This is a genomic window from Citrobacter sp. 21OH12SH02A-Citro, assembly GCF_027919895.1.
GTDB classification, from domain to species: domain Bacteria; phylum Pseudomonadota; class Gammaproteobacteria; order Enterobacterales; family Enterobacteriaceae; genus Citrobacter; species Citrobacter braakii.
This window is the reverse complement of record NZ_CP114801.1, coordinates 2532781-2590451: the sequence shown is the minus strand read 5'-3', so window position 1 is coordinate 2590451 and position 57671 is coordinate 2532781. Positions and strand designations below refer to the sequence as shown.

General features: G+C 49.5%; 58 protein-coding genes, 2 tRNA genes and 1 pseudogene (2 of these 61 only partly in view). 16 read left to right on the top strand and 45 right to left on the bottom strand.

From position 1 onward, the window contains the following. From O6D90_RS12550 to O6D90_RS12525, 6 genes are all read right to left on the bottom strand, one after another. Nucleotides 1-315 carry the beginning of a substrate-binding domain-containing protein gene (locus O6D90_RS12550; protein WP_016156394.1) on the bottom strand. The gene continues 426 nt to the left of window position 1, outside the view, so only the first 315 of its 741 coding nucleotides appear in the window; its start codon is at nt 313-315; the stop codon falls past the left edge of the window. Between the two features lie 201 nt (nt 316-516). Next, nucleotides 517-593 (bottom strand) — tRNA-Val (locus tag O6D90_RS12545). 4 nt (nt 594-597) lie between these two features. Then, nucleotides 598-674 (bottom strand) — tRNA-Val (locus O6D90_RS12540). Nucleotides 675-873: 199 nt separating this feature from the next. Further along, on the bottom strand, nt 874-1356 hold the full coding sequence (locus O6D90_RS12535) for a glutathione peroxidase (RefSeq protein WP_016156395.1): 483 nt from the start codon (nt 1354-1356) through the stop codon (nt 874-876). A gap of 267 nt (nt 1357-1623) precedes the next feature. After that, nucleotides 1624-2634, bottom strand: a complete 1011-nt coding sequence (gene gap, locus O6D90_RS12530) for a type I glyceraldehyde-3-phosphate dehydrogenase (protein ID WP_016156396.1) — start codon at nt 2632-2634, stop codon at nt 1624-1626. A 78-nt stretch (nt 2635-2712) separates the two neighbouring features. Then, nucleotides 2713-3693 carry a GlxA family transcriptional regulator gene (locus O6D90_RS12525; protein ID WP_016156397.1) on the bottom strand — a complete coding sequence of 327 codons (981 nt, stop codon included), beginning with the start codon at nt 3691-3693 and terminating at the stop codon, nt 2713-2715. 248 nt (nt 3694-3941) lie between these two features. Between O6D90_RS12525 and O6D90_RS12520 the strand changes: the two genes are divergently transcribed. Then, nucleotides 3942-4412: a GNAT family N-acetyltransferase gene (locus O6D90_RS12520; protein ID WP_016156398.1), complete on the top strand. Its 471-nt coding sequence runs from the start codon at nt 3942-3944 to the stop codon at nt 4410-4412. A 98-nt stretch (nt 4413-4510) separates the two neighbouring features. On the opposite strand, the gene O6D90_RS12515 is transcribed toward O6D90_RS12520, so the two are convergent. After that, nucleotides 4511-5704 carry an MFS transporter gene (locus O6D90_RS12515; RefSeq protein ID WP_016156399.1) on the bottom strand — a complete coding sequence of 398 codons (1194 nt, stop codon included), beginning with the start codon at nt 5702-5704 and terminating at the stop codon, nt 4511-4513. Between the two features lie 141 nt (nt 5705-5845). Beyond that, the gene (locus O6D90_RS12510) at nt 5846-6982 is read right to left on the bottom strand and encodes an alpha/beta hydrolase (protein WP_016156400.1); all 1137 of its coding nucleotides are present in this window, start codon (nt 6980-6982) and stop codon (nt 5846-5848) included. A gap of 172 nt (nt 6983-7154) precedes the next feature. On the opposite strand from O6D90_RS12510, the gene O6D90_RS12505 reads away from it, so the two are divergent. Beyond that, nucleotides 7155-8045 carry a LysR family transcriptional regulator gene (locus O6D90_RS12505; RefSeq protein WP_016152950.1) on the top strand — a complete coding sequence of 297 codons (891 nt, stop codon included), beginning with the start codon at nt 7155-7157 and terminating at the stop codon, nt 8043-8045. 51 nt (nt 8046-8096) lie between these two features. On the opposite strand, the gene O6D90_RS12500 is transcribed toward O6D90_RS12505, so the two are convergent. From O6D90_RS12500 to O6D90_RS12460, 9 genes are all read right to left on the bottom strand, one after another. After that, nucleotides 8097-8609, bottom strand: a complete 513-nt coding sequence (locus O6D90_RS12500; protein WP_016156401.1) for a GNAT family N-acetyltransferase — start codon at nt 8607-8609, stop codon at nt 8097-8099. Nucleotides 8610-8867: 258 nt separating this feature from the next. Beyond that, the gene (gene brnQ, locus O6D90_RS12495) at nt 8868-9968 is read right to left on the bottom strand and encodes a branched-chain amino acid transport system II carrier protein (protein WP_071600309.1); all 1101 of its coding nucleotides are present in this window, start codon (nt 9966-9968) and stop codon (nt 8868-8870) included. Nucleotides 9969-10102: 134 nt separating this feature from the next. After that, nucleotides 10103-11158 (bottom strand): AbrB family transcriptional regulator, encoded by a 1056-nt coding sequence (locus tag O6D90_RS12490; protein WP_271143103.1) that lies wholly within the window; start codon nt 11156-11158, stop codon nt 10103-10105. Nucleotides 11159-11193: 35 nt separating this feature from the next. Continuing rightward, entirely contained in the window at nt 11194-12426 is a 1233-nt protein-coding gene (locus O6D90_RS12485; protein ID WP_016156403.1) for an ATP-grasp domain-containing protein, read from the bottom strand. An 8-nt stretch (nt 12427-12434) separates the two neighbouring features. Next, nucleotides 12435-13064: a 2OG-Fe dioxygenase family protein gene (locus O6D90_RS12480; protein WP_016156404.1), complete on the bottom strand. Its 630-nt coding sequence runs from the start codon at nt 13062-13064 to the stop codon at nt 12435-12437. Nucleotides 13065-13210: 146 nt separating this feature from the next. Beyond that, nucleotides 13211-13414, bottom strand: a complete 204-nt coding sequence (locus tag O6D90_RS12475) for a tautomerase family protein (RefSeq protein WP_016152960.1) — start codon at nt 13412-13414, stop codon at nt 13211-13213. A gap of 14 nt (nt 13415-13428) precedes the next feature. Beyond that, nucleotides 13429-14769 carry a hypothetical protein gene (locus O6D90_RS12470; protein WP_016156405.1) on the bottom strand — a complete coding sequence of 447 codons (1341 nt, stop codon included), beginning with the start codon at nt 14767-14769 and terminating at the stop codon, nt 13429-13431. Then, nucleotides 14759-16621 carry an FAD/NAD(P)-binding protein gene (locus O6D90_RS12465; protein ID WP_271143102.1) on the bottom strand — a complete coding sequence of 621 codons (1863 nt, stop codon included), beginning with the start codon at nt 16619-16621 and terminating at the stop codon, nt 14759-14761. The genes O6D90_RS12470 and O6D90_RS12465 overlap by 11 nt, the downstream gene beginning before the upstream one ends. Beyond that, the gene (locus O6D90_RS12460) at nt 16618-17808 is read right to left on the bottom strand and encodes an MFS transporter (protein ID WP_016156407.1); all 1191 of its coding nucleotides are present in this window, start codon (nt 17806-17808) and stop codon (nt 16618-16620) included. Before O6D90_RS12460 ends, O6D90_RS12465 begins: the two co-directional genes overlap by 4 nt. Nucleotides 17809-17916: 108 nt before the next feature. On the opposite strand from O6D90_RS12460, the gene O6D90_RS12455 reads away from it, so the two are divergent. Next, a complete protein-coding gene (locus O6D90_RS12455; RefSeq protein WP_016152964.1) occupies nt 17917-18789 on the top strand; it encodes a LysR family transcriptional regulator in 873 nt (290 codons plus the stop codon). A 249-nt stretch (nt 18790-19038) separates the two neighbouring features. On the opposite strand, the gene O6D90_RS12450 is transcribed toward O6D90_RS12455, so the two are convergent. Further along, complete coding sequence (locus O6D90_RS12450; RefSeq protein WP_016156408.1) at nt 19039-19641, bottom strand: site-specific integrase; 603 nt, start codon at nt 19639-19641, stop codon at nt 19039-19041. 170 nt (nt 19642-19811) lie between these two features. Here O6D90_RS12450 and O6D90_RS12445 point away from each other — a divergent pair, with 170 nt between their 5' ends. After that, a complete protein-coding gene (locus O6D90_RS12445) occupies nt 19812-20852 on the top strand; it encodes a hypothetical protein (protein ID WP_016156409.1) in 1041 nt (346 codons plus the stop codon). Between the two features lie 247 nt (nt 20853-21099). On the opposite strand, the gene O6D90_RS12440 is transcribed toward O6D90_RS12445, so the two are convergent. From O6D90_RS12440 to O6D90_RS12415, 6 genes are all read right to left on the bottom strand, one after another. Next, complete coding sequence (locus O6D90_RS12440; protein WP_016156410.1) at nt 21100-21660, bottom strand: hypothetical protein; 561 nt, start codon at nt 21658-21660, stop codon at nt 21100-21102. A 287-nt stretch (nt 21661-21947) separates the two neighbouring features. Further along, complete coding sequence (locus O6D90_RS12435) at nt 21948-22691, bottom strand: SDR family oxidoreductase (protein WP_016156411.1); 744 nt, start codon at nt 22689-22691, stop codon at nt 21948-21950. 290 nt (nt 22692-22981) lie between these two features. Further along, entirely contained in the window at nt 22982-23143 is a 162-nt protein-coding gene (locus O6D90_RS12430; protein WP_016156412.1) for a hypothetical protein, read from the bottom strand. 348 nt (nt 23144-23491) lie between these two features. Continuing rightward, a complete protein-coding gene (gene trpS, locus O6D90_RS12425; RefSeq protein WP_016156413.1) occupies nt 23492-24496 on the bottom strand; it encodes a tryptophan--tRNA ligase in 1005 nt (334 codons plus the stop codon). Between the two features lie 218 nt (nt 24497-24714). Further along, nucleotides 24715-26499 carry a diguanylate cyclase gene (locus tag O6D90_RS12420; protein ID WP_016156414.1) on the bottom strand — a complete coding sequence of 595 codons (1785 nt, stop codon included), beginning with the start codon at nt 26497-26499 and terminating at the stop codon, nt 24715-24717. 119 nt (nt 26500-26618) lie between these two features. Continuing rightward, on the bottom strand, nt 26619-27728 hold the full coding sequence (locus O6D90_RS12415) for an AI-2E family transporter (protein WP_016156415.1): 1110 nt from the start codon (nt 27726-27728) through the stop codon (nt 26619-26621). A 203-nt stretch (nt 27729-27931) separates the two neighbouring features. Here O6D90_RS12415 and O6D90_RS12410 point away from each other — a divergent pair, with 203 nt between their 5' ends. Beyond that, complete coding sequence (locus O6D90_RS12410) at nt 27932-28891, top strand: YbgA family protein (RefSeq protein ID WP_016156416.1); 960 nt, start codon at nt 27932-27934, stop codon at nt 28889-28891. A 153-nt stretch (nt 28892-29044) separates the two neighbouring features. Here the strand turns inward: O6D90_RS12410 and O6D90_RS12405 are convergent, their stop codons facing one another. From O6D90_RS12405 to O6D90_RS12375, 7 genes are all read right to left on the bottom strand, one after another. After that, complete coding sequence (locus O6D90_RS12405; RefSeq protein WP_016156417.1) at nt 29045-30973, bottom strand: putative bifunctional diguanylate cyclase/phosphodiesterase; 1929 nt, start codon at nt 30971-30973, stop codon at nt 29045-29047. 17 nt (nt 30974-30990) lie between these two features. Next, a complete protein-coding gene (locus O6D90_RS12400) occupies nt 30991-31485 on the bottom strand; it encodes a molybdopterin-dependent oxidoreductase (RefSeq protein WP_016152974.1) in 495 nt (164 codons plus the stop codon). A 541-nt stretch (nt 31486-32026) separates the two neighbouring features. Beyond that, nucleotides 32027-32668 carry a helix-turn-helix transcriptional regulator gene (locus tag O6D90_RS12395; protein WP_016152975.1) on the bottom strand — a complete coding sequence of 214 codons (642 nt, stop codon included), beginning with the start codon at nt 32666-32668 and terminating at the stop codon, nt 32027-32029. A gap of 124 nt (nt 32669-32792) precedes the next feature. After that, the gene (locus O6D90_RS12390; protein WP_016156418.1) at nt 32793-33761 is read right to left on the bottom strand and encodes a threo-3-hydroxy-L-aspartate ammonia-lyase; all 969 of its coding nucleotides are present in this window, start codon (nt 33759-33761) and stop codon (nt 32793-32795) included. A 27-nt stretch (nt 33762-33788) separates the two neighbouring features. Continuing rightward, nucleotides 33789-34184 (bottom strand): RidA family protein, encoded by a 396-nt coding sequence (locus O6D90_RS12385; RefSeq protein WP_016156419.1) that lies wholly within the window; start codon nt 34182-34184, stop codon nt 33789-33791. Nucleotides 34185-34429: 245 nt separating this feature from the next. Then, a complete protein-coding gene (locus tag O6D90_RS12380) occupies nt 34430-34738 on the bottom strand; it encodes a monooxygenase (RefSeq protein WP_016156420.1) in 309 nt (102 codons plus the stop codon). Between the two features lie 36 nt (nt 34739-34774). Further along, nucleotides 34775-35566, bottom strand: coding sequence for a PhzF family phenazine biosynthesis protein (locus O6D90_RS12375; RefSeq protein WP_016156421.1), 792 nt, complete (start codon nt 35564-35566; stop codon nt 34775-34777). A 133-nt stretch (nt 35567-35699) separates the two neighbouring features. On the opposite strand from O6D90_RS12375, the gene O6D90_RS12370 reads away from it, so the two are divergent. Then, on the top strand, nt 35700-36398 hold the full coding sequence (locus O6D90_RS12370) for an RluA family pseudouridine synthase (protein WP_016156422.1): 699 nt from the start codon (nt 35700-35702) through the stop codon (nt 36396-36398). A gap of 38 nt (nt 36399-36436) precedes the next feature. Here the strand turns inward: O6D90_RS12370 and mdtK are convergent, their stop codons facing one another. Then, nucleotides 36437-37810, bottom strand: a complete 1374-nt coding sequence (gene mdtK / locus O6D90_RS12365) for a multidrug efflux MATE transporter MdtK (protein ID WP_016152981.1) — start codon at nt 37808-37810, stop codon at nt 36437-36439. 217 nt (nt 37811-38027) lie between these two features. On the opposite strand from mdtK, the gene O6D90_RS12360 reads away from it, so the two are divergent. Then, entirely contained in the window at nt 38028-38675 is a 648-nt protein-coding gene (locus tag O6D90_RS12360) for a riboflavin synthase (RefSeq protein WP_016152982.1), read from the top strand. A 41-nt stretch (nt 38676-38716) separates the two neighbouring features. On the opposite strand, the gene cfa is transcribed toward O6D90_RS12360, so the two are convergent. Next, a complete protein-coding gene (gene cfa / locus O6D90_RS12355; protein WP_016152983.1) occupies nt 38717-39865 on the bottom strand; it encodes a cyclopropane fatty acyl phospholipid synthase in 1149 nt (382 codons plus the stop codon). A gap of 290 nt (nt 39866-40155) precedes the next feature. Then, nucleotides 40156-41361 carry a purine nucleoside transporter PunC gene (gene punC, locus O6D90_RS12350; RefSeq protein ID WP_016156423.1) on the bottom strand — a complete coding sequence of 402 codons (1206 nt, stop codon included), beginning with the start codon at nt 41359-41361 and terminating at the stop codon, nt 40156-40158. Nucleotides 41362-41474: 113 nt separating this feature from the next. Here punC and punR point away from each other — a divergent pair, with 113 nt between their 5' ends. Then, complete coding sequence (gene punR, locus O6D90_RS12345; RefSeq protein ID WP_016156424.1) at nt 41475-42407, top strand: DNA-binding transcriptional activator PunR; 933 nt, start codon at nt 41475-41477, stop codon at nt 42405-42407. Here punR and purR read toward each other — a convergent pair. Then, nucleotides 42404-43429 (bottom strand): HTH-type transcriptional repressor PurR, encoded by a 1026-nt coding sequence (purR, locus tag O6D90_RS12340; RefSeq protein WP_003832757.1) that lies wholly within the window; start codon nt 43427-43429, stop codon nt 42404-42406. The genes punR and purR overlap by 4 nt on opposite strands. 297 nt (nt 43430-43726) lie before the next feature. Between purR and cydH the strand changes: the two genes are divergently transcribed. Both cydH and O6D90_RS12330 read left to right on the top strand, forming a co-directional pair. Beyond that, a complete protein-coding gene (gene cydH / locus O6D90_RS12335) occupies nt 43727-43816 on the top strand; it encodes a cytochrome bd-I accessory subunit CydH (protein WP_003029209.1) in 90 nt (29 codons plus the stop codon). Between the two features lie 176 nt (nt 43817-43992). After that, nucleotides 43993-45162: an MFS transporter gene (locus tag O6D90_RS12330; protein WP_016156425.1), complete on the top strand. Its 1170-nt coding sequence runs from the start codon at nt 43993-43995 to the stop codon at nt 45160-45162. A 40-nt stretch (nt 45163-45202) separates the two neighbouring features. Here the strand turns inward: O6D90_RS12330 and sodB are convergent, their stop codons facing one another. Beyond that, nucleotides 45203-45784 carry a superoxide dismutase [Fe] gene (gene sodB, locus O6D90_RS12325; protein ID WP_016152988.1) on the bottom strand — a complete coding sequence of 194 codons (582 nt, stop codon included), beginning with the start codon at nt 45782-45784 and terminating at the stop codon, nt 45203-45205. A gap of 127 nt (nt 45785-45911) precedes the next feature. Beyond that, nucleotides 45912-46742, bottom strand: a complete 831-nt coding sequence (locus O6D90_RS12320; RefSeq protein WP_016156426.1) for a C40 family peptidase — start codon at nt 46740-46742, stop codon at nt 45912-45914. Nucleotides 46743-47075: 333 nt separating this feature from the next. On the opposite strand from O6D90_RS12320, the gene grxD reads away from it, so the two are divergent. Further along, nucleotides 47076-47423, top strand: a complete 348-nt coding sequence (gene grxD, locus O6D90_RS12315) for a monothiol glutaredoxin 4 (protein WP_003832760.1) — start codon at nt 47076-47078, stop codon at nt 47421-47423. Nucleotides 47424-47477: 54 nt separating this feature from the next. On the opposite strand, the gene rnt is transcribed toward grxD, so the two are convergent. From rnt to O6D90_RS12295, 4 genes are all read right to left on the bottom strand, one after another. Next, complete coding sequence (rnt, locus tag O6D90_RS12310) at nt 47478-48125, bottom strand: ribonuclease T (RefSeq protein WP_016152990.1); 648 nt, start codon at nt 48123-48125, stop codon at nt 47478-47480. A 94-nt stretch (nt 48126-48219) separates the two neighbouring features. Next, entirely contained in the window at nt 48220-48627 is a 408-nt protein-coding gene (gene gloA, locus O6D90_RS12305; RefSeq protein ID WP_003029198.1) for a lactoylglutathione lyase, read from the bottom strand. A gap of 97 nt (nt 48628-48724) precedes the next feature. After that, nucleotides 48725-49822, bottom strand: a complete 1098-nt coding sequence (locus O6D90_RS12300; RefSeq protein ID WP_016156427.1) for an alkene reductase — start codon at nt 49820-49822, stop codon at nt 48725-48727. A 54-nt stretch (nt 49823-49876) separates the two neighbouring features. Beyond that, nucleotides 49877-50476, bottom strand: coding sequence for a TetR/AcrR family transcriptional regulator (locus O6D90_RS12295; RefSeq protein ID WP_016152991.1), 600 nt, complete (start codon nt 50474-50476; stop codon nt 49877-49879). A gap of 101 nt (nt 50477-50577) precedes the next feature. Between O6D90_RS12295 and O6D90_RS12290 the strand changes: the two genes are divergently transcribed. The 3 genes from O6D90_RS12290 (at nt 50578) to sodC (ending at nt 52369) form a co-directional block, all read left to right on the top strand. Next, entirely contained in the window at nt 50578-50817 is a 240-nt protein-coding gene (locus tag O6D90_RS12290) for a DUF1289 domain-containing protein (protein WP_016156428.1), read from the top strand. Between the two features lie 49 nt (nt 50818-50866). Next, the gene (locus O6D90_RS12285) at nt 50867-51763 is read left to right on the top strand and encodes an aldo/keto reductase (protein ID WP_016152993.1); all 897 of its coding nucleotides are present in this window, start codon (nt 50867-50869) and stop codon (nt 51761-51763) included. 81 nt (nt 51764-51844) lie between these two features. Continuing rightward, entirely contained in the window at nt 51845-52369 is a 525-nt protein-coding gene (sodC, locus tag O6D90_RS12280; protein ID WP_016156429.1) for a superoxide dismutase [Cu-Zn] SodC, read from the top strand. Here sodC and O6D90_RS12275 read toward each other — a convergent pair. The 3 genes and pseudogenes from O6D90_RS12275 to O6D90_RS12265 all read right to left on the bottom strand — a co-directional run bounded on the left by O6D90_RS12275 (nt 52345) and on the right by O6D90_RS12265 (nt 55484). Further along, nucleotides 52345-54385, bottom strand: a pseudogene (locus tag O6D90_RS12275) (FUSC family protein). The gene sodC and the pseudogene O6D90_RS12275 sit on opposite strands and share 25 nt — an antisense overlap. Beyond that, nucleotides 54382-55245, bottom strand: a complete 864-nt coding sequence (locus tag O6D90_RS12270) for an efflux RND transporter periplasmic adaptor subunit (RefSeq protein WP_016156431.1) — start codon at nt 55243-55245, stop codon at nt 54382-54384. Before O6D90_RS12270 ends, O6D90_RS12275 begins: the two are co-directional and overlap by 4 nt. Nucleotides 55246-55247: 2 nt before the next feature. Continuing rightward, nucleotides 55248-55484 carry a DUF1656 domain-containing protein gene (locus O6D90_RS12265; RefSeq protein ID WP_016156432.1) on the bottom strand — a complete coding sequence of 79 codons (237 nt, stop codon included), beginning with the start codon at nt 55482-55484 and terminating at the stop codon, nt 55248-55250. A 192-nt stretch (nt 55485-55676) separates the two neighbouring features. On the opposite strand from O6D90_RS12265, the gene slyA reads away from it, so the two are divergent. Beyond that, entirely contained in the window at nt 55677-56117 is a 441-nt protein-coding gene (slyA, locus tag O6D90_RS12260; RefSeq protein WP_032931217.1) for a transcriptional regulator SlyA, read from the top strand. Between the two features lie 47 nt (nt 56118-56164). Here slyA and slyB read toward each other — a convergent pair whose 3' ends face one another. After that, nucleotides 56165-56632, bottom strand: coding sequence for an outer membrane lipoprotein SlyB (gene slyB, locus O6D90_RS12255; protein ID WP_016152998.1), 468 nt, complete (start codon nt 56630-56632; stop codon nt 56165-56167). A 274-nt stretch (nt 56633-56906) separates the two neighbouring features. Between slyB and anmK the strand changes: the two genes are divergently transcribed. Next, nucleotides 56907-57671 carry the 5' portion of an anhydro-N-acetylmuramic acid kinase gene (gene anmK, locus O6D90_RS12250; protein ID WP_016156434.1) on the top strand. It continues 357 nt past the right edge of the window, so 765 of the gene's 1122 nt are visible here — the first part of the coding sequence; it begins with the start codon at nt 56907-56909; its stop codon lies off the right edge, out of view.

Genomic DNA, 57671 nt, shown 5'->3' with positions numbered 1-57671 from the left:
ACCTATTCGTAGCGTTGGGTCGCGGAGCAAATCCAGCCAGGCGCCGTTTCGGTTGCTGACCAGACTCAGTTGATTCCAGCTAAAGGTTTGCGTGAGGACAGCTTTTTGCAAAGCCAGCAGGCGTTGCGGGTGCTCCCGATTGGCTGAGGCAAAGAGCGCACACGGTTCACCGGCTTCAATACGCTCGCGTAATAAACCGGCCGGACCATATTCCACTTTCACGTCTATTCCACTATGGCGCGAGAACTGGCTTATTAAAGGGGCAAATGCCAGGCGTAAACTGCCCGCGGCAAACAGAATAATGGAAGAGGGCATGGTATCCGATCTCTGGCGAAAAAGGGTTTGCGAAGAGGATAAATGATACGCGCTGAGCATAGAGTTTAGAAGGCTTTGGCGCATCGCTTTGTGCCAGCATCATACGGAGTAATGATTAAGCTTAAGGTTACGAACAGGAGGCAATAAAAAGAAATTATGAGGTGTAACGAAGGGAAATAGCACCAAATCATAGAAATAATTTGGTGCGTCCGAGTGGACTCGAACCACCGACCCCCACCATGTCAAGGTGGTGCTCTAACCAACTGAGCTACGGACGCAAGATGGTGCGTTCAATTGGACTCGAACCAACGACCCCCACCATGTCAAGGTGGTGCTCTAACCAACTGAGCTATGAACGCAACGTTGTAGGTGACAACGGGGACGAATATTAGCGGCACAGACCGAATGAGGCAAGAGGGAAATAGCATTTTTCTTCCTGAACTCACGCGATTGCAGAGTAATTAAGCAAGTTGATTATATTTTGTTGATTTTGCAGCGTGTTTTTTATTCAGACAGTGCGCTGGGGCATAATGGGGACGGTTTGAATGACAGGTGCGCTCAGACTTTAAGCGCAGCAAGGATCGAGGTTTCTATTTTCTCAGGGGTAGTGAACGGCGCAAAACGCTTGAGCGGTTTGCCGTCACGTCCGATCAGGAACTTAGTGAAATTCCACTTGATACGCCCACCCAGCACGCCGGGTAATTCGTTTTTCAGGTAACGAAACACCGGATGCGTAGCCGCGCCGTTGACTTCCACTTTCTCAAATATCGGGAAGCTCACACCGTAGTTGATGTGACAGGTTTGCGAGATTTCGTCGGCCCCGCCGGGCTCCTGATTACCGAACTGGTTGCAGGGGAAACCAAGCACCACCAGACCCTGCGCGGCGTACTTCTTGTAAAGCGCTTCGAGGCCTGCATATTGCGGCGAGAAGCCACAATGGCTGGCAGTATTGACCACCAGAACCAGTTTGCCAGCGTAGTCGGCCATAGAGACGGGCTCACCATGCAGACGGGTGGCTGTAAGTTGATAAAAGGTGATCATGCCGGAATCCTCAAATAAGATCGCATTACTCATTTTATTATGGTCGCAACTGTCTGATTAATAAACTGACCGTTAAAGTGCTGGCGATTTATTATTTTGTCGGGTTATCGCTAATTTTTTTAAACGCGTCACCCCAGCAGCATCGTTAGGTGACGACTAAAAATGGGGGACGTGACGTTGTGGGCGATTGTCACTGCGACAAACACGTAACAGATATAAAAAAATCCACGCCTGGCGTGGATTTAGAGAGAGTGTGAGAGCAGGGGATTAACGTTCGTGCCTTGCCATTAGCAGTGCCAGCTCGACGAGGCGATTAGAGAATCCCCATTCGTTGTCGTACCACGCCAGAATTTTGACCATATTGCCGCCAATCACCAGCGTTGACAGGCCGTCGATGATGGATGAGCGCGGATCACCCTGATAGTCGCTTGAGACAAGCGGTTCATCGCTGTAGCCGAGGATCCCTTTCAGTGGCCCTGTCGCGGCGGCGTCACGAAACGCATTATTGACCTCCTCTGCTGTAACATCCCGCTCAAGCGTTACGGTCAGGTCGACAATGGACACCACAGGAACCGGTACGCGCAGCGAATACCCGGTTAAGCGACCATCCAGCTCCGGGATGACTTTGCCAAGTGCCTTCGCGGCACCGCTGGAGTAGGGCACAATCGACAATGCAGCGGCGCGGGCACCACGAAGATCTTTTTCCGGCTGGTCGTGCAGCGCCTGGCTGTTGGTATAGGCGTGGGTGGTGTTCATCAAACCATGCTTAATGCCGAAATGTTGGTGCAAAACCTGTGCGGCAGGTGCCAGACCGTTAGTGGTGCAGCTACCGTTGCTGACGACAAAGTGTTTATCCGCGGAGTAGAGGTGATCGTTAACGCCCATCACGATGGTTAAATCATCGTTCTTACCGGGGGCGGAGATAATCACTCGTTTTGCGCCACCGCTGTGGATATGCACCGCCGCCTTGTCACGTTCAGTGAAGAAGCCGGTTGCTTCAATGACAATATCGACTTCATGCTGACGCCATGGGATGTTGGCTGGGTCGCGTTCACTGAATACGGTGATGGATTTACCGTTAACCACCAACTGCCCCTCACCGGCGGTGACGTCGGCGTCGAGTTTACCGAGCAGCGAGTCGTATTTCAGCAGATGCGCCAGCGTTTTACTGTCTGTCAGATCGTTGATTGCCACGATCTGGATTTCCGGGTTACCCAGTGCAGCACGCAGTACGTTACGTCCGATACGGCCAAAACCGTTAATACCGACCTTTACCATGATGAACTCCTTATCTGTTGTCTCTGGAGTAAATTTAGGCCGGTCACGTGTTGGCGTAAATGACAAAAAAGGATCACTTTACGCCATTTTACGACAGTGAAAGCGTTGGCGATATTCACCAGGCGTCAGGTGAAGCTGTTTTTCAAACAGCCGTCGCAGGTTAATGCTGCTACCAAATCCTGTTTGTTCGGCGATACGCTCCAGCGTCTCGTTGGTCTGCTCCAGACGCTGTCGTGCTGCGGCCAGACGGGCTTCAGCCACATAGCGTGCCGGTGATGCGCCCGTTTCTCGGGTAAACACGCGGGTGAAATTACGCGGACTCATGGCGACTTTTTCCGCCAGTTTATCCACACTGAGATCGGCGGTGAGGTTCTCAAGCAGCCAGGTGAGCAGATCGTTAATCGGGCCCAGGGTGCTGGTCTGCTGAAGGTTGTAGCGGCTAAACTGGAGTTGTCCCCCGGGACGGCGCAGGTACATGACGAAATCCTGAGCGACGTCGCGCGCCAGACTGAAGCCGTAATCCTCTTCAACTAACGCTAACGTCAGGTCAAAGCCGGAACTGACGCCACCTGATGTCCAGATGTGTTCGTCCTGGATATAGAGCGGACCGCTTTCGACGCGCACCTTTGGGAATTCTGCCTGCATAGTTTCCAGTAGCTTCCAGTGGGTGGTGGCTCGTCTGCCGTCCAGCAGCCCGGTTTCTGCCAGCAGCATCGCGCCGCCGCAAATGGATGCAATGCGGCGGGCGTGGGGAGCGGCAAGGCGTAGCCAGTCAACCACTGCAATCCCTTCCTGCGGGTTTTGACCTCTGCCAGTGATGATGATGGTATCGAGAGGTTCGCGAGGATCTATCTCATGTAGGCGATGATCTGCCAGTAGATTTAGGCCGGACTGACCATGGATCACCTGATGCGGTTGCGTTGTCGCTAACTGAACCTGGTAACACGTCTCCGTAGCGCCTTTGGGATGCAGGCGGTTGGCCTGCATCAGAATGTCGGCAATACCGGCGGACTCAAACAGCATACCGCCATCGGGAACAATAATGAGTATCTTCTTCATGTCCTGAAAAGTAATCTTTTTACACAATAAGTCAATATTACATACTCAACTGGAAAAAGCCTTACCCGTGGCGTAGCGACATTACCGCCACAGGCCGATGGTTTGATGTTGACTCAACGGCGTTGCCTGAGCATCTCCCTTGATTAAGAATAGCGTTGCATTGACCCATTAAACTCACCACGAGGGGCTGACGCTCTGCTACACCAAAAATGGTATTGTTCTACAAGTCACTCTCCTGACGAGGTCTTATGAAAATCAGAAGGTTTAGTAATGGAGATGAAATTTCGTTATTCAGCGTCTTTTTATCTTCTGTACATACCCTCGCATCACATTACTACACACAGGAACAAATAGATGCGTGGGCCCCAACGGATATCGACCCGGAACAATGGGCCAATCATATGAAGGAATTACGCCCCTTTGTTGTTGAAGTGGATGGTGAAATAGCTGGATATGCAGATCTTCAGCCAAATGGGTACATTGACCATTTCTTTGTCTCGGGAACCTACCCGAGACAGGGAGTAGGGACACTACTGATGAATCGCATTCATGAAGAAGCCAGACAACGTGGAATTGGCGAACTGACTTCAAATGTCAGTAAGGCTGCGGAGGCGTTCTTTCTACGACACGGCTTTCATGTTGTGGAACGTGGGTTTCCTGCCTGTCGCGGAGTGACATTACAAAATGCACTGATGCGAAAATATTTGGTGACAAAATAGAAGATAACTGGGCTAAAGGCCCGCGATCAGCGAGGGCGGACACTCGGCTCTCTGCCGTATGCCATGACAGAGAGCACGCCAGAAATGAATGGATAGTTCTAGTTTGCTTTGCAGTTTTGACGGGATGTGACAATCGTCATTGCTGCTGCCGCCAGAAGTAAGAAACCACTCAAGCCAAAAGTACTGCGCCATCCCAGAGTGTCGAATACCATCCCACCTGCCGTTGAACCCAGAGCAATTGATAGCTGGATCACCGCAACCATTAAGCCACCACCCGCCTCTGCATCTTCGGGTAGTGCCCGCGCTATCCATGTCCACCATCCCGTTGGCGCAGCCGTTGCTAGTAGTCCCCACAGGCTGAGCAATACGGCAACAGCCCAGATGCTGTGTCCAACCAGAAGTAACGCCCCGGCAGTCGCTGCCATAAGCAGGGGGATCATGATTAAAGTCTGATAAAAACTTGTGTTCAGGAATATTGATACGGCCAGTGTGCCGACAAAACCCGCCACGCCTATTGCGAGCAAAATCAGAGAGAGACCAGTAGGGCCTACGCGGGTTACGGTCTCAAGAAAGGGGCGCACGTAGGTAAATAAGGCAAATTGCCCCATGAAGAAGAATCCGCAGGCCAGAAGTCCCGCAGGGACAATGGTGATGCGGAACAGATGACGCATAGATCTCTGGGATTTTTGTTTTTTATCGTTTTCCATCGATGGCAGGCTGACCCACTGCCAGATGAACGCGGCTATAGCCAGGGGAACGAGGCATAAAAATGCCCCTCGCCAGCCCACGGTCGTCCCCAGATAGCTGCCAAGCGGTGCCGCTACAACGGTAGCCAGCGCGTTCCCACCGTTAAAAATCGCCAGCGCGCGGGGAACCTGATGCTGCGGAACGAGCCGAATGGCGGTTGCAGCAGACATGGACCAGAATCCACCAATAACCACCCCAAGCAGGGCCCTCCCCAGCATATAAACCGGATAGCTGGGTGCCAGGGCGACGACTATCCCCGATATGGCCATTAAAACCGTCAGCCCCTGCAGGAGATGTTTTCGGTTCAGATCTCCGGCAATATGGGAGATAGTCAGGCTGGTAATGACCGCCAGCGCGCCAGAGATTGCAATTCCCTGGCCAGCCAGCCCTTCGGTAATGTGTAAATCACTGGCAATAAGCGTAAGCAGGCTGACCGGCATAAACTCGGAAGCGATCAGCACAAACACGCACAGCGTCATGGCAAACACGCCCCCCCAATGCGCATGCTTTTTTTCGTAATGCGGTTTTAGTCTTACTGTGGACATTATCAGATCTCTTAATATCGAATCGGCCAGGTTCAGGCGCAGTCCGGACAGACGTCATTCAGGAAATCACGTCAAAACATGGATGAAAATGATCTGCAGGCGTTTTACAGCCGCCTGCAAATATCAGGCGGCTTGGGGCGATTATCTTAGGTTGGTATTGAAAAACTGCTCAAATTTAGCAAACGGAATCTTACCCGCAACGTTGTCGTACAGATCAACATGATTTGCCCCCGGCACAATCACCAGCTCTTTCTCATTGCTGCCGATCGTCCTAAAGGCATCTTCAGCAAAATAGCGTGAATGGGCTTTTTCGCCGGTCACGATAAGCGTGGGGATAGTGACTTCATTGGCGTAGCTCAGCAGCGGCATATTCATAAATGACAGCGGCATCGTCGCATTCCAGGCCCCAGTTGAGTTGACCGAACGCGCATGGAAACCACGCGGCATGCGATAATAATCAAAGAATTCTTTCAGAACCGGATTAGAATTTGCGGGTAACGTTTCTGGCAGAATACGTTTCGACGTACTGACGTCCCCCTTTTCATCAACATAAATGTCATGCCCGCCGGGCGCGAAAGCTCCGTTCTTCGCATCTTCCCAGCGCTGTGCGTTCAGATACTGTAATACGGCGCGACGATCCGCAGTGGTATAACGGTCTTTACCATCACCTACGCCATGCCCCATCGCACGGCTCATGTCATACATCACGCTGGTCGCCACTGCTTTCACGCGGGTATCCATCGTGGCGTCGTTTAAGGCCATCCCGCCCCATCCGCAGATACCCAGTAATCCGATACGATTTCGATCAACCTCATTTTGCAGGCCAAGGAAATCAACAGCCGCGCTGAAATCCTCGGTGTTGATATCCGGAGAGGCAACGTTACGCGGATAGCCACCGCTTTCCCCCGTATATGAAGGGTCAAAAGCCAGGGTAACAAATCCCTGCTCAGCCAACGTCTGCGCATACAGACCGCTGGACTGCTCTTTCACCGCGCCGAAAGGCCCGCTGATGGCAATGGCCGCCAGTTTGCGCTCGCCGCGATCCTTTGGAATGTAGAGATCACCGACCAGGGTGATCCCGAAGCGGTTCTGAAAGGTTACTTTACGGTGATTAATTTTCGTACTTTTAGCGAAGGTTTTATCCCATGTCTCGACCAGTGAAACTGGCGCGTTCGGATTGGTTGTATTGGCATAACTCATCGTTGTAACTCCACTTAATGATGCGCAGAGCAGCATGGCTGGTATCGCGGCTGTCAGTTTTTTGGTGAAGGCAGTCATCAAAATCCCCTCATAAAACGTGATAGATACAGGTTTCATACGGACAACACTGCTGTGCTTTGTTGCAATGCGAGCATTATAGTGAGCAGTAATAGTGCTTATTAGAGGGGTAAAATTGCTAGAATTAATACCATATTGTTCTAAATGGTGATGCGATAGCGAGGGAAACGTGATGGCGAAACGGGAAAACTATAATGATTTATACCTGTTCATGCAGGTGGTGCGGGAAGGGAGTTTTACCGCTGCGGCGCAACGACTCGGCCTGGCACAATCAGGTATAAGCCGTTCCGTACGCGAACTTGAAGAAAGACTGGGCGTTCAGCTTCTGGCTCGCACTACGCGTAGGCTATCGCTCACCCATGCCGGCGAACAACTCTACCGGACCATTGAGTCAGGATTCGACGCTTTAGATATGGGGCTTGCCACGCTGGCCCATTATCGCCAGTCCCCGTCAGGTACGGTACGGATTAATGCCAGTCAGCACGCTATTGATAAACTGCTCCTGCCAAAGCTTGCGGTGTTTAAGCAACGCTATCCTGACATCCGGCTGGAACTCATCAGCGAAAGTCGGTTTGTCGATATTATTGCGGAAAGATTCGATGCCGGTGTACGTCTCGGACCGGAAGTTGGCGGTGGCATGATAGCGGTCCGTATTTCCCCCGACATGGAGATGGCCATTGTTGGTACGCCAGAACACTTTCGCCGCTATGGCTTTCCACAAGTCCCGGCAGATTTGGCGGTTCATCCCTGCATCGCTTATCAATTTGGCGATGGAAGCCTCTATACATGGGAGCTTCAACAGGATGGTAAAAAAATAACTCATCAGCCGCAGGGACAATGGGCTTTTGCTGACAGTTATATGGAAGCCAAAGCCGCAAGACTGGGGCTGGGGCTGGCTTATGTTCCGGAAGAACTGGTGTCCGATGATTTAGAAGAGGGTTCGCTCATCAGAGTTTTACAACGCTACAGTCAACGCCTGGAAGGTTCATTTCTCTATTATCCGCACCGCAATGTGTCTCCCGCTCTGCGAGCAGTTATCGATACACTGAGAATTTATGAATGAAGGCCAGGCTGCACACGTGTCAGGGTAACTGATCTGAGCGAGGAGCGGGCCTTATATACACATCCCCATTAACTTGAGTATGCTCCTCTGTGAATTTGTTTCGAAAATGATGTCGCTGATGTGTTTCATTCCCTGCTTTTTATAGAATTTTTGAGCACGTTCATTTTGTTCAAGAACCTCCAGCCATAAATATTTTTTCCCCTGACTTCGGGCAAGATCTATGACTTTATTAAACATTAGTTGACCGTAATGCTGATTCGTTTTGGTTGGGGCAAGGTAGAGTTTATTAAGTAAAACACCGCTGATGTCTGTATTCGGGATAGTTGCTTGCCATGTTAGCTTCACAAAACCAATCGGCTGCTCGATTTCAACTATATACCAGCTAATGTTTTTATCATTAATACTCTGCTCAATAACAGGAAGTGAATATTCACCCTCCAAATAATTATCAAATTCTGATTCTGACTTCCACATATGCTTAAAGTGCGCAGTATAGAAGCGGTAGCCAAGCTCATTTAGTAATCCCGAATCGGCTAATGTTGCTTGTCGTATGATTAAAGACATGGGATAGGCCCTTACTTTATGAGAGAAAAGTGATATTAAATTTGTAATATATACGGCCTGTTAAGTCTACATGTCCGTTGTGACTGTCTTACCCTCAAACTTTGAATACGCAATCTAAGGTCTGAAGTTGGTGGAGCTCGACCATTAAGTTATTTTTTATCGATGTTAGCTTCTGGCTCGAAGCAGACAGGCCAACTGATTGCCTGGTCTGCTTTGAGCGAAAATGAAAAGACATCTTCCGAACTTGCGGCTGTTCATTCAGGATTTTACAAACAAGCTCATTATTCCCACTGCCAGGGCGCTATAGAAAAGCAACTGATACAGATTCGTCGGCACTTCTGTCCATTTTCTAACGATGCCCAGCGCGACCACGACCAGCGCAGCCGGGTAAATGGCGCACAGCACGGGAACCGCCATTGCGGTGAGGGAATTCAGTCCCAGCACGGCAAGTGCTGCTGACACCATCAGGGAGAGCGTCACCAGCAGCCCATAAGACGCACCGGTCGTCTGGTTGAAATAGCGCGCCGTTCCGGTTGTCAGACCAATGGCCGTGACCAGACAGGCGAGGGTAATGATCGCCGCCAACAACACCCGGCCATAAACGCCAAAAACAGTCTCGACATAGGCGCTCATCACCTGCATACCGTTCGTTGCGCCCCGCACCGGGCTGTGGGACCCCATCGACAGATAGCAGATATAAATCACGGCCAGACCTGCCGCGGCGATAAAGGCTGCGGCGATGGAATGGGTGAAGATGCACCGCGGATGGTGGATTCCGCGCTGCTTAAGCGTGTGGGTGATAATGGCGCCAAAGCACAGCGCACTGATCACATCCAGGGTCTGATAACCGTTGACGAACCCTGTATCGAACGCGCGAGTTTGATATGCGGTTGTGGCGGTCGTGAGGTCACCAATCGGATGTAACCAGGCACATATGCCGATAAAAATCAGGGCACTAATTTTAATGGGCGAAAGGAAGAAACCGACGATTTCCAGCATTTTCCCCGGCTTAGCCAGCGTCGCGCCAGCAAGGCCAAAGAACGCGGCGGAAAATATAATCTTCTGCATCAGGGAACTAGCTGCGCCATCGGTGATGACTTCGTAGCTAATCGTCGCGGTGCGTGGCGTACCAAATAAAACCCCCAGCGTTAAAAAGCAAATGCCAATAAAAATCAGGCTCGGCCATTTGCCTAAGGGTTTCGTTAATTCCGCGATATCACCGCCATTAATGGCAAGGGAAATAATCGCCAGCGCCGGGAACAGAACCGCTGTGATGATAAAGCCAAAGCCTGCATTAAAGGCGTTTGCGCCCGCCTGCATGCCGACCAGCGGCGGGAATATAATATTGCCTGCACCCAAAAAAAGCGTTCGCCAAAAGCAATGGCACTTGCGTTTTCCAGCGGAATGATCTCCCTGTCCACCTACGGGCTGTTCATGATGAGCTGTATAAAATTCGCAACGAACGTTATGCTCATAACGGAGGTCATAACCCCCTACAGCGGCCTCGTCGGCTTACTGGTTTTAGCGCTATTACCTTCTATAACCTCTCTTTTGCGGTAGATAACTATTGAAGGGATCGTTTGGATGAGCAACATGCGTATAATATGGCTTGCCATCACAAAACTCGCATTCGCGTTAAGCGCCAGTGCCGCAAAGGACATTGATTCCACGCTCCCGGGAACCCAGGAGAGCATCAATACATAAAATGGATAATCCAGAAGATGCGCCGCTGTAAATGCCATCATGACCGTCACACCCAGTCCAATAGCAATGAGCTGTATTGAAGACCAAAGATGACGCAAAAATGCAGTCAACGTAAACGCAATAAAATGATGCCCCAGTAATATGCCCATCAGGATCATACTGAACTGATTGAAAATATCGGGAAAAAACACAGTCTGAGATGACAAAGGGTGCAGGAGTGCTGCACAAAGCAACGACGTGATCATAAAGGGCGCAGGAAAGTGGAAGCGTTCAAGGCATTTGCCCAACACATAGCCCGCAAAGACAATACCCAATAGCCAGAGCACATTAGTCGTTGCAAACAATACAGGCGGCATGGCCATATGGGTTTGCGCACCGCCGGTAATATATCCGGCAAATAAGGTCAATGTGATGAGCCGAAGCGAGTGCGAAATGATAATTTTTTGCGGCGGCGTTTTAACATGGGACGCTAGCGCTAATACCGCTGCCATTGCCCCCGGAACGGCGCCCAATAACGCCTCTTCCTTACTCCAGCGTAATCGGTGAATACACCACAAGTAGCATGCGGTGAATTGCAGGGATAAGCATACTAATAACAACACCAGTAAAAATGCGATATTTCCTTGCGCCCCAAAAGAAAAATCGCGAAATAAAAGACCAATTGACGTACCAAGAGAGAGTTGAATCACCGTCAGGCTGCCCGGCAGTACTGGCACAGAAAGACCGGTACGTTTTAACACCAGCACGGTAATAAGGGGGCCAAACATCATACCTAACGGAACGTTGCAATAGGTAAAACCCAACCCAGCCAGGATACAAAGAGCAAAACCTAACAATAATTTCATACACCTTTCTCCTGGCTACCGGGAGTGTTAAATACTCAGTGAACGGTTTCGTTAACCCAAAGGGTATTTTCAGCAACCCATTGGGTCAATGCATCAAGACGTTCGTGTATTTCCCGGCTGGACTCCGCTTGAACAATAGCACTCACGATCTCGCCATTTGTTAATTTCATCGCGTCATATTGGCGGCCGACGACACCTGTTGCCCGATATTTAACCACAAAAGGCAATGGACATTTTTCCGCAATAGAGAGGAGCGTGCCCTGTGCAGGCGGCACATTTAATTGGCCAACCCGTAAAACGGGTTGTCTTTGCGATAAATCCTGCGGATAGATTTCGCATAAACTGGCTTTAAGCCAGGTCATTCGAGGATCAAGACCAAAAGCGGCCCCTAATTCTTCATTGACAAAGCAGCCACCTAATCGGCAAGCAAGCTCGCCAAAAATAATGTTGTTATCTTTATCAACAAAAACTTCAAGGTGAAGCAATGCGTTTTCTTCCGTTGGAAAAACCTCTTCAGCAAGATATTTGGTGTAGGCAATCAGTTTACGATGCAGCGGCGTGTCATCTTCCATAACCAGACCTAATGTTTTCCCGGATAGAAAATCCAGGCAGGAGACGGTTGCACGAGATGCAGAAACAAATATCGCCTTTCCTTTTAAATACAACGCATTAATTTGATAAGCTTCGCCTTCGATAAATTTTTCAATGAGCAGATTGTGATACTCTGGCGGCTTAACCTGCGCCAGATATTTATAAAGCTGGCCTTCATTTTTAAGAACCACCACGCCCTGTGATCCACGCCCATCATTAGGTTTGATGACGCAGGGATATCCCTGTTCGGCAATGAATCGCGCCATCGCAGTCGCACTGTCGACGCGTGCCATAGCAGGAACCGGTAACTGATGAGACTGAACAAGCGATTTCATCATAAATTTATCACGGAAGAACATGGCCTTTTTTTCACGGTCGTGTGTCAAACCCAGACGATCGCTGATTCGCGCGGCCCTCAGAACATCGATTTCGGCGAGGTAAAAGATACCCGTTGCTTTATTGTCCTGGGCGTAGTGGTAAATATCCATTTCCACGAAGGGATTATCATTAAAGTTTTCATAAAAAAGGAAAGAAAAACCTGCCCCCATATGATCAAGAATATTATCGATCTGGCTTGCGCACGTTGCAATCAGAACCGGGGCCACTGATTGCAATGACTGCCACTCTTCACGTGAGTGCTGAAAAATAATTTTTGGTGGACACAGCAAGATATTCATTGTTTTTCTCATTCAATATCAAATGTAATGACAAATACATCCCGATAACCTTTTCCTGGCAACAAAGGAACCACTGCCGCGGTATAATGCTGATAATTCACATCATTGAATATTACTGCATCGCCCGCATGCAGTTTGAACGTAGAGGCATCATTGCCCCCATCATGATTAGGAATAAGCGTGGTTTCTCCACCAGTCACATTCTCAATTTCGCTGCAATAGATTGCAATGTACTTAAAACCATCTTTATGAATACCCTCTGGAGCGGGATATCCAGGCCTTCGGTCATCTGTCGTTATTCTTATTTGATGAATGCCAATATTGTAAGTCGTGTCTGGAAGCAATGGCAAAAGCTTACGAAACACCAGATTCATCACTTCTTCAGCAACGTCTTGTTTTATTTCTGGGTATTTTCTTGCAATACCGCCAGCGTAATTGTTCAGTTTTTCCGCTTGAAAAAACTCACCCACTGCGCACAGATCAAAATACTTTTCACGTCCGGCCCTGGCCTGCATGTAACTTCTGAACCGAAAAATACCATCTTCAGCCTTAAGCCATGGATCGGGTAGTAATTCATCAAAACTATTTTTGACTTTCGCTGAAGTCTTCCCCAGTCGAATATGATGATAGGCGTGCATAGATAACGTCCTTAATACGGTAGCTTGAGCAGTCTACTTATAAGATATGAAATGCATATCCAACAATAAATAATATTGCAGACTCTTTTATACTGATAATCTATGGGCAAAAGTAAGGAGGCAGGCTCCTTACTTTTTAAATAACTCTACTTGCTTTTTTTACGTAACTCCGTCACTGGCACGCCACCAATTCCCCAGTTATCAGTCTCCACTTCATCAATGACCACGATGGTTGTGCTGGGGTTTTTATTCAGGACATCAACCAATAGTTGTGTCACTCCCTCCATTAATTTTTTCTTTTGCTGATCGGTAGCACCTTCATTAGTAATTTTAATATTTACGTAGGGCATATGAACTCCTTTTATTAGATAATTTTTGACATTGCACCAAGATAAACAAGTGCAAAGAGATTAAACGATAGAACATAACCGTAGTGCATTTTAAAACTGGTGTTACTGGGTGATACATTCAGACTGTTTGCGGCGAAAATAGCATTGATCGATACGGGAGAAATAAGCTGAGTTGCAATAAATAAGCAAATCCATATCTGATAATCAACCATCCCCCCCGTAAGATAATCAGAAAATATCGACCATGCGATACTAAAGATAATCAGTGGATGGATACCTAATAAACCAAAAAGCGGTACGATGAACAAAATAATCGCGTAGATCTGCAACGTTGTCAGCCCGCCAACATAAGCAGTGATACCCTCAGGTACATGGGAAAAAAGCAGCCAACAAACTGAGGTCAACACACTACAGCTTAAAAGCAACAATACCTCACCGGATATATTCTGTGCTGATTCAGTTAATTGCTCAGCCCAGGGTTTATCCTTTTTAATCAGATGTTCGACAACAAAGAGCACGACTGCTGTAAAGGCAATACTTTGCAGTGAATTAAGATTCAGTACCGTTAATGAAAAAATGAATACTCCCCAGAACAGACCTACACATAGCAGGATATACCGCATCCCATCACGGCTGGGTGTCACCGTCTCGTTTTCAGCGATTACCGTCACTTTTGCGCTTTGGTTGAACAAGATACTGAATAAACAGAGAGGGATACCCACCAGCATCGCCTTAAGATGCGGTACGTCAGGCATTGCCGCCCAAACGGCAGCAGCGCCGATGGTGGTTGGCATCAGTACCATCGTAATGCATACGGTGCGCGTAATAATCTTTGCCAGGTTGAATCTTGGCCCAATAACTGACTTGAGGCCATCGAGCAGCAATGATATTGCCCCCAGACTCATTGGCCATGTTAAGAACGCCGTCAATAACGTAACCCCAAAAGTCATGTTCGATGTTTTTCTACGCGAAAAATATCCTCCCAGAACAGCTGTAAAATTAAGAGAGGCCATGACTTGTCGTAATAAGGCAATACCAACAAGCAGTAAAATCACATCAAAATATCGCGAAAAAATTGCAGGGAGCACAATGCCTTTCAGGTTGTTTGTAGCAAGAAGAAACATCATCGAGCAGAGAAAAATAATCACACCACTTCTGGCGGATGATTTTTTTGACCAGAAAGCAAATGTCGATGCGAAGTAGAGCACGGCGGTAACTCCCGCAATAGCCGACATCGCCGCATGTTTATCCGTCAACGCACAAGCGAACAGAAATACCAGCAATGATGTTATCGCTAACGCAGGTTGCAATGATTGCCACGCCTTGCCACGGGCCTGGATTTGCTCAGTCTGCATTTATCGCTACCTCTGGCTGAGCCTGACGCACCATCATTTGATGATACATATCTGCGACACAACGGCCTGCATCAACCAGGAATCTTGAATTAACCAGCGGACGTGGCAGGACGTAGGTGTAAAAATTCGCGCCTTCCGCAGGATTGCCCAGCACCCAAAAAGCCGTCTGCGCTTCCCCCATGCGATTAATAGGATGCTGGCATTGATCGATATCCAGCCCACCCGGGTGATACCCCTCATTCATAAATGGACGAACAATACCATTGGCTGTCATATTTCTGATTAACGGTGAAGCGTCATGTAGTGGCGAAAAACTGGCAATTTTCGCCTTGATTAAAACATCAGCCTGAATCTCAGTACTCTCTTCTTTAAAAGGTGAGTGAACTTCGAATTTTCCTTCGCTGTCGTTCAATACTAACCTTGAATCTTTACCACCGGCCAGACTCACCACATTCGCTTCCATTAATGCTAATAGTTGTTCATTTCTTAACTTCGGCGGGCCAACGGCAATGCGGTTAAAAATAGGATTAAAATGCTCAAGGAAATACTGATGTGACCGCGATTCAAGCCCTGAATTATCAATCGCTTCTCGTAAAATATCCCTGACATCACGAATAATGTCTGTCGCCGCTTTGATCGGGCCATGGACATTGCCCTCCTCAGACTCCTGGAGATCTTTACGCAGGAAATACATAAACCATTGAGTATAATCCTTTAAACTCAGATGTTCCTGCGATTGATGTGGATAAAGCACACTGTCAATTACCGCGATGTCTTCAGCGCTCGGTTCATAAGAGCCAGCATCTAACCACTGCCCATTTAGGGTTGAACGATAGGCATAACACATTTCTTTATGCAGTAAGGGGAAAACTTGTTCAAGAAAATCGATTTTTGAAGATCCTTTCTCAAACACATTTTTCAACCGCAATTCTCTGATAGCCATTGCCGTTAAGAAGCGTGGGGAGTACTGCCCAGAAACGCCTTTTTGATTCGCGCCGCGACTGCTAAAAGGTAGAGCCTTACGTGAATAGATAAAAATACCCGGTTCTTTTCCGGAAGGATGATAGCGAAGCTCACCCTCTTCCCGGCTAAATTTTCCACCCCTGCCGATAGTGAGTTGCGAAATGACATCATAGGCAGTCAGACCAATACCCTGAACAATCACATTTGATTCCGCTGTTATTTTATTCAAATTATTTATTGGATAAGGAGTCGAATAGTAGTCCAGGCGTTCATTTTTCTTATAATTATTGGCAATAAATCGTTCAACAAGATGATCGTCAAACGTTTTGGCGTTGTCGCTGTGACCAGTGGTTAAATAGACGTAATCGGCCACCACACGCTGACTGTCTTCCAAGACAATAATAGACTTCGCAACGTCCTGAATCAGAATGTTGTTGGCCTGCTGATTTATCTGTGTAACCGAGATATTGTCAGGCAAACTTTTGATAATTTCGTGATAAAACCAATTTAAGTATTCACCTAATAATCGACGAGGTAAATAATCGTTGGCGTCAATTGGTTTGCCAGCCACGTCTTTTAAATAACGGCCATCAACATTTTTATAGCCCTGCTCATTAGCCCACTGATGAAAACATGGCCCTGAACGGAAAGATCCGGCATTTTTTACCGTCGCATCACCAAATAATGTTATCTGGCAAGCAACGGTGTTAACCAATAAATGGTCGGGCTGCGATAAACTGTGCGCACCTACACCCATCGCATTTTTATCAACGATAACAATATTAATATGTTCATTCTGTTTACGTTGTGCATGCTGAGCACAAATCCTTTCCAGAATACTAAGCCCCCGAGGCCCCATTCCTATAATAGCAATGGTTGTCTTTTTCATTCTTTGCTCCAACTTTGAGAGTATTTAACTTTGCTGTGTTGAACATAGCTAATCCCTGCTGCGATAAATAACGCACAAGCGCCAGATAATATTGAAATAGTCATCCCGTTTTTATTGTTCTGAAACGCACTCACGATTAATGGCCCGGCAATTTGCCCAATGCCATATGTTAACGTCACCAGGCCCAGAAGATTAATTTTCTGTGGTGCAGAAATCTTTTTCGCGAGTGGCATAACGAGAGAACTGGTTCCCATGAAAGTTGCACCAAAGCCAATACAACTCAAGGTCAATAAAAGCGGGGAATGGATAAACGAGGCCATCACAACGCAGCTCGCCTGCACAATTAAGTTAACACTCAGGCAGGACAATATGCTCCACTTGCGTGCAGCCCATAACCAACCATAGCATCCTGGGATAACGGCAAGGCCAACAATAGACCAGATATGGTTGGCCAGAAATTCATTACCCACTCCCCGGGCCATTAAAGGGAGATAAGTAGCTACAATGATATAACCGAAGCCTGCCAGTCCATATAACAATGCTAAATTCCACCACTGGATGTTCGGCTCGGATGACGAAGCTTTTTTCTGAGGAGGTAGAACGTGTTTATTTGCAGGCAGCAAGATAATCAGCGCGATGAAGAGTACAGCTGAAATGATTGACGCGCCGATCCATAGTAGCTTTGAATTTAATGCATATGCGATACCGGCTATAACATATTCATTGCCTATAAAAATACCCACCCCGACGCCGGCAAACAAAGAAGCAATGACAAACGGATTATGGGTATGCTGTAGCATAAGCATCGACCCGAATATCATCATGCCTGCGCTGGCAACACCGGCGATAAATCGAATAACAATTACTATATCAGGGTGCGTGACTACTGCCATCGCAAAAATAAGCAGGCCGGTGACTAATGCAGCACAAATTAACATCGTTTTGATATTCTTCAGGCCACCAAAAATACCAAACGAGAACAGGAGGCTGCCAACCAGGTATCCGGCGTAATTCGCGCTTGCGATTAACGATAATTGCGAAAAATTAAAAATGCCTTCATGCAACATGACCGGCAGCATCGGAGTATATAAAAACCGACCAATTCCCATCCCCAGCGTTAAAACAATCATACCGAAGACAGCCGTGCTCAACTGGCGATGGCCAATAACATTGTGATCAAGATCCATTTTTCAGGCTCAATATGTCAATCAGATTTGATTGTTATGTTACATAAAGAAATGCTAATAAAAAGTTAATAAAAATGACGAAAACCTTCACTTTGAGTGACAGACACGATGAACAGTACCTCATTAAATTTGTTTAAAACCGTCGCGGAAACCGGCTCTATCACCGCAGCAGCCCGTAATCTGCACTGCGTTTCTTCAAACGTCACGACGCGGCTCAAGCAACTGGAGTCCAGCCTGGATGTTTCGTTGTTTGTTCGCGAGAAGAATCGTCTTCACATCACCCCTGAAGGTGAACTGCTTCTGCGTTACGCTAACAAAATCCTCGCGCTTTTAGACGAAGCCGAGTTGTCTATGCAGGGAACGAAAGCGGCTGGCCCTCTGCGCATTGGCGCAATGGAAACCACTGCCGCCGTCCGACTTCCTGCTTTGCTGGCAAACTTCCACCGTGAAATGCCCTCCGTAGAATTAAACTTAAAAACGTCACCGACAGATGTGTTAGTTCGTCAGATCCAGAATAGTGAACTTGAAATTGCCTTCGTCGCTGACCACAAGGCGTTGCACGTAGACAATTCAAGGCTACAAACGCAGGTGCTGTGTCAGGAAACCCTGGTTCTGGTTACGGCCGCAGAGCATGGTGATGTCGTGACGGGAGCCGATCTGGAGGTGACAAGGCCGCTCGTCTTTGTGAAAGGATGTAATTATCGTTCCCGGCTTGGGCAATGGTTACGGCTACAAAATGTCGATTATGACGACCCGCTGGAGTTTGGTTCTTTTCAGGCAATACTTGGTTGCGTAAGTGCCGGAATGGGCATTGCATTATTGCCTGAGAGCGTCGTCAAACAGTATGAAACGAGCTTCCCCATACGGTGCCACTCTATTACTCCTCACATTGGTAATGTCAATACTATGATGATATGGCTTAAAAATCGTGAGGTTAGCCGGGTATTGAATTGCTTTGTTTCCTTTGTTTCATCCCACTGAGGTATTCCACAACCATATTGTGCCGTTAGGACTTTTGGGCTGGTAAATACTCTATATGGATCTATTATCGATGCAGGCTTTCAGTTTCAGGATTGACTAATGCAATTTAATAGAGTTGCTGAAGATTTCTTTCCTGGGATTGGTCAAGAAATTTGACCACTGTTTTGTAGTAAGAACGGCATCTGCTCTCTGATTCGTTCGTTGCCAGTCTGCCATTGGCACAGGGCTGCTGTTGCAGCCCTGACAACCTTAGACTTCAATCGATTCAGAGATCTCTAACGCATCATCGACTTCAATGCCCAGATAACGGACTGTGCTTTCCAGTTTCCTATGGCCCAACAGAAGTTGGATCACCCGAAGATTCTTGGTTTTCTTGTAGATCAGGTAAGGTTTTGTTCTTCTCATGGAGTGTGTGCTGTAAAGCGAAGCTTCGAGACCAAGCTTTTCTACCCACCCATGAAAAATTCGGCTGTATTGCCGGGTTGATATGTGCCGGTTAGTTCCGGTCCGAGACCGAAACAAGAAGTCTTTACTGTGCAAATTGCCAAGCTTTATCAATGCAGCAACAGCTTCTCTTGTCCCTTTGGTTATCTCAAATTGCACAGGGCTACCGGTTTTCTGTTGCAGCACCGTAGCTCTGCTTGAAACCGAGCTACCATATGCAACATCAGATACTTTGAGGTTCACCAGATCACAGCCTCGTAGCTTACTGTCTAAGGCCATGTTGAACAGAGCTAAATCACGCGTTTTACCTTCCAGTTCAAGCCGGATTCGGATCCCCCAGATATGAGATATCTGAAGTGGTCTTTTTTGGCCTATGATACGGTCTTTGTTCCACGGTGACATGTTCATACTCAAATCTCCTGCAATGTTGGAGATTTGAGTATGGTTGTCCCTTATGAGCGAGGAACGGCCGTTTACGCTTAGTTCTAAGCTGATAAAAACATGATTAAATAGTATTATTAGCCAAAGAATTATGTGGTATCTTTCATAAAGATTAATTCTTAACCTTTAGGATTATTATGTCAGATTCAGAAAAATTCCTGCCGACTTTGAAACGCTTATCTAAATTAGATAAGCTCTCTGAGAATGAAATTTCAAATCAATTCAGGAGGAATCATAGCGTAGAACCAGTGATTTCAAAAAGTGAACTTTGTTATGCTTCTTTCGTAGTTAAAGTTGATGATTTAAACTTCTTGCTTACCGAAAGGCCAATATCGTACTTAAATAAACATTGGGGACGATGTTCGAATATTCAATCGCATGCAAATTCACTTGGTATAGCGTTACCCCTATATATTGGAGAAGGTACTCTTTCTTCTGCGATTCATGAAATTAAAAGATGTGAAAATCCACTTGAGAATTCAAACGAATGGTTGTTCAAAAATTTTTCATTAGAAATTGCAATTGCTTATTTCAACAAGTACTTTATAAAGAGTGAATCACTAAAAAACTATAAAACAATTATTTTTGAAGCTATAGAGGCTTTTTATTTGGGGTATGACCATATATCTATCATGTCGCTTTTTCCTGTCTTTGAAGGTGGGTTAAGGAACTTACTTGTAAAATTTTGTGATGGTGATAACACAAATACAAGTGCTGACAGATTTGAAAAGGAAATTAGAAAACTTATTATTACATGGGGAAGACGGCAACTCCCAAATTTTGACTGGTATCCTGGCAAGGGCTATGATATTGAAATTGAGGTGGATTTCTTCACACATTTAAACCCGCAGTGTGATGTGATTAATTCAACCAGATCTTTTTTTAAAAATGTTATATACAAACCAACTGGAGGTGTTAATGAAGGAAGTTTCAACAGGCATTTGACACTACATTTGCTGAATCAGGATTTCAATGAACCATCTAATTTTGTTAGAATTTTCTTGGCGTTAACACATTTAACCTTTGCAGAAAGTCTTATGAATAATAATGTTCCTTTCTTCTGGGAAGGTGTAGATGACAATGACCGACGCATTGCTTCATTCATTTCCAGAAGTGGTGATGTTATTTTTGGAATGCGTAGAAAAGAAATTAGTAAGCTTGGGCTAAATTTATACTGATGCAAGCGTAATCTAAAATACAAATCAAGCATGGGTCATATCCGTCTTTCTTAGATTACTCTATAGGACATTTATAACGTCCGCTCCTGGCACAAAGCGGCTATTCAGTCTGCTTAACTTTGTTTCCAGGTTCAAAGGGGGAACGATGAGGTTTTGGCAGAATATGCTTAAGTTAAATGTGAAAAGGAATTCAAACTGGATGGAGTTTTTCACACATGAAAGATATCTTTCAGGATGCAGGTAAAAATTACCGAACAAGCAGATTCTGCCAATCTGGATTCTCAATTTTATGGGAATAGGGCAGCATCGCACGATTAATCAGAACAAAGAATTCTGACTCCACCATCCTTACCGCTTTGCTTGTACCTGGCCCTTTCCATTCATCAAAGAGACGCCAGCAAAGCGATTTCAGCATATAGACCGCTGCCTCGAAAATCTTTACGTCAGGTTCAAACCAATGACACACCAGAAAATACATTTTTTGTTCTGCATCATGAATGGATGTGCACTGGGAAAGTTGACTCATAAATAGCTTTATCCAGACCAATGCTGCTGTTTTTAGCGGTGGCAGTACAATCCGCTGCTCTATCATGTATCGTGACAGATATAATTCAACCTCAGTACGTTCAAGTTGATTATCAAGACCAAGTGAAGCGAGAATTAAGAGAGTCACCGAATCATTTCCTTCGGTAATTTTATCTTCAGCCCATGCAATGATCAGGCAGTCCAGATTATCGTAGAGAAAGTGATATTTCCTTGAAAAAACAAGCAGTCCGAGCAGGTCATTGAGTGAGTATTTACATAGCATCTGATGTTCTCTTTCCTGTATCGTTTACATGAACCTTGGCAATGCTCCTGTCTAAGGCCATCATTCATTTAACGGGTGGGGCTACGTATTCGAATGAAATACCAGTTAACCTTAATTTTATCTTAACTATTGATATAAATACTATAAAGTGTAGTGACATACAGATTTTGACCACATAAGCCGAAGTGTGAGAAGTCCGCCTCTGGCACGGAGCAGTCTGGCTGGCGCCCCTCAAGAGCTGCTATGTCAAGAGCGGACGTTGAGCACGTTGTTCAACGTCATCAAATTCAGCTCCTGGAACTCAGTTTCTCGCGAGTCGGACCTTGAAAGTAGATACTACCTATATGGCAACTACGCGGTTGAGCGAGCACAAAACGAATTGTTTCCCAGACTGAGCGTCCATTTAATAAACGTTCCCCCATTCTGGATTGACTATCAACAAACGTATCTAACCCTGTAAGTTCGAAATCCGGTGGATACAACCCGGTCACACGTATATTTTCTTCGGACAACTGGTGTGACAGTTTAGTTGTGAATCCGCTCAGCCCGTGTTTGCTGGCAAAAAAAGCGGGATGCGCAATTGAATCCGTAAAATTCGGAATCCCACATGAAGATATTATTGAGACGACATCCGCGCTTTCTGAACGTCTTAACCCAGGCAACAATGCATGAGTCAGTAAAATCGCACCTGTCAGGCCTGAACTGACGGTATTGATAATTTCTGCGTCTGGTTGATCGTCTAACGTTCCTGACAGCCACTGGGCGGCATTAAGGATTAAAATGTCGATGGGCTTGTCTGAAGTTAACAACTGTGAAGAAAACTGCGAAAGGGATTCAGGCTGGGTTAAATCACAGATATATCCTTTTGCAATCCCGCCTTCAGACGCGATGATACTGCAAGTTTTTTGAATATCATCAGCACGCCGCGCGCAAAAATCCACCTCGACGCCTTCTCGCGCCAGCCACACGCACAGCGCCTGACCAAATCCTCCACCTCCACCCGTAATTACAGCTCTTTTACCTCTTAGCATCTTCATCCATCCTTTTCTTTATGACTATGTGTGGATATAGATATACATGAGGAGGTGGATTGGCATCTTTCAATTAGTGCCATTTTTACATGAGGAATAGGGATAGGGGACTTGCAAAGCCAGCATCTGGCGCGGAGCGGACTGAGCGTTAGATTATTATATTCTCTGCAAGGATATGTATGCGCTATACACCAATTTTAATTGTGCTATTTAGTCAGTAAATTTGTTTAGAATACCATTCCTCTTCTGTTTATAAAGACAAGAAGAGGGATGTGCTAATCATTTAGATATCAGTAGCCTGCAGCCCTGTTGGCTTCTTTGATGCGATTGTTTCTTGCGTCTTTATCGTGTTGGTCTTTTGCCTGCATTATCCCACTTGCAGCATCCACCCAATCATTTGCGGTACAACCTGACAATACAATACTCAACATTAATGCAAACGCATACTTCATTTTAACTCCATCATTCATTATTGTATAAATAGCGTCTGTGTAATGCTAAATGTATTTGACGCTAATGCGGTTAATTTAACAAATAATCATATCTCAGGCAAGGTGAGGATTTCGAACCCGTACATGTAATGGGTAATTCATAATGATTAGCTGAAATAATTGAAGGGCCGGGTAGAAATAGCACTGCATAAAAAACGACATATCGTATTGCGCGGATTATTAAACAGCGAATTAATTAGCCTCTGTGACAGAGGTTATCTTTACGCGTCAACGCATAGCTGCGCCACTCCCGGCGATTGTCATTCGTCGGGAGCTATCTTTAATTATCGAACCTGTAGTGCTTCGAGTTCAGAACACCGGCAAACCCAGCCCTTGCTTTACTTCTTTTAATGTCTGCTGCGTGACCTCGTGCGCCTCTTCGCTTCCTTTTTTGAGCATCGCCATCAGCATACCTTTATCCTGGATGTAGGTTGCCCGCCGCTCGCGCATCGGGGCGATAAGCTCCTGCAAGCACATCTCCAGCTCGTTTTTGCATGTCCGGTCACCCAGCCCGCCGCGCTGATAATGTGCTTTCATCTCCGCCACTTTCGCTTTATCCGGATGAAAAGCATCGAGGTAAGTAAATACCATATTGCCGTCAATCTGCCCCGGATCGGACACTTTTAGATGATTGGGATCGGTGTACATTGCGCTGACCGCATGATGAATAGCCTCTTCGCTGGCGGACAGGAGTAGAGTGTTGCCGAGCGATTTTGACATTTTGGCATTACCGTCGATCCCTGGAAGACGGCTGGTCTCACTCAGTAGCGCTTTACAATGCGACAAGACAGAGGTCGGTAACAGACTATTCATCTTATGCACGATCTCATTGGTCTGTTCGATCATGGGCAACTGATCGTCGCCGACGGGAACCACCTCGGCTTTGAAGGCGGTAATATCTGCAGCCTGGCTGATGGGATAAACCAGAAAGCCAACCGGTAACGAGCGGGCAAATCCTTTCTGCGCAATTTCGTTTTTGACCGTAGGATTTCGCTCCACGCGAGCCACGGTAACAATGTTCATATAAAGCGCGGTCAGCTCAGCGAGGGCGGGCAGGGCCGACTGCAGACAAATGGTGGTGAGTGACGGGTCGATTCCTGCGGCGAGGTAATCAGCCAGCACTTCGGGAATATTGTTGCGGATCTTTTGTGGTGTGCTGCCGTTATCGGTTAGCCCTTGCAGGTCAGCAACCAATATAAACTGCTGATAATCATGTTGCAGCGTGGCGCGCTGGCGCAGAGAGCCAACATAGTGGCCGAGATGCAGCGGGCCAGTGGGACGATCGCCAGTGAGGATGATAGTTTTGTTGTTCATGTAAGACTCCTTAATCAAAAAACCGAAAGGGGTCTTTAAATGCAAATAACCGCCTTTCGGCGGTTATTTAAAATGGGGAAAACACATTCTGACCGCCTTTAAGAAGGCAGCCACCACAGGTTGTGATTAAACGCGGTGATATTGTGTTTTGTGTTCATCCAGTCAACATATCACCGCCTGGCTCAGAGGTAAAGCAATGCGCGGCGTACTGGCGTATCTTAGCTCGCTTCCAGCATGCCAAAGCTCACGATGCGCGAACGGCCTAACTCTTTCGCGCGATACAGCGCCACGTCTGCGGCGCGCAGAAGATTGTCGCTCTGGGCGTGCTGCGGATAGCTGGCAACGCCGATAGAGACATCAACGTGACCAATCTCTGAGAGTCCAAAGCGCAGCGACAGTTCGCGTACACCATTATAAATATCTGTCGCAAAGCGGTTGGCGGCCTGCTCATCCGTATTGGCCAGCAACACCAGAAACTCTTCACCGCCGTAGCGGAAGGCCATGCCGCTGTCATGGACAACGCGCTGAATAGTAGTGGCGATACTTTTTATCACGCTATCGCCCGCCTCATGGCCAAAGCGGTCGTTAATATTTTTGAAATGATCAATATCGATCATCAGGCAACTGATTGGCTCTTTGTTACGCACTGCCTGGCTCATCTGGGTGCGCAGCGTATCTTCCAGATGGTGACGGTTGCGCAGGCCGGTTAGCGGGTCGTAGAGCGCTTTCTCCAGCAGCGCATCACGCAGGCGCTGGTTGGCTAACGCCAGACCGAGTGCTTCCGCCATCAGTTCCAGATACGCGCGAGAGGGAGCGGAATCATTGCTGAGGTTCTGGAATGAGAGCAGGCCGATGGCTTCACCCTGGGCAATCAGTGGCACGCACAGGGTATGCTGCTGGCATGATTCCGGTAGATGGTAGCAGGCGATATCGGGTTCGCCTTGCACCGGTGGATGGCTCTGACCGCGGCGCACAGCCCAGCATTCGTCCGGGTGGAAAGCATCCGCTTTGCCCTGCGGTGAAAGCCATTGCGCAACGCAGCGCATCTGCCAGGGCTCTCGATCCAGTATGTAAAGCCGCCCGGCAATACCGGGAGCAACATTCGGCGCAAACAGCTCTGCCACATTAATGACATCGGCAAAATTCTCGCAGCCTTGCAAACGTTGAGTCATACGTGCGAGCAGCTCGCGGATTGCCCAGTCGGCGTCTCGTTCTTTCTCCAGTCGCTGACGTGCCAGGCCGTTCTCGCGAAAAATGCGGATCGCCTGCGCCATATCGCCGATTTCGTCGATCTGATTAAAGCTGGGTGTCTCAACGGCGTAATCCTGCGATGCCAGACGGTTAACCACATCGCTCAAACGCACCACGGGACGCAGTACGCGGCGTTTTAAAATAAAGCCGAGAACGAACAAAAATAGCAGCGCCGTCAGCCCGACCATCACTTCCGAAGCCGTACGTAGCGTGCGCGATGTCTGAGTGGCATCTTCAATGGTGTTGCGTACGCGGCTGTCGAGTAACTGACGGAAATGATCTATCCGGTCCTGGGCTCGCTCCAGTTCCTGTTCATAGGATTTGCCATACAGCAGGGCGATGGCCTGCGACTCTTCTCCGCGCGCGACGCTGGCAAGCGCCGCAGCTTGCTCATCCTGCAGGGTATCAACAATCTGCAGCCCTTCATGCAATAGCGCCAGTTCTTCATCCGTCGCCCCAATGTCTTTTAGTTTCGACAGTCGCTGTTCAACGGCTTTCAGCGACGCTTCTTTCTGGCGGTAGGCGTTAAGCGCTTCCGGGTCTTTTGCAATAACATATTCGCGTGCCAGATCGGACAGCGACCAGGCATCGAGCTCGACTTCTTCGGTCAGTTGATCGAATTGATAACGCTGCTCCACCACCTGGCGTTCGGTGTTATCGGCGCTGGAGGCCATCAACATGACAACGCCGGAGGCTATGGTCAGACACACCGTCGCGCTGTAGGCCCAGTTGGTGATTGTGGCAATTCGCACTGATTAGTTCCTTCTGCGACGATTAATGAATAAGCATGATTGAAATTATAGGAAACGTATGATTTTGCGTGAAAATAAAAAAGGCGGTCTCAGGACCGCCTTCTGTTATCGTCCTGCCATCATAAATCTGGAGGATTTTTTCCTTCTTCCATAAAGGCTTCGTCGATTCCTTCCACGTTACCTTCATGATCGCGCCCGGAAAACAGGTTCCAGCAGGTAATGAACAGTGCGGCAATCAGGGGGCCAATCACAAAGCCGTTAATGCCGTAGATCTCCATTCCGCCGAGAGTGGAAATCAGAATCAGATAATCCGGCATTTTGGTGTCTTTACCCACCAGTAGCGGGCGCAGGATATTGTCCACCAGCCCGACGATAATCACGAAGAAGCCAACGATAAACAGCCCTTGCCACAGCTGGTGCGTGGCGAAGAGGAAGATTGCCGCAGGTACCCAGACGATCGCTGAGCCGACCGCGGGCACGAGGGAGAGAAACGCCATCAGCGCGCCCCACAGGACGCTGCCGTCGATGTCGACAATTGCAAACGCGATGCCGCCAAGAATACCCTGAACCAACGCCACGACCGCTGTACCCTTGACCGTTGCCCGCGTCACGCCGACGAATTTGGCAAACAGGTGCTGTTTGGCAAAATCAGAAAGCGGTAATGAGTCCAGAATCTGGCGCACCAGGTACGGCCCGTCCTTCAGTAAGAAAAACAGCAGATACAGCATGATGCCAAAGCTAATAGCAAAGCCGAATGTCCCTTTACCAATCAGGAACGCGCTGCCGGCGAGGTACTGTCCACCCTGCAGTACAACGTCGGACAGTTTTTTCTGGATCTGCGCGACGTTATCCAGATTATGTTCTGCGAGGAATCCTCTGGCCCAGTCAGGAAGATACGAAATAATGGCGGTGACCACTTCCGGGAACTGAGTGTCGTTTTGTTGTAATTTGGCATACACCACGTTCAGCTCAATAGCCAACGAGGAGAAGATCACCATCAGTGGGATAAAAACAATCAGACAGATGATGCCGATGGTGAGCAGTGACGCCAGCCCGTTACGTTCGCCAAGCGCGCTGCGCAGTCTGTTTTTCACCGGGTTAAAGATGGTGGTTAAGATTGCGGCCCACAAAATGGCAGAGAAATAGGGAGACAACACATCGAAGAACGCCCAGGTCACGAGGGCAAGTATGAAAATGAAGAAACCTTTAGTCAGTCCGTTAAATCGCATTAGTGAACCCTGTAATGAGAAGCAGTCCCGACTATAGAACCGTTCAGGGGAATTACCAACTTTCGCTGCGCATATTTACTTAAATTGGTTAACCTGTTTTTCGTAGGGAGCCTGCGACAGATAAATAACGTACGCTATGATTTATTAGTGAAACAGTCATACTTTTCTTCCCGAAAAAGGGCGTCAAAAAAAGAGGGGGCGTTATGAACACTCAACCTGTCATCGGGATTAGTGGATGTTTAACCGGCTCAGCCGTGCGATTTGACGGCGGGCATAAACGGATGGGATTTGTGATGGACGAGCTGGCTCAGTGGGTGACTTTTAAACCTGTCTGTCCGGAGATGTCCATCGGTTTGCCTGTACCACGCCCCGCGTTGCGTTTGGTTCAAACCGCCCAGGGGAATATCCGCATGTGTTTTAGCCATGCGCCTGGTGAGGATGTAACCGATAAAATGTCCGATTTCACCGCTTCATATATCAATGGGCTTGGCGGTCTGTCGGGTTTTATCGTCTGTGCTAAATCACCGAGCTGCGGAATGGAGAGAGTGAGGCTGTATGACGAAAAGGGAAATCGTGGGCGAAAAGAGGGAACCGGTCTGTTTACCGGCACCTTAATGGAAACCTACCCATGGTTGCCGGTCGAAGAAGATGGCCGCTTGCACGATCCGGTGCTGAGGGAGAATTTTGTTGAGCGAGTGTTTGCGTTACATGAGCTTAATATGCTGCGAGCCTCTGGTCTTACTCGCCACGGTTTACTCAACTTCCACAGCCGCTATAAGCTCCAGCTTTTGGCTCATCACCAGGCGGGTTACCGGGATATTGGCCCTTTCGTGGCCTCGCTCCATCAATGGGATGATTTGGACGCTTTTTTCGTGGTATATCGCGAAAAGCTAATGGCGATCCTCAAAAAGCCCGCCTCACGGAAAAATCACACCAACGTACTGATGCATATTCAGGGCTACTTCCGCGATCGGTTGAACACCCGCCAGCGCGGAGAGTTGCGTGACGTTATCCTCAACTATAGCGGCGGACTGCTGCCAATATTGGCGCCACTGACTCTGCTCAAGCACTACCTTGCTGAATACCCAGACAGCTATTTACTTACCCAGAACTATTTTGATCCTTATCCGAAGGATTTAGCCCTACGGTTAATGATTAATTAGCCTGATAGCGAGTAAATCTGGGGCAGAAATATCCGTTGTTCGCGAAGGTTATCCCTGCCATTTCTGATGCGTTTAAGCAGGGATAATTTTTAACGGTGTGTAATCGATGAGACAATGCGGCCCGCACCCACGGGCAAATGTGCCGGCCGCGATTTAACCGTTTCTGATTTCTTCATCGATACAAGGCTGAGGTTTGCCAAACAGATATCCTTGCGCGAAATCGCAGCCCAGAGCCTGAAGTCTTGTCAGTTGCTCCTGCGTTTCAACACCTTCTGCAACAGCTTTCATATTGAGAGATTTCGCCATGCCCGTGATCAGTTTGATGATAGTCAGGGCGTCTTCCTGCGTAGATATCGAATGCACAAAGGACTTGTCTATTTTGATTTTATCGAAGGCCAGTCTGCTGAGGCGCGAAAGAGAAGAGTATCCGGTACCAAAATCATCGATGGAGATTTTTACCCCCAGGGTCCGGAGCTTATTAAGCGTATTTATCGGTGTAGCACTCTCGGTAAAGAGAGAGGATTCAGTCACTTCCAGTTCGAGGCGGTCAGGTGGAAGTCCAGTTTCTTTCAGAATGGTTAACACGATTCCTGCAAAGGCCTTGCTGCTTAGCTGGACAGGGGAGACATTGACTGAAATTTTAGCCGGAACCGCCCAACCCGCGGCTTCCCTGCAGGCAATTTCGAGCACCGCTTTCCCCATCTCATTAATCATCCCTGTTTTTTCAGCAACAGGAATAAAGCTATCCGGCGACAGGAGGCCCTTGAGAGGATGGACCCAACGAATAAGCGCCTCATAGCTGTATATTTTCTGACTGAAAGAATCGACAATAGGCTGGTAATACACCACGAACTCTTTGTTCACTATTGCTAATGCCATATCATGCTCAAGCGTTCTGCTTTCCTGCAATTTTTCTAACATTCGTTGCCGGAAGACTTTTATCTTGCCAGAGCCTTCATTTTTGGCTTCATAAAGGGCCAGATCGGCAAATTTATAAAGATAGTCAGAGCGACGCTCATTTTCTGAGATAACAATGCCAACACAGGTGGTTATGTTGATAATTGTGTTGTAAATGGTGTAGGGCTGGCTGATAAACTCACATATTTTCTGGGCTCGCGACACGGCCCGACTTTCTGTCAGGCCACTTGAGAGAAACGCAAACTCATCCCCGCCTAAGCGATACAGCGTATCCGACGTAAGGCTTGTCGAAATCAGACGATCGGATATCTGGCGCAGTAACATATCACCGGCATCATGACCATACGTATCATTGACCTCTTTGAATCGATCTAAATCAAACAACATCATCGTCACAGCATCGTTATTTTTCTCTGCCATTTCGATTGTTTTATTTAAATCGCTCCAGAATAGCTGGCGGTTATTCATCTCGGTGAGCGAGTCATGGTAGACGTCATATTCCAGCTTGGCATTCTGAATTTGTAGCTTTTCCTTCGATTTTTGCAGTTCTTCGGCAAGACTCTTGACCTGAAGGTGCCCCCGCAGAATATTTCTGTTTTGATAAAAAATGAGCACGCCCAGAATCGCACTCAGTATTATTAGCAGTACAGATGTCGTTGAGTAAATATAGTACAGCGTTTGAATTTTTTGGTTGGCGTTATTAATCGAGTTAACATCTTTGTTTAATGCGCCGGATGAAAGACGGCCAAGTTGTGCATCCAGGGTATGCATTTTTTTCAGATACGCCTGGAGTGCTGGACGGTTCATTTTCTCGAGATTATCATCCAGATAACTAAGGGTATTTTCAAGTGTTACCGCTAGCTCACGGTGGGCAATGTTGCTTTCTATGTAGCGCCCCAAATCACCTTCTTTTATCAAATCACTCTGGCTGAGCATAATGTCGAGACGCATGCGTACATCATCAAGATTCATCGTATCATCGATAGTGTAAAGACCAAGCAACGATTCAAATCGGTAATATTGAGATACCAACTGAGCGGCAGACCAGGAATCGGTGTAGTGAGTCAGTTTCTGTAGCTCTTGTTGCCGTTCATGCACGAGGAAAGAGATATATCCGGTCGATATAAAAAGAAAAAAGATGATGCCAGCCAGTATTCTGTTCATGATGTTCCTCTGAACGCTTACTCAATATCCATACTACTGACCTGCCATGCAGACCTTGAATAATAAATCTGATTATTTAGTTCCGGCATGCTGTCATAGGGGTACACAATGAATAATGGGCCTTTATCACGGATGCGCATATATTTTCCGTTGATTTTTAAAGCAAGGATGGCATTGTATTTTTTGAAATCACTGAGAGGGATAACGGTGGTGTAGTCATTAAGCGCAGTAACCTTTACAACGGAGCCGCTCGCTCCAACATAATCCATGAGTTTTTGTAGTGGAATACCCGTAAAGGTCGTACGTCCATTATACCAGGGGGAGGTGGTCTGAAAACTTACCATGCCCAGCTTCTCAAGACTGGCGGTATCAAAAACCGCTTTCCCGTCTTCATTTGTATTTTCAATATTACCGGATAACGTTAAGAGAACTTTACCGGTGGGCCTGGAAAGTTCACCCGCCCAAAGCTGGGTGGAGAGCACAACGCTTACCAACATGACTATTAACCGCATTCTAACCTCACCAATCAGCCGGATGTAAAAGAATTATAATTTAGATATCACGCTATTTATATATTCCGCCTGTCTATTATTGATGATGTGAAGTTATTTGTATTTTAATTCATTTAAATCAATGGGTTGCCATGCTTAATGGTTATGAATATTTATTAAATCAGGCGAAGTCTGTTATTAACGGACGGTGATTTTTGTTGTGTCTGTACAAAAAACACTCACTCTGTGGTTGTTAAAAAATCACACGATCATAAAGGTTTATTTTTTTGTGCAGCGACAGGGAATCGTTGTTTTATCGGCGGGTAACCTTGTTGAATAAATCAAACTTTTGCCTATTCCCGGGATTAGATTACACAGGCGTAGCAGACGTTCAAAAATAGTCAATTATCAGGAATTCAAAATATGCAAAATCACCTACGGGATCGTCAGCAACTTAATGAACTTATCAATGGCTGGATGCACCGCGATTGGGGGAATATGCCGCGCTGGCTTGCTGCATGAGCCAGGCGGATATACCTTGCTGAGCGCCGCATAACCGGGTTTATTCGCCAGCCTGAGCCGACTGGCGGGCATACAGATACGCGGTTGCTCTGGAGACGCCCAGATGCTGCGCCACTGTGTCCATAGATTTTCGTACGTTCAGCAAACCGTCTTTGCGTAATTGTTGAATCAGTCGTTTACGGTCTTCAGGTTTCAGGGCGCGGGCCGTCGTTGCGCATTTAGCGGCAAAGTCATCGATACGCTGGCGGATGACTTCATTACTGCCGGGATCGATATGTTCCTTAATGGGGGAGTCAGCGGTTTCAGTAAAACGCGCAAGGGCACTCTGCATGCCACGAAACAGCGTCATATCCACGTTCAGACAGAGTGCTGCTACGTATTTGCCTTCATCATCCTTGATGCCGATGGAGGTACTTTTCACCGGGCGGCCATCGGCAAACTGGTTGCTGTAGTTGGCTATAATGCTGGGGAATTCAGGCGATGCGATTCGCGCCAGACCCAGTTCTGTTGCCGGTTGGCCGGGTTCTCGCCCGGACAGGTTATTATGGATGGATAAAATGGCATGTTCAGGATTTTTGAGATCATGAACCACCACTTCGCAAAACGGCGAGAAGGTCTCGCTCAAGCCCCTGGCGATAGTGTCAATTTGGCTGAGAAGTGAGTTGTTATCGGTTTTTGGCATGCCAGTCTCCTGCGGTGATGCTTGTTGCCATGATTGCGGGCAGTTTACAGTGAGCAGGGTTCGCTTTTCCAGACGCGAGTGTTCAGACGGTAATAAGGTATCCGCATGGCAGATACCTTCTTGATTACCCGGCAAGGAATTCACTGTAGCGGCTGATATCCACGTTCCCACCGCTGATGATAATGCCGATTTTCTTGCCGCGAAGCTCAGCTTTGCGCGCTCTGGCGGCGGCAAAACCCAGACAGCCAGTCGGCTCCACGACAATTTTCATTCGCTCAGCGATAAATTTCATCGAGGCGACTAATTCATCGTCTGAGACAGTCAGAATATCGTGCACATTTCGCTGGATAATCGGAAACGTAATATTCCCGAGATGTTGGGTCTGAGCACCGTCAGCAATGGTTTTCGGCGTATCGATATGAACAATCTTTCCGCTGCGAAACGATTGTTGACCATCGTTTCCTGCCTCCGGCTCGACACCATAGATGATGCAGTCAGGTGACAGATGTCTGGCTGCCAGTGAGGAGCCCGAAAGCAGGCCGCCACCGCCCAGACACACGAAAAGAACGTCTAGCTGACCCACTTCTTCAATCAGCTCTTTTGTGGCGGTACCCTGGCCCGCAATCACGTGCGGATGGTCGTATGGCGGGATCAGCGTCAATCCTTGTTTCTCTGCCAGCTCCCGTCCGATTTTTTCACGATCTTCGGTATAGCGATCGTAAATCACCACATTTCCACCATAGCCTTTTGTGGCTGCAACTTTAGCCGCCGGGGCATCATGCGGCATGATAATCGTCGCCGGGATCCCCAACAATTTTGCCGACAGGGCAATGGCCTGCGCATGGTTGCCGGACGAAAAGGTGACGACGCCCGCAGCGCGTTGTTCTGGCGTGAACTGGCGTAACGCATTCATGGCTCCGCGAAATTTAAACGCGCCCATTCTCTGGAAGTTTTCGCACTTGAAGAAAACTTCAGCACCAAATTCGTCATTAACCGTTCGGGAGGTCATCACCGGCGTTTTGTTGGCATAGTCGGCGATGCGCTCTGCCGCGGCGGCAACATCGTTATAATCAGGCAGTGTCATTTCAGTCATTGTTGTTCACCTGTATGTCGTTAAACGTCATGCTTGTGGGGCCAGGGCAATAGCTTCAACTTCCAGTGCGAAACCATAATGAAGCTCTGCAACGCCCGCTACCGCGCGGGAGGGCCGGAAATCACCGATCCACTCCCCATAGATTTTGTTAAACGTTGGCCATTGGTTGATATCTGTCACATAGACGCGTACTGACACCAGGTGCTGTCGAGAAACCCCAGCGCCAGCCAGGCAGGCATCAATATTCTGCAGTACCAGCCGCGTCTGCTCTTCAAAAGAGGCATCCGTTTTTTTTTCGCCATCACTTGTGACCGGCAACTGACCAGAAATGAAGACGAATCCGCCAGCCGTTGTACTGTGTGAGTAATGACCTGCAGGCGGAAAACCTCCTGCAGATGAGTTCAATGTAATGTCCACGGACATAAGTGAATCTCCTGTAGTTATTGATAATCCATTTTGTATAAAATAATACTGTTTGTATTATTTTATACGCTTTCATACCGCGTTCGGCTAGTGATAGTTTTCACAGATGATGATTTTGTGAACTAAGGCAAACGTGACCCACGTTATATAGCTATCCTGGCGCGGTGAAAGAGGGGGAACGCTTTTGATGATGGTAAAGCTGGGGAGTGAAGAAGCGCCCCGGGGCGGGGCGTTAAAGCCAAAAATTAGCCGATATGGCCGTGGTTAATCTTACTTAACGGTTCATTGATATCGAAGATTTTGCACGTCACGTCATCCACACCCAGGTGCTTCAGGCGGGCCGTGTGTTTTTTGATATAGGCCAGAGCGCTGTCTTCATCCTGAAACAGGTAGATGCCACCCGCTTCGTGGTTTGCTGCGTTCTCGGTCCAGATTTTCCAGATGAAACCCGGCTCCTGGTTGATGGATTCGGCCAGTTCAACAAGCTGATGTGACATCTCAGTGCCAAACGGACCAGGAAAATCAAAGTGTATCTGCACGAGTTTGTTCGCCATAAATCCTCCATGGATTGGTTAATTCGGGTAAGGCTGCTAGCGTAACAGCACTTTACCTGTCAGATAAGTTACAGCTTGTCCACCGATATAAACACGTGTTCCTGTCAGCTGGCAGCGTAAATCGCCGCCGCGTTCAGAGACCTGGCGCGCCAGCATCTGCGTTTTATTCAGTTTTGCAGCCCAATAAGGAATCAGCATGCTATGCGTCGAACCGGTGACCGGGTCTTCCGCGACCGCTTCACCCGGGCAGAAGAAACGGCTGACGAAATCGTATTCCCCGTCACCCGGCGCGGTGATACATACCATTTTCCCGAGGGGAATCATGGCGTGGATATTCGGGCGCACAGCCTCAACCTGCTGTTGATTCTCCATCACGACCATGTAATCGCGCGCGACGCGCACTTCTTTATATTCGGTGATGCCCAATGTTTCCAGCAGTAAGGCGGGCGGTACGGCAGGTTCGCTTTGCCAGGCAGGAAAATCAAGCGTCAGCCAATCACCGCTGCGCGTGACCGTCAGTGGACCCACAAAACGGGTGGCAAAATGAATGGTCGCTTCCGGGTAATCCAGATGTTCAAAGATGACATGTGCGGCGGCAAGCGTGGCATGCCCACACAGATTAATTTCGCCTTGCGTGGTAAACCAACGCAGCTCGAAGCCATTCTCACTAGCGACAAAAAAAGCGGTTTCCGACTGGTTATGCTGCTGCGACATTTTTAATAATATTTCATCGGGCAACCAGTCATCGAGCGGGCATACTGCTGCGGCATTACCGCCAAACGTCGTAGTGGTAAAGGCATCTACCATGTAGAAATCGATTTGTTGCACGGTGTAACCCTCTCATCGCACTCAGGATATCCCACACTCTATCATGCAATGATTGTCATTGGTTAAGCGCCCTGATTCGCTAGTGTGGTAAAAATTCGCTATCATCCGTTTCCACACTTCATCCTGGCCGCTCATGTCTACGATCCTCGATACCTTTATTGCCCCGCCTTGTCATGAGGAGATAGCGATCCTCTATCAGGACGAGCATCTGGTGCTTATCAATAAACCCACCGGACTGCTTAGTTTGTCGGGGAAAAACCCGCAGAATCTCGATTCGGTACATCACCGGCTGGTACAGATTTACCCCGGCTGTACGCTGGTACATCGGCTTGATTTTGGGACGTCAGGGCTGATGGTGATTGCCCGTAACAAGGCTATCAACGCCGCGCTTTGCCAGCAGTTCAGTCAACGCGCGGTAAGCAAGGTGTATAGTGCGTTGTTGTGCGGGCATCTGAAAAACGATGAAGGCGTTATAGACGCAGCGATTGCCAAGGATCCGGCGCTGTTTCCACTGATGTCGATTTGCGCCATTAACGGTAAACCCGCGCGCTCGCGCTATCAGGTTATTGAGCGTTTTCATCATCGCCAGCAAGATGGGACGTTACTCGCTTTGACGCGGGTACGGCTGACACCTGAAACCGGGCGTACCCACCAGTTGCGGATCCACTGTCAGCAGTTGGGGCATCCCATTTTGGGGTGCGATTTATATGGTGGGCGTCTGCTGCCAGGCACCGAACGGACGTCGAGACTGATGCTGCATGCCAGTGAACTGCATTTCAGGCATCCGGTCAGTCAGGAATGGATGACGGCCCAAAACGCCAGCCCGTTTTGAGGATATAAAAAAGCCGCCAGATGGCGGCTATTTGGGGATTATCGTGCAGCGCGTTGTAAAATAACCGCTGACGGCTGGCGCTGCAGAAAACGCATCCGCAGCATCATCAACACGGCCGCAGAGGTCAGGCCGATAATAAAGCCCATCCAGAATCCTGCCGGTCCCATCCGGTCAACCACCAGATCGGTCAGCGCCAGAATATAGCCGCTCGGCAGACCCAGTACCCAGTATGCCGTAAAGGTAATAAAGAAAATGGAACGCGTATCTTTATAACCACGTAGGATACCGCTGCCAATAACCTGGATAGAGTCCGATATTTGATACACCGCGGCCAGTAACATGAGCTGCGCTGCCAGAGCGACAACTTCCGGGTTATTGTTGTAGAGCAGGGCAATGTGCTCACGGAATGTTACGGTGAAAATCGCCGTCACAACCGCCATGCAGACGCCGACGCCCAGACCTGTTCTGGCTGCGGTTTGCGCATCCAGCGTGGAACCCTGGCCCAGACGATAACCGACTCGAATGGTGACGGCTGCAGCCAGAGACATCGGCAGGACGAACATTAACGAGCTGAAGTTGAGCGCGATCTGGTGTCCGGCCACGTCGACAATCCCCAGCGGGGAAACCAGTAGCGCCACCACAGCAAACAGCGTCACTTCGAAAAATAACGCCAGCGCGATAGGTAAACCCAGCTGTACCAGGCGCTTCATTACGGCGGTGTCCGGTTTCTGGAAACCACGCTCATTACGGATATCACGCATCGAGCGTGCGCGTTTAACGTATGACAGCATGGCGATAAACATCACCCAGTAAACCGCCGCTGTTGCCACGCCGCAGCCCACGCCGCCAAGCTCCGGCATGCCAAAATGCCCATAAATGAAAACATAGTTAACAGGAATGTTCACCAGCAGGCCGAGAAATCCCATCACCATCGCCGGTTTGGTTTTGGCCAGACCTTCACACTGGTTACGGGCTACCTGGAAGAACAAATACCCCGGCGCGCCCCACAGCAACGCGCGCAGGTAGCCGACGGCTTTATCTGCCAGCGCCGGGTCGATGTTATGCATGGAGCGAATAATGTATCCCGCGTTCCAGAGCACGATCATAATCAGAATGGAGACGCTGCCCGCCAGCCAGAAACCCTGGCGTATTTGATGGGCTATACGATCGCGGCGCCCGGAACCATTGAGTTGCGCAATCACTGGCGTCAAGGCCAGCAGCAGTCCGTGACCAAACAAAATGGCCGGCAACCAAATAGATGTGCCAATGGCGACGGCCGCCATGTCCGTGGCGCTGTATCCGCCCGCCATGACGGTATCAACGAATCCCATTGCGGTTTGAGCGATTTGCGCAAGAATCACCGGAATTGCCAGAGCTAATAACTGACGCGCTTCACTTACATACTTTTGCACGTGTACACCACTATATTGTTGTTATTTGAGAGACTAAAAAAGCCGCCTTATATGGCAGCAAGGAGAAAAAGCAGGGGAAATTTCAGTCTATTGTAGCGAGGAATACGTAATTCTCCAGTGAAAAAACAGGCAGTAGCGGCGCATTGCTGGCAACCTGAATTTCCACCTGCTATTGTGCTGTGCAGAGATGTCTTAATTCAGTTCAGGAGTTAGAAGTATGTTTACGGGTATTGTGCAGGGCACCGCGAAATTGGTGTCCATTGATGAAAAACCAAATTTTCGTACGCATGTTGTGGAGTTACCTGAATATATGTTGGATGCGCTGGAGACCGGCGCATCGGTTGCCCACAATGGGTGCTGCCTGACGGTAACCGAAATCAACGGTAACCAGATAAGCTTTGATCTGATGAAAGAAACGCTGCGTATCACCAATCTGGGTGACCTGAAGGTTGGGGATTTGGTCAACGTTGAGCGTGCGGCAAAATTCAGTGATGAAATTGGCGGACATTTAATGTCGGGCCATATTATGACGACCGCCGAAGTGTCGAAAATTCTGACCTCGGAGAACAACCGCCAGGTGTGGTTTAAAGTTCAGGATCCGTCGCTGATGAAATACATCTTGTACAAAGGATTTATCGGAATTGATGGCATCAGTCTGACGGTCGGTGAGGTGACACCGACGCGTTTCTGTGTGCATTTGATCCCGGAAACGCTGGAACGTACGACGCTGGGTAAGAAAAAGTTAGGCGCGCGGGTCAATATCGAAATCGATCCTCAAACCCAGGCGGTGGTTGATACCGTTGAGCGCGTACTGGCGGCGCGTGAAAGCGCCATCAGTAACGTAACGGGTGAGGCGGGAGCCTAAGCCTGAAGGTAAAACCCCCGTTGGCACGGGGGTGATAACGATTAGCGGGGAACGCGTAGGCCGTGTTCAACGCCGCGGGAAAATACCACCTGCCACAGCTGGATGTCGCGAGCACGAAACGCACCGGCGCAGGCGTTCAGGTAATAGCTGAACATCCGTTTAAAGCGTTCGGTATAGTTATCGGCGATTTCAGGCCAGGATCTCATGAAACGCTCGTGCCAGGCCATCAACGTTGTATCGTAATCCGCGCCAAAATTATGCCAGTCTTCCATCACAAAATGCGGCTCGCTGGCGTTGGCAATCTGGCGAACTGACGGTAAACAGCCGTTCGGGAAAATATATTTATTGATCCACGGGTCAACGTTATTGTCGGTCTTTTTGGAGCCGATGCTATGCAGCAAAAAGAGGCCGTCGGGTTTTAAATTACGATCAACCACTTCAAAATAAGTCGCGTAGTTCTTCGGCCCCACATGCTCAAACATGCCGACGGAGACAATGCGATCAAATTTGTCGTTAAGGTCGCGATAATCCTGCAGCAAAATTGTGACATCCAGCCCCGCACAACGCGCCTGCGCCATTTTCTGCTGTTCTGCCGAAACGGTCACGCCCACCACGCTAACGCCATATTGTGACGCCATAAACTGGGATAAGCCGCCCCAGCCGCAGCCAATATCGAGCACCCGCATGCCTGGCTTCAACTGCAGTTTTTCGGCAATCATTTTTAGCTTCGCCTGTTGGGCAGATTCCAGGGTATCGGCATCTTTCCAGTAGGCGCAGGAATACTGCATATAAGGGTCCAGCATGCGGGTAAAGAGATCGTTGCCCAAATCGTAGTGTTCTTTGCCGACGACCCACGCACGTTTTTTGGTCTGTAAATTGAACAGGCGAGCCGTGGCGATACGTAGCGTGTCTTTAAAGTGGCGGGGGAGTTGGTTTTCAAGACCGGCGCGCAGGACTTTACAAAAAAACATGTCCAGCCGGTCGCATTCCCACCAGCCATCCATATAACTTTCGCCCAACCCTAACGATCCTTCCTGCAGTACGCGTTTGAAAAAATCGGGGTTCGTTACGCGAATATCTGCCGGTGCCGGACCATTAATGGTAATACCTGCACGGCTCAATAATTCATTGGTGATGCGGTACCAGTCATCATCCGGTACGCTGACGTCTTCTATACACGATGAACTCATAGCTTCTCCATCACTGGTCGGTGATCAGAACCTTAAAATAGCGTAGACGCTTTTTTGGGCTTTGTGAGAACTCTCACGGAATTAATCCGCGAATCTATAATCCGACGTAGAACAGAGGAAGGGAGGAACCCTTGCCGAAAAGACCATCCATGGGAAAACGGGAACGTTCTTGTCCCCGTTAACACATAACAATTATCGTTTTTTTAACAACCGGAAATCAGTATAGGCCTGAATTTTTGATGATTCAACCAATAAACATTAGCAGGCTAATTAATTATCAAAGATGATTACTAGTGAGACTCACCGTGGGCAATTTGCGCCCGATCATCTGTGTGCGGGGCGTTAGCCTTCTGCGACTGCATTTTGTAACCCGCGGCCGCCAGCAGCACCGTTGTCAGCATCACGCTGGTGGTGGTGAGCAGCGGGGTGGCGATCAACCAGGAAACCACAAGGCTTGCCAGGAAGCATAAACCCAGTTGCAGAGTGTTCTGCAATGCCGCTGCGCGTCCCGTAGCCTGTGGGAAAGGACGTAACGCCTGAGCCACAACAATTGGGTAGATTGCTCCATTGGCAATCGCCATAACGCAGAATGGGATGAGGATTTCAGCCAGCGCAACATGGTGAATAAAGCCGGTTGCCCAGGTGGCCACTACGCTAAAGGCATACAGAATGAGTAACCAGGGCAGCAACTGACGGCCCTGCCATTTTTGCAGCGCAGCGCGGCAGCCGTAACCACCAATTAAGAAAGCGATGGTTTGTGGAACATAGCTCAGGCCAATCACCGCCGGACTGTAGCCCATTTCGCTGAGGATGAACGGGGAACCCGTCAGCCACGCGAAGAAGCTCGCGGAGCAGGCGGCATAAATCAGCACGTTTCCGCGGTAAACTTTTGAGCGCAACAGGGTAGCGAAAGTCAGTTTATCCTGGCTGTCGTCGCGTGCTTTAGCTGTTGGTTTTAAGCGCAGAGCCGGAAGCATCAGGATTAGAGTAATGGCAAACAGGGTGGCGAAAATGGCCTGCCAGGAAAAATGTACCAGGATCCAACTGCCTAATAACGGCGCTAATGCCGGGGATAACCCGACCAATGGCATAATGGTGGCAAAGATGCGGTTTACTTTTTGTGAAGGATAATAATCGGTGACCAGCGCCTGCCAGATAACCGATGCCGCACAAACGCCAACGGCCTGAACAAAGCGTAGTACCAGCAGACCGGTGGCATTTTCAACCCACAGCATGCCCAGACTGCCCAGCGCGAAGATGGATAAACCCAGCAGCAAAACAGGCTTGCGACCATAATGGTCAGAGAGCGGCCCCCACAGAAGTTGCGCGACGGCAAAACCCGCTAAGAATAAGCTAAGGCTGGCGCTGACGGCAGATGCAGGCGTCTGCAGATCGGACTGAATTGCGGCAAAGGCGGGCAGATACATATCCGTTGCCAGAAAACCGAGTACGCTAAGACCCGCCAGCCAGACTAAAAATCCTTTCCCAGGTTGCATCATCATTTCTCTTTTTTTAGCAGTAGAACAATGCCGCTGAGTGTAGTGAGTGTAATTCTTGCTGTGAAACGCTAATATTTGCTTACTGATTTCAAATTTTTTGTAGGCAGAATATGTGGTCGGAATATTCACTTGAAGTTGTGGATGCGGTTGCGCGTAACGGTAGCTTTAGTTCGGCCGCGCAGGAGTTGCACCGCGTACCCTCGGCGGTAAGCTACACCGTGCGTCAACTGGAAGAGTGGCTGGCGGTGCCGCTTTTTGAGCGACGCCATCGGGACGTGGAATTGACGCCTGCCGGTGCATGGTTTCTCAAGGAAGGCCGCTCTGTTATCAAAAAAATGCAGATCACCCGCCAGCAATGTCAGCAAATTGCCAATGGCTGGCGCGGGCAGTTGGCGATCGCGGTAGATAACATTGTCCGCCCGGATCGTACCCGACAGATGATCGTGGATTTCTATCGTCATTTTGATGATGTGGAGCTGCTGGTTTTCCAGGAGGTGTTTAACGGTGTCTGGGATGCGCTGTCCGATGGGCGCGTTGAGCTGGCAATCGGCGCCACGCAAGCGATTCCGGTGGGGGGGCGCTATACCTTCCGCGACATGGGAATGCTGAGCTGGAGCTGCATGGTGGCAAGCCATCATCCGTTGGCGTCAATGTCCGGACCGCTAAGCGACGACACGTTGCGCAACTGGCCGTCGCTGGTGCGTGAAGACACGTCGCGTACGCTTCCTAAGCGTATTACCTGGCTGCTGGATAACCAAAAGCGCGTTGTGGTGCCTGACTGGGAATCTTCTGCTACCTGTTTATCTGCAGGTCTGTGCGTGGGCATGGTACCGACGCATTTTGCTAAACCGTGGATTGATAGCGGCAAATGGGTCGCGCTACAGCTGGAGAATCCATTTCCTGATGCCGCATGTTGCCTGACATGGCAACAGAACGATACGTCGCCGGCATTGAGCTGGCTGCTGGACTATTTAGGGGATAGTGAAACACTGAATAAGGAATGGTTGCGGGAGCCCGATGAGGCTCCCGCACAACAGTCTTAACGACGGTAATCGCGGAACGGGCCGTCGGCAACGGAGCGGCGCTCTACCAGGCGCGGATGAACCTCGATAGACTGCGACTCTTCACGTTTATTCACGATACGGTCTAACAGCATGTTGAAGGCCGTTTCCCCCAGTGAATCTTTAGGCTGGTGAATGGTCGTCAGAGCCGGCGTGAAGAAGCGGGCGTTGCGCACGTTGTCGTAACCGATGAGCGAAACATCCTGCGGTACGCGCAGTCCCATCTCGTCAGCGGCGCACAGCGCACCCATCGCCATGATATCGCCACCGCAGAAGACGGCGGTCGGACGATGCGACTGTGACAGAATTTGCTGCATGGCGCGATAGCCGGATTCAGGCTCAAAATCGCCCTGCACAATCCAGTTTTCAGGAACTTTAATCAGCGCTTCTTCCATCGCTTTCATAAAGCCTGCCAGACGCCCGGCTCCGGTATTACGCTCCATTGGGCCTGGGATCACGCCAATCTCACGATGACCGCGTTCTACCAGATACCGACCCGCCATGTAACCGCCTTCGAAGGCGTTATCAATGACCGTATCGGTAAAGTCGGCTTTAGCTTCGCCCCAGTCCATGACGACCATCGGAATATGGCGGTACTCTTCGAGCATCGAAAGCAGCGACTCCGGATACTCAGAACACATCACCAGCAGACCATCAACGCGCTTTTGCGCCATCATCGAGAGATAAGCCTGCTGTTTTTCGAGGCTGTTCCATGCGTTACCCAGAATCAGGGTATAGCCTTTCTGGAAACAGTTTTTCTCAACGGCTTCGATAATTTCAGCGAAATAGGCCGCTTCGCTGCTGGTGGCCAGCAAGCCAATAGACTTGGTGTGATTCACCTTCAGGCTGCGCGCCACGGCGCTCGGAGAATAGTGCAGCTCTTTGATCGCCGCCCAGACAGCATTACGCGTTTCTTCCGCGACAAAGCGCGTCTTGTTAATTACGTGTGATACGGTTGTAGTGGAAACGTTTGCTCGCTTCGCTACATCTTTAATTGTTGCCATTACATCTCACTCCAGACCATATCCTAAGCTCCTGAGAATACTCCAGGTAAACGTTTGCCTTAACACACCCTTAGCGCAACGTAAGGGTTGCGGCACGCCGGGAAAACGACACGGAACGTCAGGAAGGGGTCAATGGCCGGTACGCTAATCAAGTAAGCGTGGAATTTTGTCTGATCTTAACGAAAAGGGGAAGAGTTAAAAGCAGTTATCAATATAAATCGTGAGAGATTTTTGCTTTCAAGTGTGTAAAAATGCGCAATATCACTTTTTGTGTGGGAATAAAAAGGAGAAAACTTGATGAGCACCGATCTGAAATTTTCGTTAGTGACTACCATTATTGTTCTGGGTTTGATCGTCGCGGGTGGCCTGACCGCAGCGCTGCATTGATTTCCCCCGAGGGAGTTCGCTCTCCCTCATCCTTTCTGCTTGCCTTTCCCGTCGATTGTTTGCGAATAAGCAAAAGTCTTTTGCAATTTTGTTAACTTTATTAATTTTGCGATCAATGTCATGCTTTTGACTCTTATTTTATGTCGCGCCCCGGCTCGACGTTACGGAGTCGAAATATGAAACTCAATTATCCTTTACTGGCGCTGGCGATCGGCGCGTTTGGCATTGGCACCACTGAATTTTCGCCAATGGGATTATTGCCCGTCATTGCCAAAGGTGTGGATGTCTCGATTCCCGCGGCCGGAATGTTAATCAGCGCGTATGCGGTTGGGGTAATGGTGGGTGCTCCGCTGATGACATTACTGCTGTCCCATCGTGCGCGACGTAATGCGTTGATATTCCTGATGGCGATTTTCACGCTGGGCAACGTGCTTTCGGCTATTTCGCCGGATTACACCACCCTGATGTTATCGCGTATTTTGACCAGTCTGAACCATGGGGCATTTTTTGGTCTTGGCTCCGTTGTCGCTGCAAGCGTAGTACCCAAACATAAGCAGGCCAGCGCCGTGGCAACCATGTTTATGGGGTTGACCATTGCCAATATTGGCGGCGTTCCTGCGGCGACCTGGCTTGGTGAAACCATCGGCTGGCGTATGTCGTTTATGGCAACGGCGGGTCTGGGCGTCATCGCCATGGTCAGCCTGTTCTTCTCTTTACCCAAAGGTGGGGCGGGAGAGCGCCCGGATGTCCGTAGCGAACTGGCGGTACTTTTGCGTCCGCAGGTGCTGTCGGCGCTGCTGACGACCGTTCTGGGAGCGGGGGCGATGTTCACGCTTTATACCTATATCTCACCAGTGTTACATACGATCACCCATGCCACACCGGCGTTTGTGACCGGTATGCTGGTGCTGATTGGCGTCGGCTTCTCAATCGGTAACTATCTTGGTGGCAAACTGGCTGACCGTTCCGTTAACGGTACGCTGAAAGGCTTTTTACTGCTGCTGATGGTTATTATGCTGGCCATTCCTTTCCTGGCGCGTAATGAGCTGGGTGCGGCAGTTAGTATGGTGGTCTGGGGGGCAGCGACGTTTGCGGTCGTTCCGCCGTTGCAGATGCGCGTGATGCGCGTTGCCAGCGAAGCGCCTGGATTATCATCGTCAGTCAACATTGGCGCCTTTAATCTGGGGAATGCTCTGGGTGCCGCAGCCGGTGGGGCGGTGATTTCCGGTGGGTTGGGCTATAGCTTTGTTCCGGTGATGGGGGCAATTGTGGCAGGACTTGCGCTGCTGCTGGTCTTTATCTCGGCGCGCAAACAGCCTGAAGAGGCTTTCACTACCGCGAATTAATGCTAAAACGCAGAAGGGTTCTCCTTCTGCGTCATCTTTTTTATGCTGCGAAGTTCTTCGCAACAAATTCCCAGTTCACCAGCGCCCAGAAGTTTTCCAGGTAGCCAGGACGGGCATTGCGATAATCGATGTAGTAGGCGTGTTCCCACACGTCAACGGTCATCAGCGGCGTCGCGTCGGTGGTCAGCGGTGTACCTGCATTGGAGGTGGAAACGATAGCCAGTTTGCCATCCGTTCCTTTTACCAGCCAGGTCCAGCCAGAACCGAAGTTTTTAATAGCGGCATCGGTGAACTGCGCTTTGAAATCCGCAAAGCTGCCAAAGGAGGCGGCAATTGCTTCGGCCAGTTTACCGGTAGGTTCGCCACCTGCGTTCGGTGCCAGGCAGTTCCAGTAGAACGTGTGGTTCCATACCTGTGCTGCGTTATTGAATACACCGCCTTCAGAGCTACGTACGATCTCTTCCAGTGATTTGCCTTCAAACGCCGTGCCTTTAATCAGGTTGTTCAGATTAGTCACGTAAGTTTGATGGTGTTTGCCATAGTGATATTCCAGCGTTTCGGCAGAAATGTGCGGTGCCAGAGCATCTTTGGCATACGGTAATGCAGGTAATTCAAACGACATTGCTTCTCTCCTTATTATTTGTATTGAGTACACACAATAGCCTCATTGTGAGTAAGGATAGGGTAGCAAATTGAAAGGTTATGCAAAAGAAGAACTTACCCTACAGCAGGTACTGTAGGGTAAGTTTTTAACGAATTGTTTTTGGCGTCATTACCCGACGAGCGCCCACATAGTGGCGCTGCCAGTAATCTTCACTCAGAGAGGTGATTTGAATTTCCTGGCCGCTGCGCGGTGACTGAATAAACTTACCGTTGCCAACATAAACGCCAACGTGATCGGCAGTTCCACGCCCCTGGGTACGGAAAAATACCAGATCGCCATTTTTCAGTTCGCCACGTTCAATCGGCGCTGCATCGCGCAGATGATACATTTCGTTCGCAGTACGTGGAATGCGGAATTTCACCAGATCTTTATAGGCGTAATAGACCAGACCGCTGCAGTCAAACCCGGTTCTTGGTGAGGTGCCGCCCCAGCGATAAGGCTTGCCGATTTGGTTCATCAGCATGGACATGGCGGTTTTAGTGGCTTTCTGCACTTTCACTTTATGCGCGTCAGCCAGCGTCGTTGGTGCGGTGGTTTTCACTTTTACACAGCGCGGCTTATGGCCTTTGCGCGGCGTGCATTTTTCAGTCCAGGTAACGGCAGCGGTTTGTGCTGCGGTGTTTTTACCACGACGGTTTGCCGTTTTAGTCGACTTTGCCGGAGCGGCAGTGCGATGTTTAGAAGAGGAAGCGGTTTTGGTGCTGGTTTTGCTGGTGGTTTTTGTCGCCGTTTTCTTGCTGGTTTTTGTTATTTTTTGGCTGGTTGTTGCGCTTTTCTTTTTATCTACCGTTTTGATGGTGTGAGAATGGGTAGGTGTCGTCCTGGCCTGCTTGGAAGCATGAGCGATGGGCGTAAAGGGCAGTGTAGTAAAAAGTAAAGCACAGAGCGTGATCGAGATTCGGTTTATCCGCGCCACTGAGCAATCCTCTGGTAAGGCAGGTCTATCATGCCTGCGTGTGATTTTCAAAACTTGATGATTCTAATCTATAGAAAGAGGGAAAGTTAATAGCTTTTTTGTTTAAAACTACGTTTCGTAACCGACCGCAAAAAAAATCAGCAATTAAAGTTGGCGTTGGTGAACGAATAATCAAATCCACAGGCTTTAAGGGGATAAATGAGATTGTGAATGCAACTTTTGGCGTCAGGGGATAAAATAATAACGCGTAATGAAAATGTTATTTTCCGTTGCCTGTCTGACCCGCTACAATGTCAGACTACTGCCGTAAAAGAAGTTTAAGGAAGCAAGATAATGAGCACCACTATCGAAAAAATCCAGCGCCAGATCGCTGAAAACCCGATTCTCCTGTACATGAAAGGTTCCCCTAAACTGCCAAGCTGCGGTTTCTCCGCTCAGGCTGTGCAGGCGCTGTCCGCCTGTGGTGAACGCTTTGCTTATGTTGATATTCTGCAGAACCCGGATATTCGCGCCGAGCTGCCGAAATACGCAAATTGGCCAACCTTCCCGCAGCTGTGGGTTGATGGCGAGCTGGTTGGCGGCTGTGACATTTTGATCGAAATGTACCAGCGCGGGGAGTTGCAGCAGCTGATTAAAGAAACAGCGGCGAAATACAAAACCGAAGAGCCGGACGCTGAATAATATCAGCGTAAATAAAAAAGCGACCTCGTGATGGTCGCTTTTTTTATCGGTCCGTTATGCCTCTTCAGGTACGGGAAGAGGCCAGCCGCCGAGACGTTTCCAGCGGTTAACAATTTCGCAAAACAGCACGGCCGTCCGTTCGGTGTCATACAGCGCCGAGTGCGCCTGAGTCCCGTCAAATTCCATTCCTGCCGCCAGGCACGCTTTCGATAACACAGTTTGCCCCAGAGACAGGCCGCTTAAGGCCGCAGTATCAAAGGTGACGAACGGATGAAATGGATTACGTTTGAGCGAGGCGCGTTCTGCTGCGGCCATCATAAAACTGTGGTCGAACGTAGCGTTATGCGCCACCATGATCGCCCGATTGCAGCCGCTGTCTTTAATGCCTTTACGCACCATTTTAAAGATGGCATGCAGAGCGTCATATTCGCTGACCGCTCCGCGTAGCGGATTGTTAGGGTCAATTCCGTTAAAGGCGAGGGCTTCCGGCTGCAAATTCGCGCCTTCAAATGGCTCTACGTGGAAATGTAACGTCGTGTCCGGCATCAGCCAGCCTTGTTCATCCATTTTCAGTGTGATGGCTGCGATCTCAAGCAGCGCATCGGTTTTGGCATTGAACCCTGCGGTTTCGACATCAATGACGACAGGATAAAAACCACGAAAACGGTCACACAGACCGGAAAGTTGAGCGTTATCGGACATCTGGGTCTCTTAATACGGGAAAATTGCAGCGCGTATTATGGCAAAATGATGAGTATAAAACTACGGGCACAGACGATCTGCGCCCGTGGGGAGGTCAGTCGCCCAGGCCGCGCCCGGCGTCTTTCTCTTCGATCAGTTCAATTTTGTAACCGTCTGGATCTTCAACGAACGCAATTACGGTGGTGCCGCCTTTTACCGGACCGGCTTCACGCGTGACGTTACCGCCATTCTGACGAATACGTTCACAGGCTTCGGCTGCGTTGTCTACGCTCAGGGCGATATGGCCGTAGGCAGTGCCCAGCTCATACTTGTCGACACCCCAGTTATAGGTCAGTTCGATCACGGCTTCGCTGGTTTCAGGGCCGTAGCCGACAAAGGCCAGGGAGTATTTGTATTCAGGGTTTTCGCTGGTACGCAGCAGCTTCATGCCCAGCACGTTGGTATAAAACTCGATGGAACGCTGCAGGTCACCCACGCGCAGCATGGTATGAAGTAAACGCATCTTTTTCCCCTTCGAAAATGGCTAATACATTCAAAATGTTGTTTTAGTATAGCGGCGTTGTTACGCCGCTATCAATGGCAGAACGGAGTTTGTGACGTTAGAGGGTAGGATAATCGGTGTAACCTTCCGCGCCGCCGCCGTAGAAGCTTTCGGCACGTTGCGGATTCAGCTCCGCTTTACGCTGCAGGCGCGCAACCAGATCCGGGTTAGCGATATAGGCGCGACCAAAAGCAACGGCGTCGATCAGGCCCTTCTCGATCAGTGCTTCTGCTTTTTCAGGTGTGTAGGCACCCGCACCAATGATCGGACCGTGGAAACGTGCACGAACTTTTTCGCGAAACGCATCGGAATACGGCTCGCCGCCAGCCCAGTCCGGCTCAGACATATGCAGGTAAGCGATTCCGCGCTTGCCCAGTTGTTCAATCAGATACAGCGCATCGGCTTCTTCGTTCGGGCCGTTGTCAACGTTCTGGAATGAGCCAATTGGGGAGACGCGAATACCGATGCGATCGGCACCCCATTCTTTAATACCGGCATCGACAACTTCCAGCACCAGACGTGCACGATTTTCGACGCTGCCGCCGTATTGATCGGTACGCTGGTTAGACGTTGGCGACAGGAACTGGTGCAGCAGATAGCCGTGAGCGGAGTGCAGTTCAACCATGTCGAAACCCGCTTCGCGCGCGTTGGCAATCGCCTGACGGAAGTCATTAACGATGCCGGGAATTTCTTCCGTTTCCAGCGCACGCGGCATTGAGGTATCCGCACGCGTTGCCAGACCATTTTCATCACGCAGCGAGGTCCGGGTACCGGCGCTAATCGCGGAAGGTGCGACCGGTGCCTGACCGTTGGGCTGCAGACTGGTGTGAGAGATGCGCCCGGTATGCCACAACTGGACCGCAATATGACCTTGCTCCGCATGTACGGCAGCGGTGATTTTTTTCCATGCGGCAATTTGCGCTTCGCTGTGTAAGCCGGGTGCCCCCGCATAGCCTTTCGCCTGCGCGGAAATCTGTGTAGCTTCACTGATGATAAGACCCGCGCTGGCGCGTTGACGGTAATACTCGGCCATCAGCGGAGTAGGGATGTCGCCAGGCTCAATGCTGCGCAGACGCGTCAGTGGCGCCATGAATACGCGGTTTGCTGCCGTAATAGCACCCACTTTCAGTGGGGAAAAAAGTTTTTCAGATGACATATGGCACTCCTGAATAGACCGGTCGTCTAGTAATAAAAGAAATAAAAACGCCTGTTAAACGGCAGGCGTAGTAATGATGGTTTTAACGTGCGCCAGCGCATTTTCCAGCGGGGTGGCGCTACGAGAAATCTTGGCCTGCAGGTTGGCGCCCAGCCACAGCGCATACAATACCTGCGCCTGCTGTAACGGCTCGCCAACAAAGGACAGACAATGGTTTGCCTGACCTTTCTCCAGCGCCTGCGCTAACAGCGCAATAATGTGCCGCGCGCCTTTATCCATCGCCGTGCGCATATCTTCTGACAGATCGCACACTTCGGCAGACAGTTTTACGGTTAAACAACCGCTGATAATGCCGTGCTGGCTAAACTGGTTCAGGGTTTCCTGATAGTAGGCCAGAATGCGGTCGCGATAGTTTCCTGCCCCCGTATCAAAGTGCGTAGCCAGTCGCTGATGATAGGCCGCATAGTGGCGTTCCAGCATCGCGACACCGAACGCTTCTTTAGAGCGAAAATAGTGATAAAACGAACCTTTGGGGACTTCAGCGGTTTTCAGTAGTTCGCTTAAGCCCATACCGGTGAAACCGCGCTGCATACACAGCAGTTCGCCAGTCGCCAGCAGATGTTCGCGTGTATCGTGTTCAGTGATTTTGTTCATGGAAAGGAGTGTAATAGACCAGTCGGTCTAATGCAATAGCGCTTGCGAGAAATTCAGTTAACGTCTTCAATAGGTATATCAATCTTACTAAAGGAGGGGATGTGGCCGAACAGCTGGAGTTTTTCCCCGTCCAGAGCCCATGCCGTGGAATATGTCAGTCTGACGAGCGCGGTTTTTGCCGTGGCTGTTTTCGCAGTCGGGATGAGCGTTTTAACTGGCAAAAGATGAGCGATGCCGAAAAGCAGGAAGTGCTACGGCTTTGTCGTCAGCGCCTGATGCGTAAATTACGAGCAAACAAAGCCAACCCTTCGGAAGAACCGCAACAACCTTCACTCTTTTAAAAGCGTAATTGCGTATACTCGATGCACATTCACTTATAAGGAAGCTGCTATGGTTCAGCGTATTACTATTGCGCCGCAAGGTCCGGAATTTTCTCGCTTTGTAATGGGGTATTGGCGCCTGATGGACTGGAATATGTCCGCGCGCCAGCTAGTCAGCTTTATTGAAGAACATCTGGACCTGGGCGTTACCACCGTCGATCACGCCGATATTTACGGCGGATACCAGTGTGAAGCGGCGTTTGGCGAGGCACTGAAGCTGGCCCCGCATCTGCGTGAAAAAATGCAGATTGTTACCAAGTGCGGGATCGCCACGACGGCGCGCACGGAAAATGCGCTGGGTCATTACATCACCGACAGCGCGCATATTATTGCCAGTGCGGAAGCATCGTTGAAGTTGCTGGCGACCGATCATATTGATTTGCTGCTCATCCATCGTCCCGATCCGCTCATGGATGCGGACGACGTAGCCGACGCGTTCAAAAAATTGCACCATAGCGGAAAAGTGCGTCACTTTGGCGTATCTAACTTCACCCCGGCACAGTTCTCACTGCTGCAATCGCGTCTGCCGTTCACGCTGGCGACTAACCAGGTTGAGATCTCACCGGTACATCAGCCGCTCCTGCTGGATGGTACTTTAGATCAACTGCAACAACTGCGCATTCGTCCGATGGCCTGGTCCTGCCTCGGCGGTGGTCGTCTGTTTAATGACGATGCGTTCCAGCCATTACGTAATGAACTTGCCACAATCGCAGAAGAGTTAAACGCGCAGTCCATTGAGCAGGTGGTGTATGCCTGGATTTTACGTCTGCCGTCTCAGCCGCTGCCGATTATTGGCTCAGGGAAGATAGAGCGTGTACGCGCCGCCGTTGAGTCTGAGTCATTGAACATGTCTCGCCAGCAGTGGTTCCGTATTCGCAAAGCTGCGCTGGGTTACGACGTACCGTAATCGCGTTTTTGACGCTTCTCCGTTCAAATTTGTGTCACTGGTTTACACTTATCAATCAGACACCTTTTGGACGGAGGTCTTATGAAGCGTTTGAGTTTGGCCATTATTACTCTACTCGCCTGTGCAGGTGCGCAGGCTGCCAGTGAAGAAAAAGTGACGATGAATCTGGTAACGTCGCAAGGCGTCGGCCAGGCGATTGGTACGGTCACTATTGCTGAAACCGGGAAAGGGCTGGAGTTTACGCCCGATCTGAAAGCGCTGCCGCCGGGTGAACATGGCTTCCATGTCCATGCGAATGGCAGTTGCCAACCGGCGATTAAAGAAGGAAAAGCCTCAGCCGCGGAATCGGCTGGAGGCCATTATGATCCGCACCAAACCGGCAAGCACGAAGGTCCGGAAGGCGCAGGCCACATGGGCGACCTGCCGCTGCTGGTGGTGAATAACGACGGTAACGCCACAACACCGGTCATTGCGCCGCGGCTGAAAACGCTCGATGAGGTTAAAGGCAAAGCGCTGATGATCCATGTCGGTGGCGATAATATGTCCGATCAACCAAAACCGCTTGGCGGTGGTGGAGCGCGCTACGCCTGTGGCGTTATCAAATAATCAATTGCCTAGCGTACCCGGCGGAGGCGCCTGTTCGAGCTGAGAAAGCGAGCAGTGTAGTCGCCAGATAAGCGCCGACAGTTCTTGCGCCGCAGGTTGATGATGGTGGGCGAGCGTGTCGCAAATACGCTGTAGCTCACTCAGCGTGGCATTCAGCGGTCGTTGCTGAACGCCGCGCTCACTCATTACGTCGCGAAGCAGCGAGATACACACGTCTCTGACGCGAGCCAGAGGATCTGAACGCACCTCCCAGGTGCGCAGTTGCCACACCACGTGCGAGCAGTTAAGCAAGACAACCCCCCAACGCAATAGCCAGCGTCGCGCCAGTGCATCCTGACTGTTGCTGAGCTGGCTGACGTGGTGATAGGTCAGCGACTCAAATTCGTTTTCACTGAGCGAGGGATGTCGGCTGAGCTGATCGACAAAATCCCGGCGCAGGGCGCGAATATGGCGGCGACCTTTCCGCGCATCCGATCCGGGCCGTAGAATGGCGAATGCCAGCCACGATAGCGCCACGCCGGTTATTTTCGCCATATTGTCATTCAGGAAATCAGCAAAATCATAAACCGGCGGATTAGTCACCGCGATAAACGATCCCATAAACACGATTAGCTGTCCCCAAAGACCCGCCAGCGCGGGCATTTGCAGCTTCAGGAGTTGCATGGTAGCGAGCAGCGGGAAGAGAAACAGAATGAATTGCCAGAGGTCAGAGATTTGCACCATCAGGCCAAACTTAACCACAAAGCTAAACAGCGACAGCAGAACCAGCGTGCGCATCAGCAAAGAAAGTGACTTGAACGGCGTGGCTACGGCGGAATAGAGCACGCTGCTGATGGCCGCGAGCGTTAGTGCGCCAGAGCCTGATTCCCATTGCGCGCCAATGCTCCATGCGCCGATAAGCATCAGGGTACAGAACGTACGCAATCCGCTCCAGAGAGCTTCCGCATTATCGGTATGACGGGCAAGTCCTGGCGTGCGGGCGATAGTAATACGCTCGGCGGTAACGCCATTTTCCAGTAAATGCAGATAATGACTGCTGCGTAAGTAGAGCCGACAAAAATAACGCAGTCTTTGCCAGAAGGCGACGTGCCGATAGTCGCGCGCATCGAGAGGACGCAAGGGGGCGATAATACGCGCGACGGTGTAGGTGTCGGTATTGGATTTGACCAGCTCGCTGAGCAGTTGTTCGATGATTTCCCGGGTATTAGCCGGGGGAGTGGGCCAGTTCAGGAGCATCCTGCGCAGACTGGAGATCACGCTGGTCATACGTAACTGCTGATGCAACAGCGAATTGAGCAACGCATTTTGACGGCGAAAACGGTAGTGACTCCAGAACGCCTGAATACGTAGCAGGTTCATGGTCAAAATCTGACCAATAACACCTTCATGAGCTGTGCGAATCGCATCCGTTGTCTCCGGTTGCCAGAGTAAGCTGGCATGCTCCAGTAAACGCGAATGCATGTTTTTCAGCGCGGTAAGCAATGTGGTGCCATCGGAGGTGCTGGGGAGGATCATCATCATCATGCCGCCGCACAGGATACCGACGATGACCTCGCATACGCGGGCCTGAGCGATATCCCACAACTGCGTAATCTCTATGGTATTGACCATGGGAAAAGCAATGATCGCCGCCGTATAACCGGCCAGTTGAAAGGCGTAGGCGACGTTATTGGTGAAGTGAGCGCAGGCCCAGGTACAAAAACCGATCCACACTGACATGCTCAGCAAAAACAACCACGGCTCATTGAGGGTATGACCGGCAATAATCAACGCGGCGGTGGCACCCAGCAAGCTACCCGCAACACGACCCAGACTTTTGCTGATAACCCCGCCGACGGTGGGAAAGCTGACCACTGCCGCCGAGGTCATCGCCCAGTAGGGCTCATCCAGATTCAGGTAATAGGCGAATGTTAACGCCAGACACATCGCAATGGTATTTCGCAACGCATAACGCCACTGCGCTACCGTGGCTTTAAACCACGGCCAATGGCCTGGCATCAGGTGGGACAGTTTCATTTACGCTGGCCGATAGACACGCTGCAGGTCGTACCAGAAACCAGGGTGACATTCTGCGGCAGAGCGTCGAATTCGATGCGGACCGGAACGCGTTGGGCCAGACGCACCCACGGCACATTGGGTTTGATGTCGGGAATCAGGCCGGAATCGCTTTCCACACTTTGGTCGTAGATGGCGCGACCAATACTGGATACGTGACCCTGTAACTTTATGTTGCCGCTGTAGAGCGTGATAACCGCAGGAGCACCTTCACGAATGTGGCGCAACTTGGTTTCTTCAAAATACCCCATCACATAGAAAGAGTGGCTGTCGACAAGGGCAAACAGGGGCTTACCGGTTGAGGCGTAGTCTCCAGTACGAGTTGAAAGGTTGGTGACCCAGCCCGCTACGGGCGCTTTGACCACCGTCTGCGTCAGTTGCCACTGTGCCTGGCGCAGACTGGCCTCGGCTGCTTCAACGCTGGCCTGCATGGCTTTCACGTTGAGGTTAGCAGTATCCAGATCTTCGGCTGAGATGTAATTTTGCGATAAATGACGGCGGCGGTTGGCTTCGTTATTGGCTTTCGCCAGATCGGACTGTGCCTTCGCCAGCTGCGCTTGCGCATTTAGTTCAGCAATGTGAAACGGTGTCTTGTCGATGATAAAAAGGACATCGCCTTTGTTCACAAACTGGTTATCTTTTATATTGAGTTCGCTAATGCTGCCTGAGACCTGCGGCGTGATGCTGACCTGCTCAGCTCGCACTTTGCCATCACGTGTCCAGGGCGATTGCATATAGTAATTCCACATCCACCATCCGGCGAAAACTGCGATGGCAGCGACTATAATGGTGGAGAAGTATTTAATGGTTTTAAGCGACATAATCACCACACAATCAGCATTACAAAGGCCAGACATACGCAAAGCGTAAAGAGTGACAGATCCATTAACAGGGGATGCCAGATTTCGCCGGAGTAAATCCAGTCGCGCAGGAGGCGATGAACAACCAGCCAGAGAATAAATCCTGCTACAAACGCCTTGAAAACAGGAGGGAAGTAGACAGATGCTCCGATCATTAAATCTTGTAGGGGCAATCCTGTTGCATTAAACATAAACTTCACGGGCAAAATCCTTGGCGGAAGAGAGCATTGCTATAGGTTTAGCAAAAAAGAGACAATGAGTCTCTGTAACGCATAATGTCTGAAAAAATGTCAGCCGGTAAGCAAATTTGGCAATACATTTGTTTTGGGAATACAAATGCTGCACACTATTCTAAAATCAGCATAATAACTTAGCAAGCTAATTATAAGGAGATGAAATTGGAATCGCCATTAGGTTCTGATCTGGCACGGTTGGTGCGCATTTGGCGTGCTCTGATTGACCATCGCCTGAAACCTCTGGAGTTGACGCAGACGCATTGGGTTACGCTGCACAACATTCATCAATTGCCGCCTGATCAATCGCAGATTCAGTTGGCTAAAGCGATTGGCATCGAGCAGCCTTCGTTGGTACGCACGCTTGACCAGCTGGAAGAAAAGGGACTCATTTCACGACAGACTTGCGCCAGCGATCGTCGGGCAAAGAGAATTAAACTGACAGAAAAAGCAGAGCCGCTGATTGCAGATATGGAAGCGGTTATCAACAAGACGCGTGGAGAAATTTTGGAAGGGATTTCAGCTGAGGAAATTGATCTGCTGATTAAACTGGTCGCCAGACTGGAACACAATATTATTGAACTGCAGTCACAGGCCTGAAACGATGAGATGACGTGTGGCCAGAACCTGACCACACGTGAATTCGATTAGCGTGGAGACACGGTAACCTGGCTGCCGTTGTTAGCCATAACAACGCGCTGGCCAGCTGAGAACTTGGTCGCACCCTGTTTCTGAACCACCATGATGGTATTACCGTCGTCCTTACGGATTTCCAGTTCTACACCCTGGGTTTTATTCATCGCACCTTGTACGCCTTGACCCGCTACGCCACCGGCAACTGCGCCAGCCGCTGTGGCTAATGAACGACCCGTACCGCCGCCGACGGTGTTACCCAAGAACCCGCCGAGTACCGCACCACCAATGGCGCCAATCACGTTTGCGTCATCGCCACCCTGGATTTGCACCGGACGAACATGAACAATTGTACCGTAGGTAACGTTCTGAACTTGTTTCGCTTCGGATGCCGTGTATACGTCGCCTGAAAGGCTATCATTGTTAACGCAGCCCGCCAAAGATACACCCATTAATGCAACAGTCAGCACACGTTTAATCATTTACAAATCTCCTTTAACACCACGAAACGCTAATAAAGCACCCTTCATGGCTAAATTATATGGCACTTGTGAGCCTAAGGTCACATGTTCTACTGGAACAATATGAAAATCTTAACCGAAATCGGATATACCGAGTATAAACGAATCATTCATATAATTGATGTAATAAAGCGTCCATTGTAATGATTAGCCCTCAAAAATCATTAAGGAAGCATGGCATTAGTCGGCACTTTATGGTTGAGTGTCAAGGCTAATTTGCTTAAAAGGATGACATATGAAATCGGGCCGTTTTATCGGTGTAATGTCTGGAACCAGCCTTGATGGCGTCGATGTTGTGCTGGCGACGATAGATGAAACGATGGTTGCGCAACAGGCGAGTCTGACCTGGCCTATCCCTCTCCATATAAAGCAGGCGATCCTGGATATCTGCCAGGGGCAGCAGCTTACGCTATCGCAGTTTGGCCAACTTGACGCACAGCTCGGTTATCTGTTTGCCGAGGCTGTGAATGCGCTGTTGGCACAGGAAAAATTGAAACCGCATGAGATCGTTGCGATTGGCTGTCATGGGCAAACCGTGTGGCATGAACCGACGGGAATCGCGCCGCACACGCTGCAAATTGGCGACAACAATCAAATCGTCGCGCGTACCGGGATAACGGTGATCGGCGATTTTCGTCGCCGCGATATCGCTCTCGGCGGACAGGGCGCGCCGTTGGTTCCCGCTTTTCATCAGGCGCTGTTGGCTCATCCAACGGAGCGGCGGATGGTGCTAAACATTGGCGGAATTGCCAATCTGTCTCTGCTTATCCCACAGCAACCCGTTCGCGGTTACGATACCGGGCCGGGCAATATGCTGATGGATGCCTGGATCTGGCGGCAATGCGGCCAACCCTATGACAAAGATGCGCAGTGGGCCACATCGGGAACGGTGATCCTGCCTTTACTGCAAAATATGCTTAACGATCCTTATTTTTCTGCGCCTGCGCCGAAAAGCACTGGCCGCGAGTATTTCAATTATGGCTGGATAGAACGTCATATG

Coding starts and splice junctions, on each gene's coding strand:
- O6D90_RS12535 (WP_016156395.1), bottom strand. CDS start 1,356: ATGATCACCTTTTATCAACTTACAGCCACCCGTCTGCATGGTGAGCCC.
- gap (WP_016156396.1), bottom strand. CDS start 2,634: ATGGTAAAGGTCGGTATTAACGGTTTTGGCCGTATCGGACGTAACGTA.
- O6D90_RS12525 (WP_016156397.1), bottom strand. CDS start 3,693: ATGAAGAAGATACTCATTATTGTTCCCGATGGCGGTATGCTGTTTGAG.
- O6D90_RS12520 (WP_016156398.1), top strand. CDS start 3,942: ATGAAAATCAGAAGGTTTAGTAATGGAGATGAAATTTCGTTATTCAGC.
- O6D90_RS12515 (WP_016156399.1), bottom strand. CDS start 5,704: ATGTCCACAGTAAGACTAAAACCGCATTACGAAAAAAAGCATGCGCAT.
- O6D90_RS12510 (WP_016156400.1), bottom strand. CDS start 6,982: ATGACTGCCTTCACCAAAAAACTGACAGCCGCGATACCAGCCATGCTG.
- O6D90_RS12505 (WP_016152950.1), top strand. CDS start 7,155: ATGGCGAAACGGGAAAACTATAATGATTTATACCTGTTCATGCAGGTG.
- O6D90_RS12500 (WP_016156401.1), bottom strand. CDS start 8,609: ATGTCTTTAATCATACGACAAGCAACATTAGCCGATTCGGGATTACTA.
- O6D90_RS12490 (WP_271143103.1), bottom strand. CDS start 11,158: ATGAAATTATTGTTAGGTTTTGCTCTTTGTATCCTGGCTGGGTTGGGT.
- O6D90_RS12485 (WP_016156403.1), bottom strand. CDS start 12,426: ATGAATATCTTGCTGTGTCCACCAAAAATTATTTTTCAGCACTCACGT.
- O6D90_RS12480 (WP_016156404.1), bottom strand. CDS start 13,064: ATGCACGCCTATCATCATATTCGACTGGGGAAGACTTCAGCGAAAGTC.
- O6D90_RS12475 (WP_016152960.1), bottom strand. CDS start 13,414: ATGCCCTACGTAAATATTAAAATTACTAATGAAGGTGCTACCGATCAG.
- O6D90_RS12470 (WP_016156405.1), bottom strand. CDS start 14,769: ATGCAGACTGAGCAAATCCAGGCCCGTGGCAAGGCGTGGCAATCATTG.
- O6D90_RS12465 (WP_271143102.1), bottom strand. CDS start 16,621: ATGAAAAAGACAACCATTGCTATTATAGGAATGGGGCCTCGGGGGCTT.
- O6D90_RS12460 (WP_016156407.1), bottom strand. CDS start 17,808: ATGGATCTTGATCACAATGTTATTGGCCATCGCCAGTTGAGCACGGCT.
- O6D90_RS12455 (WP_016152964.1), top strand. CDS start 17,917: ATGAACAGTACCTCATTAAATTTGTTTAAAACCGTCGCGGAAACCGGC.
- O6D90_RS12450 (WP_016156408.1), bottom strand. CDS start 19,641: ATGAACATGTCACCGTGGAACAAAGACCGTATCATAGGCCAAAAAAGA.
- O6D90_RS12445 (WP_016156409.1), top strand. CDS start 19,812: ATGTCAGATTCAGAAAAATTCCTGCCGACTTTGAAACGCTTATCTAAA.
- O6D90_RS12440 (WP_016156410.1), bottom strand. CDS start 21,660: ATGCTATGTAAATACTCACTCAATGACCTGCTCGGACTGCTTGTTTTT.
- O6D90_RS12435 (WP_016156411.1), bottom strand. CDS start 22,691: ATGCTAAGAGGTAAAAGAGCTGTAATTACGGGTGGAGGTGGAGGATTT.
- O6D90_RS12430 (WP_016156412.1), bottom strand. CDS start 23,143: ATGAAGTATGCGTTTGCATTAATGTTGAGTATTGTATTGTCAGGTTGT.
- trpS (WP_016156413.1), bottom strand. CDS start 24,496: ATGAACAACAAAACTATCATCCTCACTGGCGATCGTCCCACTGGCCCG.
- O6D90_RS12415 (WP_016156415.1), bottom strand. CDS start 27,728: ATGCGATTTAACGGACTGACTAAAGGTTTCTTCATTTTCATACTTGCC.
- O6D90_RS12410 (WP_016156416.1), top strand. CDS start 27,932: ATGAACACTCAACCTGTCATCGGGATTAGTGGATGTTTAACCGGCTCA.
- O6D90_RS12405 (WP_016156417.1), bottom strand. CDS start 30,973: ATGAACAGAATACTGGCTGGCATCATCTTTTTTCTTTTTATATCGACC.
- O6D90_RS12400 (WP_016152974.1), bottom strand. CDS start 31,485: ATGCGGTTAATAGTCATGTTGGTAAGCGTTGTGCTCTCCACCCAGCTT.
- O6D90_RS12395 (WP_016152975.1), bottom strand. CDS start 32,668: ATGCCAAAAACCGATAACAACTCACTTCTCAGCCAAATTGACACTATC.
- O6D90_RS12390 (WP_016156418.1), bottom strand. CDS start 33,761: ATGACTGAAATGACACTGCCTGATTATAACGATGTTGCCGCCGCGGCA.
- O6D90_RS12385 (WP_016156419.1), bottom strand. CDS start 34,184: ATGTCCGTGGACATTACATTGAACTCATCTGCAGGAGGTTTTCCGCCT.
- O6D90_RS12380 (WP_016156420.1), bottom strand. CDS start 34,738: ATGGCGAACAAACTCGTGCAGATACACTTTGATTTTCCTGGTCCGTTT.
- O6D90_RS12370 (WP_016156422.1), top strand. CDS start 35,700: ATGTCTACGATCCTCGATACCTTTATTGCCCCGCCTTGTCATGAGGAG.
- O6D90_RS12360 (WP_016152982.1), top strand. CDS start 38,028: ATGTTTACGGGTATTGTGCAGGGCACCGCGAAATTGGTGTCCATTGAT.
- cfa (WP_016152983.1), bottom strand. CDS start 39,865: ATGAGTTCATCGTGTATAGAAGACGTCAGCGTACCGGATGATGACTGG.
- punC (WP_016156423.1), bottom strand. CDS start 41,361: ATGCAACCTGGGAAAGGATTTTTAGTCTGGCTGGCGGGTCTTAGCGTA.
- punR (WP_016156424.1), top strand. CDS start 41,475: ATGTGGTCGGAATATTCACTTGAAGTTGTGGATGCGGTTGCGCGTAAC.
- purR (WP_003832757.1), bottom strand. CDS start 43,429: ATGGCAACAATTAAAGATGTAGCGAAGCGAGCAAACGTTTCCACTACA.
- cydH (WP_003029209.1), top strand. CDS start 43,727: ATGAGCACCGATCTGAAATTTTCGTTAGTGACTACCATTATTGTTCTG.
- O6D90_RS12330 (WP_016156425.1), top strand. CDS start 43,993: ATGAAACTCAATTATCCTTTACTGGCGCTGGCGATCGGCGCGTTTGGC.
- sodB (WP_016152988.1), bottom strand. CDS start 45,784: ATGTCGTTTGAATTACCTGCATTACCGTATGCCAAAGATGCTCTGGCA.
- grxD (WP_003832760.1), top strand. CDS start 47,076: ATGAGCACCACTATCGAAAAAATCCAGCGCCAGATCGCTGAAAACCCG.
- rnt (WP_016152990.1), bottom strand. CDS start 48,125: ATGTCCGATAACGCTCAACTTTCCGGTCTGTGTGACCGTTTTCGTGGT.
- gloA (WP_003029198.1), bottom strand. CDS start 48,627: ATGCGTTTACTTCATACCATGCTGCGCGTGGGTGACCTGCAGCGTTCC.
- O6D90_RS12300 (WP_016156427.1), bottom strand. CDS start 49,822: ATGTCATCTGAAAAACTTTTTTCCCCACTGAAAGTGGGTGCTATTACG.
- O6D90_RS12295 (WP_016152991.1), bottom strand. CDS start 50,476: ATGAACAAAATCACTGAACACGATACACGCGAACATCTGCTGGCGACT.
- O6D90_RS12285 (WP_016152993.1), top strand. CDS start 50,867: ATGGTTCAGCGTATTACTATTGCGCCGCAAGGTCCGGAATTTTCTCGC.
- sodC (WP_016156429.1), top strand. CDS start 51,845: ATGAAGCGTTTGAGTTTGGCCATTATTACTCTACTCGCCTGTGCAGGT.
- O6D90_RS12270 (WP_016156431.1), bottom strand. CDS start 55,245: ATGTCGCTTAAAACCATTAAATACTTCTCCACCATTATAGTCGCTGCC.
- slyA (WP_032931217.1), top strand. CDS start 55,677: ATGAAATTGGAATCGCCATTAGGTTCTGATCTGGCACGGTTGGTGCGC.
- slyB (WP_016152998.1), bottom strand. CDS start 56,632: ATGATTAAACGTGTGCTGACTGTTGCATTAATGGGTGTATCTTTGGCG.